General features: G+C 43.3%; 55 protein-coding genes, 1 tRNA gene and 1 rRNA gene (1 of these 57 running past the window's edge). 26 read left to right on the forward strand and 31 right to left on the reverse strand.

All coding sequences use genetic code 11. The annotated features are described in order from the left end of the window. Positions 1-3 precede the first annotated feature (3 nt). Positions 4-118: ribosomal RNA gene (rrf, locus tag FTV34_RS08925) — 5S ribosomal RNA — on the forward strand. A gap of 201 nt (positions 119-319) precedes the next feature. Here the strand turns inward: rrf and FTV34_RS08930 are convergent. Beyond that, a complete protein-coding gene (locus tag FTV34_RS08930) occupies positions 320-1717 on the reverse strand; it encodes a dihydrolipoyl dehydrogenase (protein ID WP_180011703.1) in 1398 nt (465 codons plus the stop codon). 156 nt (positions 1718-1873) lie between these two features. Between FTV34_RS08930 and FTV34_RS08935 the strand changes: the two genes are divergently transcribed. Further along, the gene (locus tag FTV34_RS08935; protein WP_179993330.1) at positions 1874-3871 is read left to right on the forward strand and encodes a hypothetical protein; all 1998 of its coding nucleotides are present in this window, start codon (positions 1874-1876) and stop codon (positions 3869-3871) included. 215 nt (positions 3872-4086) lie between these two features. Here the strand turns inward: FTV34_RS08935 and FTV34_RS08940 are convergent, their stop codons facing one another. Continuing rightward, complete coding sequence (locus tag FTV34_RS08940; protein WP_004783676.1) at positions 4087-4422, reverse strand: TIGR01244 family sulfur transferase; 336 nt, start codon at positions 4420-4422, stop codon at positions 4087-4089. 125 nt (positions 4423-4547) lie between these two features. Between FTV34_RS08940 and FTV34_RS08945 the strand changes: the two genes are divergently transcribed. Genes FTV34_RS08945 through FTV34_RS08955 form a run of 3 tightly spaced genes read left to right on the forward strand, consistent with a single transcriptional unit; the run spans position 4548 to position 6326 of the window. After that, positions 4548-5444 (forward strand): alpha/beta hydrolase, encoded by an 897-nt coding sequence (locus FTV34_RS08945; protein WP_179993328.1) that lies wholly within the window; start codon positions 4548-4550, stop codon positions 5442-5444. After that, on the forward strand, positions 5445-5879 hold the full coding sequence (gene trxC, locus FTV34_RS08950) for a thioredoxin TrxC (RefSeq protein ID WP_004783672.1): 435 nt from the start codon (positions 5445-5447) through the stop codon (positions 5877-5879). Between the two features lie 21 nt (positions 5880-5900). Then, positions 5901-6326: an acyl-CoA thioesterase gene (locus FTV34_RS08955; protein WP_004783671.1), complete on the forward strand. Its 426-nt coding sequence runs from the start codon at positions 5901-5903 to the stop codon at positions 6324-6326. Positions 6327-6383: 57 nt separating this feature from the next. Here FTV34_RS08955 and FTV34_RS08960 read toward each other — a convergent pair whose 3' ends face one another. Then, complete coding sequence (locus tag FTV34_RS08960; RefSeq protein ID WP_180011704.1) at positions 6384-6887, reverse strand: DUF4442 domain-containing protein; 504 nt, start codon at positions 6885-6887, stop codon at positions 6384-6386. Between the two features lie 27 nt (positions 6888-6914). Continuing rightward, positions 6915-7403, reverse strand: a complete 489-nt coding sequence (locus FTV34_RS08965; protein ID WP_004783667.1) for a YajQ family cyclic di-GMP-binding protein — start codon at positions 7401-7403, stop codon at positions 6915-6917. A gap of 91 nt (positions 7404-7494) precedes the next feature. Here FTV34_RS08965 and FTV34_RS08970 point away from each other — a divergent pair, with 91 nt between their 5' ends. Further along, complete coding sequence (locus FTV34_RS08970; protein ID WP_179993326.1) at positions 7495-7809, forward strand: rhodanese-like domain-containing protein; 315 nt, start codon at positions 7495-7497, stop codon at positions 7807-7809. A 151-nt stretch (positions 7810-7960) separates the two neighbouring features. On the opposite strand, the gene mnmC is transcribed toward FTV34_RS08970, so the two are convergent. The 4 genes from mnmC to FTV34_RS08990 are packed head-to-tail and all read right to left on the reverse strand — an operon-like array spanning position 7961 to position 11374. Continuing rightward, the gene (gene mnmC, locus FTV34_RS08975; RefSeq protein ID WP_180011706.1) at positions 7961-9868 is read right to left on the reverse strand and encodes an FAD-dependent 5-carboxymethylaminomethyl-2-thiouridine(34) oxidoreductase MnmC; all 1908 of its coding nucleotides are present in this window, start codon (positions 9866-9868) and stop codon (positions 7961-7963) included. A gap of 39 nt (positions 9869-9907) precedes the next feature. Further along, positions 9908-10426 carry a hypothetical protein gene (locus FTV34_RS08980; RefSeq protein ID WP_159123094.1) on the reverse strand — a complete coding sequence of 173 codons (519 nt, stop codon included), beginning with the start codon at positions 10424-10426 and terminating at the stop codon, positions 9908-9910. 5 nt (positions 10427-10431) lie between these two features. Continuing rightward, a complete protein-coding gene (locus tag FTV34_RS08985; RefSeq protein ID WP_004783657.1) occupies positions 10432-10734 on the reverse strand; it encodes a YciI family protein in 303 nt (100 codons plus the stop codon). Between the two features lie 28 nt (positions 10735-10762). Next, complete coding sequence (locus FTV34_RS08990; protein ID WP_005233839.1) at positions 10763-11374, reverse strand: septation protein IspZ; 612 nt, start codon at positions 11372-11374, stop codon at positions 10763-10765. A gap of 44 nt (positions 11375-11418) precedes the next feature. On the opposite strand from FTV34_RS08990, the gene FTV34_RS08995 reads away from it, so the two are divergent. Further along, complete coding sequence (locus tag FTV34_RS08995) at positions 11419-12270, forward strand: PHP domain-containing protein (RefSeq protein ID WP_159123093.1); 852 nt, start codon at positions 11419-11421, stop codon at positions 12268-12270. 2 nt (positions 12271-12272) lie between these two features. Here the strand turns inward: FTV34_RS08995 and FTV34_RS09000 are convergent, their stop codons facing one another. The 3 genes from FTV34_RS09000 to radC all read right to left on the reverse strand — a co-directional run bounded on the left by FTV34_RS09000 (position 12273) and on the right by radC (position 15042). After that, on the reverse strand, positions 12273-13295 hold the full coding sequence (locus FTV34_RS09000; RefSeq protein ID WP_180011708.1) for a hypothetical protein: 1023 nt from the start codon (positions 13293-13295) through the stop codon (positions 12273-12275). Between the two features lie 67 nt (positions 13296-13362). Beyond that, positions 13363-14274 carry a bestrophin family protein gene (locus FTV34_RS09005; protein ID WP_159123091.1) on the reverse strand — a complete coding sequence of 304 codons (912 nt, stop codon included), beginning with the start codon at positions 14272-14274 and terminating at the stop codon, positions 13363-13365. A 72-nt stretch (positions 14275-14346) separates the two neighbouring features. Beyond that, on the reverse strand, positions 14347-15042 hold the full coding sequence (gene radC / locus FTV34_RS09010; RefSeq protein WP_179993323.1) for a DNA repair protein RadC: 696 nt from the start codon (positions 15040-15042) through the stop codon (positions 14347-14349). A gap of 113 nt (positions 15043-15155) precedes the next feature. Here radC and coaBC point away from each other — a divergent pair, with 113 nt between their 5' ends. Next, the gene (gene coaBC / locus FTV34_RS09015; protein ID WP_159123089.1) at positions 15156-16430 is read left to right on the forward strand and encodes a bifunctional phosphopantothenoylcysteine decarboxylase/phosphopantothenate--cysteine ligase CoaBC; all 1275 of its coding nucleotides are present in this window, start codon (positions 15156-15158) and stop codon (positions 16428-16430) included. 223 nt (positions 16431-16653) lie between these two features. Further along, positions 16654-17166 carry a hypothetical protein gene (locus tag FTV34_RS09020; RefSeq protein ID WP_179993321.1) on the forward strand — a complete coding sequence of 171 codons (513 nt, stop codon included), beginning with the start codon at positions 16654-16656 and terminating at the stop codon, positions 17164-17166. Positions 17167-17215: 49 nt separating this feature from the next. On the opposite strand, the gene dusA is transcribed toward FTV34_RS09020, so the two are convergent. Further along, the gene (dusA, locus tag FTV34_RS09025) at positions 17216-18238 is read right to left on the reverse strand and encodes a tRNA dihydrouridine(20/20a) synthase DusA (protein ID WP_159123087.1); all 1023 of its coding nucleotides are present in this window, start codon (positions 18236-18238) and stop codon (positions 17216-17218) included. Positions 18239-18532: 294 nt separating this feature from the next. Here dusA and FTV34_RS09030 point away from each other — a divergent pair, with 294 nt between their 5' ends. Beyond that, positions 18533-19177: a HEPN domain-containing protein gene (locus FTV34_RS09030; protein ID WP_159123086.1), complete on the forward strand. Its 645-nt coding sequence runs from the start codon at positions 18533-18535 to the stop codon at positions 19175-19177. Positions 19178-19183: 6 nt separating this feature from the next. Here the strand turns inward: FTV34_RS09030 and FTV34_RS09035 are convergent, their stop codons facing one another. Then, on the reverse strand, positions 19184-20371 hold the full coding sequence (locus FTV34_RS09035; protein ID WP_180011710.1) for an MFS transporter: 1188 nt from the start codon (positions 20369-20371) through the stop codon (positions 19184-19186). Between the two features lie 968 nt (positions 20372-21339). On the opposite strand from FTV34_RS09035, the gene FTV34_RS09040 reads away from it, so the two are divergent. The 3 genes from FTV34_RS09040 to FTV34_RS09050 are packed head-to-tail and all read left to right on the forward strand — an operon-like array spanning position 21340 to position 24251. Continuing rightward, positions 21340-22467, forward strand: coding sequence for a Re/Si-specific NAD(P)(+) transhydrogenase subunit alpha (locus FTV34_RS09040; RefSeq protein ID WP_034170850.1), 1128 nt, complete (start codon positions 21340-21342; stop codon positions 22465-22467). A gap of 11 nt (positions 22468-22478) precedes the next feature. Further along, positions 22479-22802 (forward strand): proton-translocating transhydrogenase family protein, encoded by a 324-nt coding sequence (locus tag FTV34_RS09045; protein WP_004783638.1) that lies wholly within the window; start codon positions 22479-22481, stop codon positions 22800-22802. 3 nt (positions 22803-22805) lie between these two features. Further along, a complete protein-coding gene (locus tag FTV34_RS09050) occupies positions 22806-24251 on the forward strand; it encodes an NAD(P)(+) transhydrogenase (Re/Si-specific) subunit beta (RefSeq protein ID WP_159123084.1) in 1446 nt (481 codons plus the stop codon). A 327-nt stretch (positions 24252-24578) separates the two neighbouring features. Here FTV34_RS09050 and rsfS read toward each other — a convergent pair whose 3' ends face one another. The 5 genes from rsfS to FTV34_RS09075 form a co-directional block, all read right to left on the reverse strand. Then, positions 24579-24980 carry a ribosome silencing factor gene (gene rsfS / locus FTV34_RS09055; RefSeq protein ID WP_180011712.1) on the reverse strand — a complete coding sequence of 134 codons (402 nt, stop codon included), beginning with the start codon at positions 24978-24980 and terminating at the stop codon, positions 24579-24581. Between the two features lie 81 nt (positions 24981-25061). Then, complete coding sequence (locus FTV34_RS09060; protein ID WP_179992989.1) at positions 25062-25850, reverse strand: hydroxypyruvate isomerase family protein; 789 nt, start codon at positions 25848-25850, stop codon at positions 25062-25064. 40 nt (positions 25851-25890) lie between these two features. Continuing rightward, the gene (locus FTV34_RS09065; RefSeq protein WP_179992988.1) at positions 25891-26757 is read right to left on the reverse strand and encodes an NAD(P)-dependent oxidoreductase; all 867 of its coding nucleotides are present in this window, start codon (positions 26755-26757) and stop codon (positions 25891-25893) included. Positions 26758-26793: 36 nt separating this feature from the next. Beyond that, positions 26794-27582 (reverse strand): crotonase/enoyl-CoA hydratase family protein, encoded by a 789-nt coding sequence (locus tag FTV34_RS09070; RefSeq protein ID WP_005233879.1) that lies wholly within the window; start codon positions 27580-27582, stop codon positions 26794-26796. Positions 27583-27684: 102 nt separating this feature from the next. Continuing rightward, complete coding sequence (locus FTV34_RS09075; RefSeq protein ID WP_180002936.1) at positions 27685-30492, reverse strand: ATP-binding protein; 2808 nt, start codon at positions 30490-30492, stop codon at positions 27685-27687. A 331-nt stretch (positions 30493-30823) separates the two neighbouring features. Between FTV34_RS09075 and cysM the strand changes: the two genes are divergently transcribed. From cysM to FTV34_RS09100, 5 genes are all read left to right on the forward strand, one after another. Next, entirely contained in the window at positions 30824-31753 is a 930-nt protein-coding gene (gene cysM / locus FTV34_RS09080) for a cysteine synthase CysM (RefSeq protein ID WP_034702431.1), read from the forward strand. 17 nt (positions 31754-31770) lie between these two features. Then, positions 31771-32589 (forward strand): 3'-5' exonuclease, encoded by an 819-nt coding sequence (locus FTV34_RS09085; protein WP_159123080.1) that lies wholly within the window; start codon positions 31771-31773, stop codon positions 32587-32589. Between the two features lie 6 nt (positions 32590-32595). Continuing rightward, complete coding sequence (gene rlmD, locus FTV34_RS09090; RefSeq protein ID WP_180011716.1) at positions 32596-33972, forward strand: 23S rRNA (uracil(1939)-C(5))-methyltransferase RlmD; 1377 nt, start codon at positions 32596-32598, stop codon at positions 33970-33972. Between the two features lie 44 nt (positions 33973-34016). Continuing rightward, positions 34017-36326: a bifunctional (p)ppGpp synthetase/guanosine-3',5'-bis(diphosphate) 3'-pyrophosphohydrolase gene (locus FTV34_RS09095; RefSeq protein ID WP_179992984.1), complete on the forward strand. Its 2310-nt coding sequence runs from the start codon at positions 34017-34019 to the stop codon at positions 36324-36326. A gap of 89 nt (positions 36327-36415) precedes the next feature. Beyond that, a complete protein-coding gene (locus FTV34_RS09100) occupies positions 36416-37087 on the forward strand; it encodes a hypothetical protein (protein ID WP_180011718.1) in 672 nt (223 codons plus the stop codon). 34 nt (positions 37088-37121) lie between these two features. Here the strand turns inward: FTV34_RS09100 and secF are convergent, their stop codons facing one another. The 8 genes from secF to queA all read right to left on the reverse strand — a co-directional run bounded on the left by secF (position 37122) and on the right by queA (position 45380). Next, entirely contained in the window at positions 37122-38096 is a 975-nt protein-coding gene (gene secF / locus FTV34_RS09105) for a protein translocase subunit SecF (RefSeq protein ID WP_180011720.1), read from the reverse strand. 7 nt (positions 38097-38103) lie between these two features. Beyond that, on the reverse strand, positions 38104-40002 hold the full coding sequence (secD, locus tag FTV34_RS09110) for a protein translocase subunit SecD (protein WP_159123076.1): 1899 nt from the start codon (positions 40000-40002) through the stop codon (positions 38104-38106). A 52-nt stretch (positions 40003-40054) separates the two neighbouring features. After that, positions 40055-40384, reverse strand: a complete 330-nt coding sequence (gene yajC / locus FTV34_RS09115; protein ID WP_004783613.1) for a preprotein translocase subunit YajC — start codon at positions 40382-40384, stop codon at positions 40055-40057. 100 nt (positions 40385-40484) lie between these two features. Further along, positions 40485-41615 (reverse strand): tRNA guanosine(34) transglycosylase Tgt, encoded by a 1131-nt coding sequence (tgt, locus tag FTV34_RS09120; RefSeq protein WP_180011722.1) that lies wholly within the window; start codon positions 41613-41615, stop codon positions 40485-40487. 122 nt (positions 41616-41737) lie between these two features. After that, a complete protein-coding gene (locus FTV34_RS09125) occupies positions 41738-42592 on the reverse strand; it encodes a DUF4303 domain-containing protein (RefSeq protein ID WP_180011724.1) in 855 nt (284 codons plus the stop codon). Positions 42593-42703: 111 nt separating this feature from the next. Continuing rightward, complete coding sequence (locus FTV34_RS09130) at positions 42704-43273, reverse strand: LemA family protein (RefSeq protein WP_180011726.1); 570 nt, start codon at positions 43271-43273, stop codon at positions 42704-42706. Between the two features lie 25 nt (positions 43274-43298). After that, complete coding sequence (locus FTV34_RS09135) at positions 43299-44327, reverse strand: hypothetical protein (RefSeq protein WP_180011728.1); 1029 nt, start codon at positions 44325-44327, stop codon at positions 43299-43301. An 18-nt stretch (positions 44328-44345) separates the two neighbouring features. After that, entirely contained in the window at positions 44346-45380 is a 1035-nt protein-coding gene (gene queA / locus FTV34_RS09140; protein ID WP_180011730.1) for a tRNA preQ1(34) S-adenosylmethionine ribosyltransferase-isomerase QueA, read from the reverse strand. Positions 45381-45547: 167 nt separating this feature from the next. Here queA and FTV34_RS09145 point away from each other — a divergent pair. Continuing rightward, a tRNA-Leu gene (locus FTV34_RS09145) sits at positions 45548-45634 on the forward strand. A 263-nt stretch (positions 45635-45897) separates the two neighbouring features. On the opposite strand, the gene FTV34_RS09150 is transcribed toward FTV34_RS09145, so the two are convergent. Beyond that, the gene (locus tag FTV34_RS09150) at positions 45898-47541 is read right to left on the reverse strand and encodes an acyl-CoA synthetase (protein WP_180011732.1); all 1644 of its coding nucleotides are present in this window, start codon (positions 47539-47541) and stop codon (positions 45898-45900) included. 241 nt (positions 47542-47782) lie between these two features. Here FTV34_RS09150 and FTV34_RS09155 point away from each other — a divergent pair, with 241 nt between their 5' ends. From FTV34_RS09155 to infC, 4 genes are all read left to right on the forward strand, one after another. Next, complete coding sequence (locus FTV34_RS09155) at positions 47783-49066, forward strand: D-arabinono-1,4-lactone oxidase (protein WP_180011733.1); 1284 nt, start codon at positions 47783-47785, stop codon at positions 49064-49066. 12 nt (positions 49067-49078) lie between these two features. Continuing rightward, positions 49079-50245 carry an alanine racemase gene (locus FTV34_RS09160; protein ID WP_180011735.1) on the forward strand — a complete coding sequence of 389 codons (1167 nt, stop codon included), beginning with the start codon at positions 49079-49081 and terminating at the stop codon, positions 50243-50245. A 227-nt stretch (positions 50246-50472) separates the two neighbouring features. Continuing rightward, the gene (gene thrS, locus FTV34_RS09165; RefSeq protein WP_180011737.1) at positions 50473-52395 is read left to right on the forward strand and encodes a threonine--tRNA ligase; all 1923 of its coding nucleotides are present in this window, start codon (positions 50473-50475) and stop codon (positions 52393-52395) included. 5 nt (positions 52396-52400) lie between these two features. Further along, on the forward strand, positions 52401-52952 hold the full coding sequence (gene infC / locus FTV34_RS09170) for a translation initiation factor IF-3 (RefSeq protein ID WP_081400954.1): 552 nt from the start codon (positions 52401-52403) through the stop codon (positions 52950-52952). Between the two features lie 61 nt (positions 52953-53013). On the opposite strand, the gene FTV34_RS09175 is transcribed toward infC, so the two are convergent. From FTV34_RS09175 to FTV34_RS09185, 3 genes are all read right to left on the reverse strand, one after another. After that, positions 53014-53409: a hypothetical protein gene (locus FTV34_RS09175; RefSeq protein ID WP_004783587.1), complete on the reverse strand. Its 396-nt coding sequence runs from the start codon at positions 53407-53409 to the stop codon at positions 53014-53016. 225 nt (positions 53410-53634) lie between these two features. Further along, positions 53635-54186: a hypothetical protein gene (locus FTV34_RS09180; protein ID WP_180011739.1), complete on the reverse strand. Its 552-nt coding sequence runs from the start codon at positions 54184-54186 to the stop codon at positions 53635-53637. Positions 54187-54285: 99 nt separating this feature from the next. Next, positions 54286-54750, reverse strand: a complete 465-nt coding sequence (locus tag FTV34_RS09185; RefSeq protein WP_004783582.1) for an Hsp20 family protein — start codon at positions 54748-54750, stop codon at positions 54286-54288. Positions 54751-55060: 310 nt separating this feature from the next. Here FTV34_RS09185 and FTV34_RS09190 point away from each other — a divergent pair, with 310 nt between their 5' ends. The 3 genes from FTV34_RS09190 (at position 55061) to FTV34_RS09200 (ending at position 56474) form a co-directional block, all read left to right on the forward strand. Then, complete coding sequence (locus FTV34_RS09190) at positions 55061-55681, forward strand: glutathione S-transferase N-terminal domain-containing protein (protein ID WP_004783581.1); 621 nt, start codon at positions 55061-55063, stop codon at positions 55679-55681. A 72-nt stretch (positions 55682-55753) separates the two neighbouring features. Further along, positions 55754-56044 carry a hypothetical protein gene (locus FTV34_RS09195; protein WP_180011741.1) on the forward strand — a complete coding sequence of 97 codons (291 nt, stop codon included), beginning with the start codon at positions 55754-55756 and terminating at the stop codon, positions 56042-56044. 7 nt (positions 56045-56051) lie between these two features. Continuing rightward, the gene (locus FTV34_RS09200) at positions 56052-56474 is read left to right on the forward strand and encodes a YqaA family protein (RefSeq protein ID WP_034170828.1); all 423 of its coding nucleotides are present in this window, start codon (positions 56052-56054) and stop codon (positions 56472-56474) included. Between the two features lie 92 nt (positions 56475-56566). Here the strand turns inward: FTV34_RS09200 and FTV34_RS09205 are convergent, their stop codons facing one another. Next, positions 56567-57671, reverse strand: the 3' portion of a protein-coding gene (locus FTV34_RS09205; protein ID WP_180011743.1) for an MFS transporter. Its footprint extends 149 nt past the window's final position; the window shows 1105 of its 1254 coding nt (coding positions 150-1254); its start codon lies off the right edge, out of view; the stop codon is at positions 56567-56569.

Here is a 57671-nt window from a genome sequence, read left to right on the forward strand (position 1 = left end):
TGTGCTGGCGACCATAGCAAGAGTGAACCACCTGATCCCTTCCCGAACTCAGAAGTGAAACCTCTTAGCGCTGATGGTAGTGTGGGGTCTCCCATGTGAGAGTAAGTCATCGCCAGCTCATTATTCCTAAAGCCCTCTGCTCACGCAGGGGGCTTTTTTTATGCGTGGGGTTTCATGCTTACAACTTTTTCTATTGATATTTTCTGATCTAAAAAATGAGTTAAAGAGTAACAAGGTGCAGCCAAAACTTCAGAGCTATTAGCTGCACCATATTGTTTGAAGTAATTAAATTTTATCTATCAATACTTCTTTAATATATTTAAGAATTGTCAATTACTTCCTGTTGATCAAGCTGACGACGAGCATGTTTAAATGCTGTTCTCAGCCCTTCTTCTAAAGTCGGATGATAGTAAGGCTTTGCCAAAATCTGATGAATATCTTGTTCTGCATCAATCATCCAGGCTAGTATGTGTGCTAGATGTTCGGCTTGAGGGCAGAATAATTCAGCACCTAATAATTTTCCTGACATTTTATTTATATATACTTCAGCCCCACCTTTATTTTCTGAAAGAATTAACGCGCGTCCCTGTCTTTCATAAGATACAAAGCCTCTAATATATTCCGTATTTTTCTCTTCTAGCTGTTTGAAACTTTGTCCAATAATCGCCATTTCTGGTTGGCTAAATACGATTGCCAAAGGAGTTAGGGCAGAAATAGGCTGAACATCTGGAAAATTTAAGCAGTTCTGGACCACTTCTTTACCATTATGGGCAGCTTCATGTTGAATTGGGACATCAGGGGCTGCATCGCCAACAATAAAAATAGGCAAGTTTTCTAATTGCTTGGTTTTTTTATTAATAGGTAGCTTTTTAACATCTTGGAATTCAGGATTAATTTTTTCCAAACCTAATCGATCTAAATTAGAACTACGTCCAGTAGCTGAGAGTACATAATCTACTTCAAGACTTTGTTTTTGATCATTCTCTATATAGTCAATTTTTACCTGATCAGTAAGGAGTTTGACTTGATTAGGTAAAGTTTTAAATTTGATATCCAGCTCGTTATTTAATTGCTCTCTAACCAAAGCTTGTAGAGTTGGACTGGTGAGTGCACCTATTTTCTGACTACGAGCAAACATAGTAGTACGTACCCCTAAACGTTGCATGGCTTGAGCCAATTCAATTGCAATAACGCCACTACCAATCACTGCTAAGGATTTAGGTAGCTGTGTAAGTTCAAAGATTTCATCAGATGTCAGGAGTTTATCGCCTAGTTCATCTTTTAAGGTAGCATCAAAATTTGGTCGAGAGCCTACTGCAATAATAAAACTTTTAGCTTGATAAGATTTTCCTTCTACTTGGACTGTTTGAGCATTGGTAAATTTTGCGTGCCCTGATACCTTATGAGTTGAATCCCATTGTTCTACTTCTTTTAAAGTGGCCCGAATATAATGATCACGAAGCTTATGCAGGCGATCCATAACGGTGGAGGTATTTATTACGGCATCATGCTGTAATCCGAGATTTTCTGCAGTTTTTATCTCATGCATACGGTTAGCAGAAGAAATCAGAAGCTTGCTCGGCATACAGCCTACACGAGCACATGTTGTATCCCATGAACCGGCATTAATAATTAAAATATTTTGGGTATATTTAATAGCTTCTTTATAAGCACTGATTCCTGCTGTGCCTGCGCCGATAATGATTAAGTCGTACATTTATTGCTCTTATCAAATTTATTTGATTGTTATAAGCTAGCATACAAAACATTTGGCTTACCTTTATTTACATAAAAGCTCAACTGTGGTTACATAACGCATAATTAAATAAAGATTGATAACAAACTCTGAAGATAGAGGGACTTGGGGATTTAAATGATTAGTAAACAATTAAGTATGAAGTTATCTGCTCTTACTTTTGCACTAATGTTGGCCGGCTGCGGCGGTGGTGGTAGTGACGGATATTATAATAGTGGATCAAATTCCGGTAATACTGGGGGAGGTTCAGATAATGGTATTGAAAATCCTGAAGTTTCTAAACTTAATATTAGTAATGTAGAAATCATTGATGAGAATGGCAAAATAACTACAGTAATTACAAGTGCTGGTGCTATTGCGCAAGTTAAAGTGACAGATGAAAATAAATCACCTTTAAGTGGTGTATTAGTTACTTTTTCAGGTGAAGGAATTGCATTTAGTACTAGCAATGCTTCTGTATTGACAGATATGAATGGTGTCGCTGTCATTGCAATTAAACCAGTTGATGATCAAATAACAGGTGCGTATAAAATTTCAGCTGCAGCTGAGATGAATGAAAATACTGCTCAATCCGCGGCAACAAACTTCACTATTGGTCAATTACAAACTAAGTTTGATAACGTTAAATTAGAAAGTACATCAATTGAAGCGGGTGGCTCAGTTAGATTAACTGCAAATACTGTTGATAAAAATACTGGTGTACTTTTAAACAATATTAAGGTTAACTTTGAAGCTGAATGTGGAACATTTAGCACGAATGAAATTTTTTCTAATCAAGGGATTGTTGAAACTATCTATACTGCTATTTCAAGCGGTGGTCAATTATGTACTGGTACTCAAAAATTAACACTTTTAGCAAACAATGGGGCTGTCACTACAACTCAAAATGTGAATATTAATGCGATTAAGGCAAACTCCATAGTTTATACTTCTGGAGAGTTAAAATTAGGCATTCTAAGTAGTGGATCAAGTTCATCTGGAAAAGTTGAATTTACAGTATATTCAAACAACATTCCTGCACGTAATCAGGATGTGAACGTTGAGCTAGTTTACGCACCAAATGATTTTTCATTTGTTTCTTTAAATAATAAAACAAGTAAAATAATTAAGTCTGATGATCAAGGGCGAGTTATTGTTGATGTATTCCCAGGAAGTATTCCTGGCCCTGTAGAAATTAAGGCGACTTTAGTAAGTGACTCACAGGTTACTGCATTATCTAAAGATGTTTCAGTAGCAACAGGCCGTGTAACACAAAATGGTTTTAGTCTTTCTGTAAGTAAAAATGCTTTACAGTGGAATGTAGATGGGGATAAAGCTACTATCACAGCTCGACTACGTGATCGTGTAGGAAATAAAGTACCAGATGGTACAGTCGTAAGTTTTAATACAGAGGGTGGTAGTATTACACCTAACTGTTCAACTGTAAATGGCGAATGTAGTGTGGAATTACAAACACAAGATCCACGTCCTGCTGACAATCGTGTAACAGTATTAGCGTATGTTGAAGGGGATAAATCTTATATCGATAAGAACTCAGATAATTTATATACAGCGGGTATTGATGAATTAACTAGTAATATTGGTGATTTTTTCCGTGATGATAATGAAAATAATATCTTTGAAAATGCGCTTGGTGAGTTTTTATATAAGAGAGGTGCCATCGGTAATACTTGTACACCAAGTAGTATCACACAGCCTAATATACAAGGTACTTGTAATCAGAATTTGCAAGCAGTAATACGTCAACAGTTGATATTTGCTTTCAGCTACGACACCCCTACTGTAGTAGATGAGAAAATTACAGATAGAGCTAAATTCAGTTTTAATGTTTTTGGTAATAATGCTCAATCAGTACCAATGCCAACAGGAACAGTAGTATCAGTGACTGCTGAAGATAATACTAAAGACAATGAAAAATCATGTACTGCAGAGTTATGGAGCGGAAATGCTACAGTGCCAAATGTATTTAATCTTTTAACTCCTAATAGCTTTAAAACAAGTTCTCAAGTTTATTATGAATATAAGCTTAAAGACTGTGATGAACGTGATAGTCTGATTTTAAGTATTACTGCACCAAATGGAAAAGTACGTAAAAAAGAATATATTCTTAATTAATAAAAAAACAGCGCTTCGGCGCTGTTTTTTTTGAGAACTTCTTTTTAAAAGTTAAACAGAAGTTCCCATACTGACACCCACAGTAGGCTTAAAATGCATTGAACTACAACCCATCAATGCAAGACTGCAACATATAACCAGTAAGAATTTATTCATAGGTCGAGCTCTGAAACTAAAAGGAGATGTTGACTAAAAGTACATTTCCCCCAAATACCTTAGTCATCCAGCAGGTCCATCTGTTTCGCCAGCTGATATAAATTATTAGAGCGATTTCCTGTACGGCAGAACATCAAGATCGGCTTTGGTAATTCGTTATAATGGTTAGCAAAGGTGCGCACATCAAGCTCGGTAATCTGGCCAGCAACTACTGGCTGGAAGACATAATCTAGACCTGCACTACGAGCAGCCTCCTCAATTTGTACGCTGGTTGGCTGTTCAGGGCCACCTTCCATATCCGGACGATTATTGATAATTGATTTAAAACCTTTTTCAACTACTTGAGAGATATGTTCAGGACCAATTTGGCCAGCAAAGCCTACATTTTCGCTCATGGTGTCACTCCATTATGTCATTTATCTTGATATGCTTTATGATAGCATTAAGCTGAAAACATGATGGCCTAGTTCTGAAAAATTTATAAACGATTACAACTATAAAATAACGCAATGGAGCGCGTATGTACGCCTATACAGTCGAACCACTGTATGTCAAAAACAGTCAGGAAGTGATTGCTGCGGATTTCTATCGTCCTCAACAGATTGACAAACCAGCTGTGATCCTGATGGCTCATGGCCTGGCTGCTTTACGTCATTTTAAACTGGTGCAATATGCCCAACGTTTTGCCAGTGCAGGTTATGCGGTGGTTCTGTTTGATTATCGCTATTGGGGAGGCAGTACCGGGCGTCCGCGTGAATTGGTGTCGATCGGTGCTCAGCTTGAAGACTGGCGTACCATGATCCAGCATTTGCAGGCACGTAAATCGATTGATGCCAAACGGATTGTGTTATGGGGAACGGCATTAAGTGGAGGGCATGTACTGACATTGGCCGCAGAACTAAAAAATATTCAGGCGGTAATGGTACAGGTACCCTTTGTTGATGGTGCAGAAAGTGCCAAACTTTATCCTTTGCAGCAATTGCCTAAAGCCCTGAAGATTTCTAGTCAGGATTATATGGGGGCAAAGGTAGGAATGGCGCCCAAGACCTTGCCGGTGGTTGATCGTCATGAACTCTGTTTTATGCCGACACAAGACAGTTATGAAGGATATCTATCCATTGTGAATCCAGATTATTACTGGAGTGGTCATATCCCAGCCCGGGTATTCTTTAAATTGATGCGATATCGTCCTATTCAGGAAGTCCGCAAAATCACTATTCCTGTCCTGTTTATCGCAGCACAACAAGACAGCCTGATTCCCATTGAAGCCAGTCGGGAAACCGCAACCAATATTGCACCATTTGTACAATATCATGAGTGGAATATGCGGCATTTTGATATTTATCATGGTGAATGGTTTGAAAAAGCAGTCTCGACCCAATTAGAATTCTTACATCAACATATTGGAGTGCGCTAGATGATCATTGTATGCCCGAATTGCCAGGCTAAAAATCGTGTGCCTGAAGAAAAATTAACGGCCGATCCAGCATGTGGTCAGTGTCATCAAGCTTTAGTTCCATTAGCGCCGATTGAGCTAAATGAACAGAACTTTAGTCAGTTTGTCACCCATAGTGATCTTCCCATCCTGATTGATCTATGGGCAGACTGGTGTGGTCCATGTAAAATGATGGCACCGCATTTTGCTGCTGTAGCAAAAGAAAATCCACAAGTGGTATTTGCTAAAATTGATACTGAAGCGAATCCGCGATTAAGTTCAGCATTTAATGTACGTAGTATTCCGACGCTGGTTTTGATGAATAAAACCAATGAAATTGCTAGAATAAGCGGTGCATTACGTTCAAGCGAACTACAAAAGTGGCTTGATCAGCAGTTAAATAATGCTCAATCCTAATTTAAAAAGCCTGGAGTTCAAGTGACAGATTCTCATATTAAACCAGAGGGAGTACTTTCCCTGCAGACGATTGCAATGCCTGCGGATACCAACTGGAGTGGAGATGTATTTGGTGGCTGGATTGTTTCACAAATGGACTTGGCGGGAGCAATTCATGCAGAGCGCTTTAGTAAAGGACGCTGTGCAACGATTTCGATTAACCAGATGACCTTCCTGGTTCCTGTGAAAGTCGGCGATGTCATTAGCTGCTATACCAAAATTCTAAAAGTCGGTAATACTTCAATCCAGATGCAAATCGAAGTATGGGACAGTCATGATAACTCACGTGCACCTGTACGCGTGACTGAAGGGGTATTTACCTTTGTCGCAGTGGATGTCAAAGGCAATAAACGTCCAATTCCGGATGAAGCAAAACAGAAATTTGCAGAATCTCAGCAGAACTCATAATTCATTAAATAAAAAATCCCAGATCAATAATCTGGGATTTTTTTGTCTGTATTGAAATTAGCCTGGCTTCAACTGGTTCTTGGCAATCCAAGCCCAGAGCATTTCACATTGAATCGGTGCTTCACCAGATTCATCGCTTACGATTACTTGTACCAGTGTTTCACCTTTTTCTGAACTTTGCATCAATTGCTGCTGTTCAGGAGTCAACGTAGCCACCGCAGTCATGGCACCTTTGGTTGGACGCTTAAAGTCCACTTTTAGGCTTTTAATCAGAACCACTGCGCTGTCAGGTACATTCATCGCAGTCACAAAACCGGTCGCTGTTTCTGCCAGCAGTGCCATGGCACAGGCATGAATCTGACCGATATGGTTCTGCATGACCTTATGATTGGCCATACTTACCACGACTTTGGAAGCACTGATTTCCTGATAGCGAATCTTGGCAGAGCCAACCATCGGAACTACTCGGCCAAAAGTCTTACTCAATAAAGCAGTACGCATACCTTGCGGTAATCTTGATGTCGCTTTGACCAGTTTGGTCAGTCGGTTGCTCTTTGCCATAATTCCATCTACAGACGTTGAAATATCTTAGTCTTTAAAGTTGTTAAACTGTAAAGGCAGACCGAATTGTTGTTCTTTCAGGAATGCCATCACTTGTTGCAAGGTATCGCGTTTTTTATCAGTCACACGAATCTTGTCACCCTGAATTGAAGATTGCACTTTAATACCACTTTCTTTAATGGCCTTATTAATTTTTTTCGCAGTATCAGAGTCAAGGCCATCTTTAAGCTTGATCACTTGAACTACATTTTTGCCTGAAGCGGTCATTTTTTGTGGATCTAGCGCCTGAATATCCACTTTACGCTTGAAGAAATGGTTTTCCAGCATGGTATACACTTGCTCACATTGGAAATCACTTTCTGTGCTAATTTTGATTTCCTTGTTTTTTTCATTTAGTTCAATAGAAACATCCTGTCCACGGAAATCGAAGCGGGTTGCAATCTCTTTTTGGGTATTTTGAACTGCATGATTTACTTCAAAAATTTCTAATTCAGAAACAATATCGAAAGAAGGCATAGTTTAGACCTTTACAAAGGGAAAGAATATCTGAGATGCTAGGGATGTTTTCTTCATTTGCCAAGTGTTGTTTACATCAAAGGAGTGCGCAATGATCCGTAAACAAGAAATTACAACATTTGAGTTCCCAGAAAATGCTGTAATCTGGGATGTACGAGATGCAAGTGCTTATGCTGAAGCACACGTGAAAGGGGCGGTCAATCAGCCCATTAACGATCTTTCAGCAGATAGCCTGACTCAGGTGTCAGCGGATCAACCGATTTACATTTTATGTGGTGGTGGGAGTAAAGCTCCACGTGCAGCTGAAAAGTTAGAGGGTTTTGACAGCACACGTGAATATGTCATTCTGATGGGTGGTACTCGTGCTGCTCGTGATGCAGGTATGCCACTGGAACAAGGTGCATAATTGACCTTGTGAAAAAAAGCGCCGTCAGGCGCTTTTTTGTTGTCTAGATTTCTTCAAAATCGTCCTTCTTTAAAGGAGGATTAACATTCTTTCTAAAAATCCCTCCCTTGCGGAACAGTATTCCTCACCCTTTATTAAAGGGAGGAGTTCTTTAATCTTGAGGCTTAAAATAAGGCTTCTTGGCTTTTACCTTCTTTTGAAAACGTGTCACGTCGAGTTTCTTTACCAAGTTCGAAGGTACTGGGCAAGCTTCTCCCAAAATTTGGGCAGCCAGAATTTCACTACACAATGGCGCAAACAGAAAGCCTTTAGAGCCGAGACCAGCAAAACTGTAAATCTCTTCATCTGCCTTCATTTTTCCGAGTAAAGGAAAATAATCTTGACTCTGTGCGCGTACTGCCGCTCGACCTTGCCAGGTTTCGGTAGATGGGAATAACTGTGCATATTCAGGAAAGACACTGTGGATAAGTTCATAATTATGCACATGATCTTCTATTAAGACTTCTGCATCATCCCGGCCTGGATAGAATGAAGCACCCAAAATCAGTTGTTCGGGATTGAGCTGCATACAGTAACCGCCGTAACTATAGGCTGTATCCTGATTCAATGGCTGATCTTGATTATTGACCCAGCTGACCTGTCCACGAATCGGTTTCAGGACTGGATAATGTTCAAAGAATTGCTGGGTATCACGTGCGGTACATACAACGATGTGATCAAACTTGCCTAAGGATTGCTGCTCTGCAAATAACTCAGGTTGTTCAGCAGCCTCAATATGACTAATTTTGGCTTGTTTATACTGAATAAGAGGATGCTGCAAAATTTCATCACGCAGTTGATGGGGTGAAACTGCGCCCGCTGCTAATAGTTTTAAAGCTGGAAATTCAGTTTGAATCTCTTGGTCTGCTGCACTTTGAGCAGCAAGAGTTTCTGCGGGATATTCATCTGCCAATCCTAAAAGCTGTTCAGGATTTTTTAAGGCAAGCTGGTTGACCTGAATTGAGCGAAAAGCTTTAAATTTCTGATAATGATTTAAGGCATGCTGCCAGGCCACCGTCATCAGATGTTCGGCACTTTGCTCAACTGGACACAGTTTAGGGTTAAGCAGGGCAAGGGGATTGCCGGAACCGCCTGAAAGAGGCGCTGACTGGTCGTAAATCGTGACTTGATGACCGCGTTGAGTGAATGCCCATGCCGTACTTAAACCTGCGATTCCAGCGCCAATCACAGCGATTTGACGAGGTCTGGTAAGACTCTCTAGATCTGGTTCAGTTTTTTTTTGAGTAATTTCCTGCTCTAAAGCCGTTTCACTGTCTTTATTTTCTTCAACAGGATTCCAGATCGCTTTCAGCATTTCACGTTTATGGCCAAATCCACGTGGACGGGAAATAGAGATGCCGTGCTGTTTTAAACCACGTTTTAAGACACCTGCAACGCTAAAAGAAGCAAAAGTCGTCCCAATCTCGGATAAACGCACGATATTATTTAAAACATTTTCTTCCCACATATCCGGATTACATGAAGGTGCGAAGCCATCCAGAAACCAGGCATTAACGGGTGCAGTTTTTTCAATGACAGGAAAGACATCATGTGCATCTCCCAGCCACAGGTCCAGACTGAAACGCTCTTCAGGAAAGCTGAGACGATGACAACCGGCAATCGGAATTGGATATTGGGAGATGAGTTGATCTGCTAGTGGTTTCAATTCTGGCCAGGCATTTAAGGCACGGACTAAATCTGCTCTAGAAAGCGGAAATTTTTCTACTGAAATGGCATGCAAATGACTCGGATTGTCCGGACGCACCTGTTGCCAGAGCTGCCATAACGCCAGAATATTTAAACCTGTACCAAAACCCGTTTCACCGACACAGAAATATGCAAAAGGTTTTAAATCGGCCAGGCGGGTACTAAGGTCATTACCATTTAAAAAGACATGCCGGGTTTCCAGCAATCCATTGTCTTTGGAAAAATACACATCACCAAATTGCTTGGACACAGGCACATCAATGCCATCCACCAATTGCCAATCCAGATCGGCAGTTTGAATTGCATGCGACAAAACGGGTACAACCTTAAAGATATTTGGACGGCTTATAGATTACCACTGACGGCGACGTTTGGTATAAACATAGCTCGCTATCAGAAAGCCAAGTAATACACCGACTGCCAAAGTTGCAGCGCCGTAGAGAAACATCTGGGCACTACGTTCACTTTGCAGGACCTGTACCTGAACCCCGAGATTGTCGTTCTTGAGCTGCAATTCCTGATTTTGTGACAGGGCTTCCAGATTGGCTTTTTCCAGTTGCTGTAGACGCGTTGCCTGATCTTTGACTAAAGCTTTGACTTTGGCATCTTGCTGGGCTTTCTGCTTGGCAATTTCTTCTGCGGTGAGCGGCTTTTTCTCAGTCGGCTGAACAGTCTGAGCAGTTGTTGCAACTGCTGGAATAATTCCAGCCTGCTGTGCAGAAGCGCCCTGAGCAGGTGCTTGTGTGGTAACAGCTTGGACAGGAGTAGCTGCTGGCTGTGTAGCCGGGGCAACTGGAGCAGAAACTTCAACAGCCCAGGCAGAAGGAATCATGAAACAAAAGCCAATGAAACTGGCGGTAACAGCGCGCATGAACCTTATCCTTTAGGAAATGCTTTATTAAATGGTTTCACATCAATATGCGCGTATACGCCTTCTTTCAGGAATGGCTCATCCTGTAACCATGCATCCAGTGCTTCACGACTGTCAAAATCAACGATGATGGTGCTGCCATAGAAACCGGCTTGAGGATTGGCTGGATCTTTAGGCATGGCACCTGCAACAATCAGACGGCCTTCAGCATCTAACTGTTCTAGACGTGCAAGATGTTGTGGACGAATCGCAAGGCGTTTTTCAACTGTACCTTCCCGGTCGGTACAGCTAACGACGAATAATGGCATGATGACTCTCTATCGTTTGTAGTTGGACTTATTCAGCTGTTCTAAAGTATTTGCGCAATACAATAAACTGAATAATGATAAAGGAAAACATCACGATCATGTCACCGAATGCAGTAAATTCGCCCCAATATTTTCCATCCATCCATAAATAGGCAAAGAATGTATGCAGAAATGACATGAGGGTAAACATACCCACCCAGGCATAGTTCAATTTAAGCCAGCCTTTGGCGCTCAAATTAAATACTGGGCCAAACAGACGCTGGATGAGTGGCTTCTTATCTTTGCTAAACCATGGCGATAACAGGAAGACACCTGCAAAGACCAGATTCAGTAATACAGCTTTAAGACGAATATAGAAATCGTCGCTGAGCATCAGGGTGATCCCACCGAAGATCACCGTCATAAACAGAACAATCCATTGCTGTTTGTCCAGGCGAAATTTCTGCATGACAAATAACGCACCATAGACCACCAGCATGGAAATGATCAGACCCGTAGTTGCAACGAGAATATTGTTATTGTCGACACCCCCCGCAGAACCGATCAATTGTAGAAGTTGATGGTCAGTGTCTTTTGGATCTACAGTTTTATATAAATAAAAGAAAATAATGAGTGGCACAAAGTCTAAAAGTGCTTTCATGTTAGAGTATCTAAATCTGATCAAATAAATGTCATAGTATAGAGATGCACGGCGTAGATTTACATACACATAGTAATATTTCTGATGGAACTTTGAGTCCTCAGCAATTGGTCGAAGCGGCTGCGGACAAACTTATCCATACTTTGGCCCTGACTGATCATGACACTATGGACGGTTTAGTGTTGGCTGAAGAAGCTGCCAAAAATCATGAGATTAAGATAATTTCTGGAGTCGAGATTTCTAGCCAGTGGTCACGTCCTGCGACCAAGAAAAATTATGGCGTACATATTGTGGCACTCAATGTTCAGAATCCTGAGCCGTTACAAAAAGCCCTCAATCAGCAGAAGATCATTCGTGCCGAACGCTCTAAACAGATCTGTGACCTTCTGGTTCCTTTAATTGGTCAGGATATTTATGCTGACGTGATTGCCAAAGTTGATAATATTCCTGATCGGGTTACCCGAACCCATATTGCCAAAACGCTGGTAGAAAAAGGCATTGTGACCCGCCCCCAACAGGCCTTTGATAAGTACATCAAGGAAGGTAAAAAGGCCTATGTCAAATTTGATGGTCTGGGTCTGGAAGAAACCATTCAGGTCATACATGACAGCGGTGGCTTTGCCGTGTTGGCGCATCCAACCCGTTATGATTTATCCGCGACTAATATTCGTTATCTGATCGAGATCTTCGCCAAGTTTGGTGGAGATGCGGTGGAGTTGCCGCCCGCTATTGATCCAAGTTCAACCCGTCAGATGGTTGACCGGATGATTGCAGAGCAAGGACTTAAAGTTTCAATTGGCAGTGATTTTCATGGTGACCATATGCCCTGGATTAAACTGGGGAATGTGCCGAGCTTAAAACCAGGGCAGGTCGGGATTTGGGAGAGTTTTTGTTAATTCTAAATCTTGATGAATGGATCAGTTTTAAGATCTTGGGCGAATTTATACATCAAATGCAGAATGAGGACATTAACAAGTAATAAGGCCCATTCAGAAGTGATTAAAGTCATGATGACGATATACAGCATGATGGAAGTCAGGACTAAATTTCGATAAAAGTTTGGATGTTTTTTTGAAATGAACAGATGATCAATCTTGAGATCAAGTTTGAACTTACGATAGGCAATCACATCAATGCGTGAGGATAAGGCGAGTTCCAATTGTTTAAAGTATTTTGCATGAGAATGAATGAGATAAGTTTTACCATAACCTGTGGTTAACTGTAAGTCATGACTTTCTGGACAGGTTCTCAAGGCTTCTATGTGTGTAATTCGGGATAAGTCGAGCATAAGCGCCGATGGGATTTTTTCTAATCTCCCTAGTCCTCTTTGTGCTCCAACTTCTGTGCCAATGAATATTGAAAAATCATTATTTTGGGAAATTTCAAATAACTGGATGATTACATGAGAGCGTGTCAAAAAATGTATATCGATCAGTTGCCCAATCATCGCATCACTTAATTTGACTTGAAGTGTAAAAAAAGGCGAAAGATTAAAAACCTGTTTTAAATCTATATTAAACCAGATGCCTTGATCATGATTGGGCAGTTGTAATAATAACTGTGGCTGTTTCACCTGCCACCATTTTGCACGAATAGTACGTTGAGCCAGAATAATTGCTTGTGAATGTTGGACTGCTTGCTCAGTCATATCTTTTTTGAGTTGAGGATCGATCAAATATTTTTGTATAAAAAAAGGAAACTTTAAATTTATTCCTCGATCCTGAAACAGAAAGAGGGGAACACATAGACTAAATAAAATATGGAAAACAGGCCTACGTTGAAGATCGAGAAAAAGTTCTGATTGGACTAATGAACTCACTATAAAAGCCAAGATGGCACAAAGTAAAAATAGTGCTAAAGCCAACCATGGTCGAACAATGGGTTGAGGCACCGCTTGTTGAATTTTTTGTTTTAATTTCATATTTTTTTGAATTTTTAGATAAAAATTAGAACCTCAAAATGCTAATTCTGAGGCATTTATTTATAAATTATAGCAAATTATTATCTTGTGCCTGAATCGGTGGCGGTGTCGGTTTGCCCAGAGTGCCTAACAGTTCGATTTCAATGGTACGAACCATGGAGTCCAGTGGCAAGTCATTGCTTTGAGTTCCGAAAGGTTCTTCAATCTCTGAGCTTAGTGCATCCAGTCCCAAAAAAGTATAGGCCAAAATACCGACCAGCAAAGGCGTAAACAGACCAAGCGTTGAGCCCAGACTAAAAGGTAAAATAAAACAGAAAAAATATACGGTACGGTTCAAGAGTACCGAATAGGCAAAAGGCAAAGGCGTCGTCGCAATCCGGTCACAACCTGTCTGCACAATACTGAGTTCCGCGACATGATTATTCATCTGCATATAAATGATGTCAGAGATTTCACCTTCTTTGAGAGCTTGCATTAGCTCCCACTGAATCAGACTCAAGGTATATTGCGGTGCATTGGCCTGTTGATAGAGCTGAGTAATCGCCTGCTGGCTCATCCCACTTGTTTCCACCAGTTCAGTCGGATTGGCTGTCTGATGGCGCAGACGGTCACGCAGTACGTTCGCGAAAACGATGACGTGCTGAATCACACGTTCACGACGGCCTTGAGACAACATCCGGCAGTCACGGTCAAAATGACGTGCATTGGCAATCAGAATACCCCAGAGTTTACGTGCTTCCCACCAGCGGTCATAACAAGCAGTATTTTTAAATCCGAGAAAGATAGACAGTACTACGCCGATGAGGGTAAAGCCGACGAGAGGGAGTTCTGGAAAATGAAAATAACCTACACGTGAAAAACCACCAATAATGGCTGAAATCAGCATGACCACGCCTAAAGGAGGTAAAACCTTAGGTAAAATCGTTCCTCGCCAGGAAAATAATAATTTAAAAACGTTCTGCTGGTCACGTACGATCATTTATTGGAATCATCACAATTTTTTTTCATGATCTTCTTGAGTTGTAGCTGCTTTGTCAAGTGCTATTCCCCCTTAGGCTTCAGGTTTGATGAGTTGCTGCTCAGCAAAGGAAAAACTGCCCTCCAGCGCGATGATGCAATGGTCAATTAAACGGATATCGACCAGTCGACATGCCTGTTGAATCTGGCGGGTCAGATACAGGTCAGCCTTAGAAGGAGTGGCTTGGCCCAAGGGATGATTATGCGCAATCACAATTGAAGTTGCCTGTTGGGTAATGGCATATCTGAGCAACTGATTAATCGAAATATCACATGCATTCACAGAGCCATAAAACAGCTTTTTAAATGCAATTTTCCTTAAACTGGCGTCCAGACACAGGACCGCGAATACTTCCTGATTTTCACTCAATAATTCGAAACGTAAATAATCCCGTAGTCTTTTTGAATTACTTAATTCTAAAGAATCCTGTTTAAGATGCTCGGCAATATAACGCCGTCCTAATTCTTTAACCGCCATCAGTTGGGTATATTTGCTAATGCCCATGCCATGAAACTGGCTAACTTCTTTTAAAGGTGCATCAAGTAAAGCAGTTAAATGGCCAAAATGTTGAATCAGTAGCCGGGCTAATTCTACGGCTGAATGCTGTTGTGAACCTGATCGGAGAAAAATGGCCAGCAGTTCTGCATCAGATAAACTTTCTGCCCCATATTGAATTAAACGTTCCCGCGGCCGTTCTAGTTCAGGCCAGTTTTTGATTGAAAATTGCATAGTTATTAGACTTATTTATTATGAATTATGAGTTTTCCCTGAAGCTGATCTCTTGGGAATGCAATTATTTAATGCTATTGTGAGCCCCACTGCAACAGAAAGGTAAGCTGTTCGTGAGCTTTGATCTAAGTGTAATTCCTCATAAAAATATCATTTTAGCAGTCACTGGCGGTATTGCTGCCTATAAAAGTGCCATTCTGGTTCGCCGTCTGAAAGATGCCGGGTTTAATGTGCGGGTTGTCATGACTCAAGGCGCACAGGCTTTCATTACCCCTTTGACCTTTCAAGCCTTGTCAGGCAATCCGGTACATACCGAGTTGCTGGATCCTGAAGCTGAAGCGGGCATGGGGCATATTGAGCTGGCACGTTGGGCTGATCTGTTATTGGTTGCGCCAGCCAGCTGCGACACGCTGGCAAAATTTGCAGCAGGCCTTGCAGATGATTTGCTGAGCACTTTGTATCTGGCAACCAATGCACCGGTCTGGGTCGCACCAGCCATGAACCAGCAGATGTGGGCTGCCAAAGCAACCCAGCGTAATCTTGCGACTTTGATTGAAGATGGCGTACATGTGATTATGCCGGATGCCGGTTCACAAGCTTGTGGTGATGTAGGCTTGGGCCGTATGCCGGAGCCGGAAGAGCTGGCACGTCAGGTCACAGAATATTTCCATAAAGCTCAGCGCGCGATTGCAGAAAAATTTGGCATGCTGGCGGGCAAGCAAGTCACGATTACAGCTGGTCCGACCCGTGAAGCGATTGACCCGGTACGTTATATTTCCAACCACAGTACCGGGAAAATGGGTTTTGCATTGGCAGCAGCCTGTTATGCAGCTGGAGCGAATGTCACCCTGATTGCTGGTCCGGTGAGCCTAGATACCCCAAATGGCGTCAAACGTAAAAATGTTTCTTCGGCAGTGCAAATGCTGAATGAAAGCATGCAAATGCTGGAGCAGGGTTGTGACATCTTCATTGCGACCGCTGCAGTAGCTGATTATCGTGTCGCACAGGTAGCCGAGCATAAAATCAAGAAAGCAGGCGATGAGCTGAATGTCGCTTTAATAAAGAATCCGGATATTGTGGCGACCATCGCACAGCAGGAAAAACGTCCATTTATGGTCGGCTTTGCTGCAGAAACCCGTAATATTGAAGAATATGCAGCGGGCAAACTGGTGGCGAAAAAACTGGATATGATTGCCTGTAATGATGTTTCGCGTGCGGATATCGGCTTTGCTTCTGATGAAAATGCCATGACGGTATTCTTTGCCGAACACTATCATCTGGATAAGCGTGATCTGGACAAAGCCTCTAAACAGGAAATTGCTCAGCAACTGGTTGAAGCGATCCATGATGCCTTGCACCATGATCCTGCTGCAGAAGATGATTTTTAAGTTTTAAATGACGATTAAAGCCCTGACTGGTTCAGGGCTTTTTTATAGGTTTTTTTACCATGAAGTTAAAAAGCCAGTACAACATAAAAATAAAAACGACTTTATAGACTAAGGATTTATTTATTCATTTATTTAAAAAAAAGTATAAAATGGATCACAGAATAATCCAAAGATGAAAAGTTTTACACATCTGTAAAGCAGTGAGAGAACACAAGGGGGCGGGATGAAAAAAATCATAATGATATTGATGATCGCCTGTCTGGCTGGATGCAGTTATTTTGTATCGATTGATGAACTGGCCAGAAATATTCAAGGACAAATGCAGCAAGAGTTTAATGCCAATCCGAATTATCAGCATTATCGTTTGACTGTGGTAAATGTAAAAATCCGCCATCGCAAAGGCAATGAGTTTGAAGCGGTTTCACATCTGAATTATCAGGGTAATGAATATCCCATTAACGTCAAAATTTCAAAGGTGAATGGTGGTTATAGCTGGGCCATTGAAGACGATGCTTTTGCCTTTATCGATGAAATCGAGATTGAGAAATATCGTCAGCAACTGGATCGTGAGCTGGAACAGCTGGCCTCATCACTCGATGATCTGGAACCTGTGAATGAACCTACCAGTATTGAGTTCGGGCCAGATGTCCGTCCAGTTACAGAACCTGTCCTGCAAGCGGCTTCCTATGATGAAGAACCGATTCCGGTCGGGAATATTACGGCCTATACCCACTAATTTTTATTTTAGGTCATAAAAAAGCACCGGATCTCGGTGCTTTTTGATTTTAAGGCTGAACTTGATGTTCACGCAGATAATCTTCAGTGCGCTGCATGGCTTCCTGAATATTCAATAATGCTGTTTCTACATCTTTTAGCGTTTTGGCATTGCCACCACTTAAAGCCTGACGCCATTTACGTGCACCTGGTAAGTTCTGAAATAAACCTAAAATATGACGGGTAATAATTGACAATGGTGCACCTTCAGCCATACGTTGGGCAATATAAGGCAGCATTTGTTGCATGATCTCAAAACGGTCCGGTGCTTCGAGATTCCATAGTTGACCCAGCTCAGCTAACAGGTACGGGTTGTGATAGGCTTCGCGGCCAATCATCACGCCATCGACATGCTTGAGATGTTCAAGCGTTTCTGCATAAGTTTTAATTCCGCCATTAATTTCAATGGTCAGTTTCGGACGGTCCTGCTTCAGACGGTAAACATCTTCATAGCGTAGTGGCGGGATTTCACGGTTTTCTTTAGGTGAAAGACCTTGGAGTAAAGCAATTCGGGCATGCACAATAAAGTTATCGCAACCGGTTTTGGCGACCGTATCCACAAAATGCAGCATTTCTTCATAAGAATGCATGTCATCAATACCAATGCGGTGTTTCACACTGACCGGAATATCCACGGCATTACGCATTGCATCAATACATTCTGCGACCAGATCAGGTTCAGCCATCAGGCAGGCACCAATTTTATTATTCTGTACCCGATCACTCGGACAGCCGACATTCAGGTTAACTTCATTGTAACCCCAGTCCTGAGCCATTTTAGTACAAGTTGCCAGATCTTGAGGGTTGGAACCGCCGAGCTGTAACACAATCGGATGTTCTTCTTGATTGAAGTCCAGATGGCGTTTGGCATCGCCATGAATGATGGCGCCCGTAGTCACCATTTCGGTATATAAAATGACATTTGGATTAAACAGGCGCGCAAAGAAACGATAATCTTTTGTCGTCCAGTCCATCATCGGCGCAACACTGATGCGAGGTTGAAGTTTGTTTTCAATGGTGCTGAGATCAGTCATTCAAAATCACGCCTTAAATGAAATGGAAGAGTAATAGCAGTACTAGAATAAGCAGGAATTGCTGGAAATCTGCTCAAAAAAGCAGTACTGCAAAAAGAGGGCGTAATACTAGCATAAAATTTGCATGACCAAAGGCTGAACTGCATGAGGAACGATAACTGTCATTCCAATAAAGATATTTAACAAGAGAAATTGTGGGAATTGAAAAAATAAACTCCCAGTCATTCTGCAATGCTATATTTTGAGATATTTAAGATTAAGATAAAGAAAACGAGATAAATAAGGAGAATAACGATGCTCATGTTGGAGGAGATTTATAAAAGCAAAAAACCTCAGCATTCAGACTATTTTAATTTACGGATTCAACGGGGACTTAGCTGGTTTAAAAAAGCATTAGAACTAGATCAGGAATTAGAGTTTAAGTTTATTAGCCTGTGGATCAGTTTTAATTCGATCTATGCACAAGAAACAGAGGTTCGTCAGGATCAACAAAGCCTGCATCAATTTCTGGAAACCCTCTGTCAAAAAGATGTGGAGCAAAAACTTCAGCATATTGTCTGGGAAAAATACAGCCAGCCAATTTCTACACTGCTGGATAGCCCTTATACCGATCAAGGTTTCTGGGATTATCGCCATCATAAAGTCAGTCTGGAAAGCTGTCGTGAAGCATTAGATCAGCAAAAACAGAAAATACAAAAAGCTGTTCAAGAGCGGAATTTAACTGAAATCTTATTGGTGATTTTTAACCGTCTTTCTACTTTATATCATCAGCTTATGCAGGGCGGTGCGACTTATCAGAGCTCATTTAATATAAAGCAGCTCCAAGACAGTTGCCGGGTTCTGGCCGGGTTGCTGCCCACTTTTATCTGCATTCTTTTGGAAAATGCAGCGACTTGGGATTCGGGTAAACCTTATTACCCAGTGGTACAAGTCAGCTAAATCGGTTTAAGCTTTTGCTCGATGTTGTTGCCATTGATCAATCAACGCAAACAGGGCGGCGCATAGTGCCAAGCCAAGTCCAAACAGACAGGTCATGCTCCAGCCACCATGATGCCAGGCATATACCCCCAGAGCTGAACCACAGGCACCACCAATAAAATACAGCGTCATGTAAATAGAGTTCAGTCGTGATTTGGCATCTGGGCGCAAGCGGAAAATCACGTTCTGATTACAGCTATGAGTAATCGCCAGACCTAAGTTAATCAGGGCATAACCCAGAATATAACTGAGCAGGGACACGCCACCAAAATATAAAAATAGCCAGCTTACTGCCAGAATTGAACAGCCAATCCAGGTCAGGATCTTGATATAACCACGATCCGCCCATTTGCCAATAACCTGAGTCGACAGCGCACCAAAAACACCAACTAGTGTTACTAGGCCCACTATCACATCAGAAAGATGAAAAGGTTTCTGGGTCAGCAGCAGGGCAATGGTTGAAAACAGCATACTCATGGCGGCAAAGGCACATGCACCAATCAGGGAGCGTAAGCCCAGTCGCGGTTCCTCACGCAGTAGCATACCCATCGATTTAAAAATTGCTGCATAGCTGATACGCATACGCGGCATGCTGGGTAATTGTCCTTTTAAATAAAAGCCCAAAACCAGCAGTGCCATACTGCTGAGCGCATAAATGGTTTTCCAGTGAAACAGGTCAGAAAGCAATCCGGCAATACTGGTCGACAATAAGATACCGACTAATAAGCCACTCATGAGAAAACCGACCACTTCTCCGGTTTTTTCAGGTCGGACAGCCATCGTAGCTAAAGGAATCAGAATCTGGGCAGCAACAGAAAATAGCCCGGCAATAATAGTCCCCACCCAGAGCATCGGCAGGTTGACTGCTGTGGCACAGATCAGCAAGCCTAATGCGGCACCAAACATCAAGAAAGGAATGAGTCTGGACTTATTCAGCATGTCTCCCAAAGGCACAATAAACAGCAGGCCCAAGGCATAAGACACCTGCGCAAAGGTCACGGTCAGCGCCACTTGGGATTCTGGTACCTGATAATATTGCTGAATTGAGGAGATAAGCGGTTGGCAATAATAGTTTGCACCTGCACATAAACCACATGCGATCGCCATCAGCCATAACAGAGATTTATTTTGACTGATATCGAGAGGAGGAGACATGGCAAGTACCTTAAGCTCAGGGAGAATTTTTATAAAGAACATCAAAGATGATGCAGAAGTTGCAGGCACTATAGGCGAAAACCCGTCAGGATAAAAGTAGAAAAATAGTGCAAAGTACTCAAACTCATACAAGAGAAATGCCACAAAAAAGTACTTTTCTGGATTGATAAGAGATGAAAATTCGCTAGAAATTTAACTTTTTCACTTAAGAAAATGTACGTGGAAGCGCTTTGTATTAAGTCATCTCATTTAAGACCAGGTGACAGAGATCCATCTGAATCAGTGATTGCCCAAAATTGGTGCAAAATGAAGAGTTCGTAAATCTAACAGTGGACTGAGTATTAATATAATAAATGTTGCAGAATATTTTTTTCACCTATTTCAGGCAAGTCTTAAGACTTGAGCTGAATAAGTCAAATAAGTGAATCCTAAATCAATTTTTTCATCATTAATTCATATTTTTTATGAGTGAAAAATGAAAAAGTTATAGGAAAACAGTATTTTTAGATCTTAAAAATGAATATTCCAAAGTAGATTAAATTTGTCAAAAAGGTCAAAAACAGAAAACTGCCCTAGAAAAGTGCCCTAATTTAGGCTTTATCAGTTCATTTGAAATAAAGATTTGCTGAGCAGGAAAAATGAAATATCTGTCAGAATGATCAATGTAACAAAATAAAACAAAAAGTAATCTAATAAAAAATAACCAGGAAAACAGTCATCGTTCAAGAGAATGAATATCGTTTATAAATTCAGCAAATCAAAATAATCAGGCTGAACTAATAAATGCTATATGACAGCATCATTTTTATGAATCGTCAGTTCAAAATATGGGTATTTATTAAATAAATAATAGGTAGTAATTTCTAGAAGTTTAATTAGAATCCAAAAATTCAACAAAAACACATCCTGAGGGGAAGCACCGTAAATCACGGTGTTTACTTAAGAAAAAATTAGCTTGAGGGACGCTCATGCAGATTGGAATTCCAGCCGAAACTGTCGTCGGTGAAAATCGCGTCGCTGCGACGCCTGAGACAGTAAAGAAATTGATCAGCGCTGGTCATAGTGTGGTGATCGAACGTGGAGCAGGTGTTAAAGCTGCCTACATCGACAGTGCCTATGAGCAAGTTGGTGCCAAAATTACGGATGATGCCTACACCGGTAGCCAGATAGTTTTGAAAGTTCGTGCACCGAAGGGTGAGGAAATTCAAAAGCTGTCAGCCAACACCACGGTTGTAGCGATGTTTGACCCATACCGCAATACCGAGCTTGACCAGTTCGCGGCACAGAATGTGTCTGCATTTGCTCTTGAGCTTTTGCCACGTACTCTATCACGTGCGCAAAACATGGACGTATTGTCTTCGCAAGCGAACCTTGCAGGTTATAAATCAGTGCTTTTAGCTGCTGCTGAATATCAGCGCATGTTCCCTATGCTGATGACAGCGGCAGGTACGGTAAAACCGGCTCGTGTCGTGATCATGGGTGTCGGGGTAGCAGGCCTTCAAGCAATTGCAACAGCGAAACGCCTGGGTGCAGTCGTAGAAGCAACTGACCTTCGTCCGACTGCCAAAGATCAGGTTGAGTCTTTGGGCGGTAAATGGCTAGACGTACCGATGTCTCCTGAAGAGCAGGCACGTGCTGATGAAGCAGCTAAAAACGGTTATGGCTGGATGCCAGGTGAACAGTACATCAAGGATCAGGCCGCGATTGTCGATAAAGCGGTATCGAATGCCGATATCGTGATTACCACTGCCTTGTTACCAGGTCGTGATGCACCACGCTTAATCCGTGCTGAAACTGTAGCCAAGATGAAACCAGGCTCAGTGATTCTGGATATGGCAGTGGAATCAGGCGGTAACGTTGAAGGTTCTAAGTGCGGCGAAACTGTTGTGACTGAAAATGGTGTGAAGATTCTGGGTGTTCCAAATATTCCATCAACGGTATCGACTGAAGCTTCAGCGCTATATGCACGTAACGTCTATAACTTTGTTGAAACACTTTTTGATGCAGACAAGAACTTTGTCCTGAATCAGGAAGATGAAATTCAAAAAGCCCTACTTGTCACTCACGGCGGCCAAGTGCTGTTAAAACGTGGTTAAGGAGCAGACTCATGGTTGAAACAATTACGATTTTCGTCCTGGCCATCTTCGTGGGTTACTACGTGGTTTGGGGGGTAACACCAGCACTACATACGCCATTGATGGCGGTGACCAATGCCTTGTCTTCGATCATTATCGTGGGCGCAATGATTCAGACTGTTGGTCTGCCAATGGTGGGCGTTGAAGGCAGCGTGGATTTCCAGACCATTAACGTGGTGAGTGTACTGGGGGCAATCGCAGTATTTCTGGCGAGCATTAATATTTTCGGTGGCTTTGCCGTGACTGCACGTATGCTGGAAATGTTCAAACCTAAGCAAAAGAAAAAAGAGGGTTAAACCATGGAATTTATTCGAGAGTATGCGGATTGGTTCTACCTGATTGGCGCCGTTCTTTTTATCTTAACGCTACGTGGTTTATCTGGTCCTAAAACTGCAATTGCAGGTAACCGCTACGGTATGATCGCCATGGCGATTGCTGTAGTGACCACATTCTTTGTTGCTGAAAATCCAGTAGTCTGGATGATTCTTGCAGCAATGGCTGCGGGTGCAGTGGTGGGTATTGCGCGTGCACGTACTGTACCAATGACCCAGATGCCAGAAACAGTAGCACTCATGCACTCACTGGTGGGTCTGGCTGCGGTACTGATTGCAGTTGCGGCAATTATCCATAACAACAAGCTGGTTGAATTGGGCCCGGACCTGTTAGCTGCAAATGGTGTGACTTTCCATGAAATGAGCAAGGTTCACCTGTTTGAACTGTTTGTGGGCTGTTTTGTTGGTGCGATTACCTTTACTGCTTCTGTATTTGCATACGGTAAGCTGGCTGCAAAGAAATGGGCAAAAACCATTTCAGGTGGCTGGGTAAAACCGGTTCAGGCTCTGATCTTTATTGCAATGCTGGCAGCAGGGATTCACTTCTTCCTGACAGGTAGCATGACATCTTTCTGGGCAATGACTGGTCTTGCGCTGGCATTTGGCTGGGTATGGATTGCGCCAGTTGGCGGCGGTGATATGCCGGTTGTGGTTTCGCTGTTGAACTCATTCTCAGGCTGGGCAGCAGCGGGGATTGGTTTCACACTGGAAAACAACATGCTGATCGTTGCGGGTTCGCTGGTTGGTTCTTCAGGTGCGATTCTGTCTTACATCATGTGTAAAGCGATGAACCGTTCAATCATCAATGTATTGTTTGGTGGTGCGATGGGTGGTGCAGCTGCGCCGACAGCTGCTGCGGGTGCACAAGTGCAACGTAACTACCGTTCAGGTTCTGCAGATGATGCTGGCTTCCTGATGTCAAATGCAGACAGCGTTGTCATTGTACCGGGTTATGGTATGGCGCAAGGCCGTGCACAAAACGCAGTCAAAGAACTGGCAAACTTGCTGAAAGAGCAGGGCGTGACTGTACGTTTTGCGATTCACCCGGTTGCTGGACGTATGCCAGGTCATATGAATGTATTGCTTGCAGAAGCTGATGTTCCTTATGAAGACATTCTGGAAATGGACGAGATCAACTCGGACTTCCCGGCAACTGACGTAGTACTGGTTATTGGTGCAAACGACGTTGTAAACCCGGCTGCAAAAGACGATCCGAACTCACCGATCTACGGCATGCCAATTCTGGAAGCTCACAAGGCGCGTACCATCATGGTCATCAAGCGTTCTATGGCGACCGGTTATGCAGGTCTGGACAATGACTTGTTCTATAACGACAAGACCATGATGATTTTCGGTGATGCGAAGAAAGTTGTGGAAGATATGACTAAAGCGATTAATGGTACAGGTCACTAAGACTTTCCATTCGCTGAATCATCTTAAATCCTCCTTTTAAAAGGAGGATTTTTCTATTTAAATAAGAGAGAAATTTTCCCTCCTATATAAAAGATTAAAAGATGAATCGGGAAGAATTACAAAATAAAATTAGCTACGGTGTTTTATTTTTAGAAAATTGGTTTAGATAAAATTGCAACAAAACGTTTAAAAAATGGGCTGACTAATTAAATCTGATCGAAAAGCGAATTCATTAAAGTTGCTGATCCATGAATTTCCTTTTTGATTTAAATCAAAGGATATAAAAAAAGCGACCTACATAGGTCGCTTTTTTTGAATATTCGATGTTTATGCTACAGAATCTGCAGGATTGCGCCATAGGCTTTCTAGGTCATAGAATTTACGCGCTGTAGGCAGCATGCAGTGCACTACAACAAAACCTAGATCAATCAGGATCCATTCTGCATCACGTTCGCCTTCGATACCAAGCGGACGGAAACCTGCTTTACGTGCTTCTTCAGCAACATTATCTGCAAGTGATTTAATATGACGGGTTGATGTACCGCTTGCAATCACCATGGCATCTGCCACGTTACTGATGCTAGCAACATCAAGCTGAACAATTTCTTTAGCCTTTACATCTTCGAGGGCTGCATGTACAACTTTCAAGCATGCGTTTACTGCTTGTGCATGAGAATTCATAGTGTGATCGTGAGAATTAGAAGCGCTGGGCGATGGTTCTAAATTCATAGGGAGTATAATTTCCTAACAATTATGCATGATCTAATATAGCGGTTTTAGCCCAAAATTTCAAATGCACCTTCCGCCGCTTTAGTCATACTCCGGGAAGAACTGTTCTTTCCAGCCAAAGGATTCTTCCGAAGTCCCCAGAGGTTTATATTCGGCTGCGACATAACCATTGTATTGGCTATTCTCTAACCATTGAAAAATCTCATAATATGGAATGGAAGCGGTATTGGGTTGATGACGCCCCGGGCAGTCTGCAAACTGGATATGACCAATCTCAGCAATATTTTCTTTTAAAGCTTCAAGCACATCTTCACCCATCATGGCCATGTGATAACAGTCATATTGCATTTTCAAGGCAGAATGATTGACAGCTTCCAGCATCTCCTGAGCTTGAGCCACATTCTGAATCAGGAAACGTGGCATGTCCTGACCGTTGATCATTTCAAAGACTGGCTGAATCTGATAATCAGAGAGCATGGAGCAGGCAATTTTCAGATTACTCGCCAAGGTGTTCAGGCAAGGAAGCAGGTCACAATCCAGTGGCTGTTTGCCGGCCAGAATATTGACACTCGGCACATTCAGAGCAGTCGCATATCGAATGGCTTGCTCTACGGCATGACGAAACTCGATTTCCTGTCCAGGGATACCGGCCAGACCGTGTCCACCTTGCATCAGATCACCAGCAGGCACATTAATCAGGCAGATATCAAGATCATGTAACTGAAGCTGCTGCTGAATCTGCTCAATACTCAGTTCATAGGGAAACTGGATTTCCACATGTTTAAAACCGTGCGCATGAGCCAAGGCAAAACGTTCTAACAGCGGTACTTCCGTAAAAATCATGGAGAGGTTAACGGCGAGTTTGGTCATGGGCTTTTCCTTGCTCAAGGCAGAATATTGAAATGTAATATTAGCGGTCTACGTGCTTTATAACAGTGGCCAGATCGGCTTCAGCAAATCCGTCTTGCTGATGGGTTTTGAGTTGAGACAGGGCTTGGCTGGCCACAGGAATATCCAAAGATAAAGTAGCTGCCAGTTGCACAGCATTGTTCAGGTCTTTAGACAATGTCTGCACTTTCCATTGCACGGGTTCAAACGTCTGGCTGGCCATACGTGGGGCCAGAATCTGAAAAGGCTTGGAGTCAGCAAAACCACCGGCTAATGCTGGTGCAAGCAGGGCAGTATCTACACCGGCACGATCAGCCAAAGCCACTGCTTCAGCAATCAAGGTGCTATTCGCTGCCACAATCAGCTGATTACAGATTTTAGTCGCCTGACCGGTTCCCGTATTCCCCATACGAGTAACACGTTGTGAAAGCACCTTATAGATTGGATCAAGTGCGGTAATAGTTTCTGTATCACCACCAGCGAAGATGACTAGCGTGCCTTGTTCTGCACCGGCTGTACCGCCAGACACAGGAGAGTCAATCCAGATCGCTTGTTTAGCTTGGGCCTGTTCAGCTAGAGTTTTGGTTTGATGTACGGAAAGACTGGAAAAATCGACAATAACCTGTCCAGCCACCAGATAGGGCTGAATCTGCTCAAAGACCGATTGCACTGCGGCATCATCTGCCAGACAAGTCAGAATAACCGGATAATTTGCAATTTGATCTAGAGATAGCGGAGTGGCTCCAAGAGCAAACAAAGGATCGCAGGCACTGGCCGTACGGTTCCAGACTGCAACTTGAAAACCTGCTTTTAGCAAGCGGGTTGCCATACGACTGCCCATGAGTCCCATACCTAAAAAGGCAATTTTGCTATCATGATCGAATTGCATTTTATCTCTCATCTTTTGATTTTGCTTCAGCCATAATTATCGATATTGACGTGGCACAAACTGCACGTCCGGATTTTTATCCTTCTTGCGTGCCAGTTGACTGTTTTTACCGAGTAACAGTTTAAGCTGCCAGATTTTTTCCATACGCAGTGACTTGTTGGGTTTGTGCTCCATCGCATCCAGCACAAATTTAGAGGCCATCAAGGCATCTGGAGAGCGTTGTAACATTTCTTCAGCCAAAGCTTGTGCTTTTGCTAATGGCTGTTCATCAACATGGGTGATCAGGCCAATTTCTTTGGCATAGGCACCTTCAAAAATACGTGCGGTTAAGGTCAGCTCTTTGGCCAGATCAATCCCGATCAGACCTTTGAGTGAACGCGTTAATCCCATGTCTGGTACTAGGCCCCAACGAGTTTCCATAATTGACATTTTGGTCGCAGGGTGGGCGATCCGGATATCCGCAGCCAGCGCAAGTTGCATACCTGCACCAAAGCAGAAACCTTCAATGGCTGCAATGACGGGGACAGGCAGTTCTTGCCAGACCAGAAAAGCTTTCTGGAATAAGCTCTGTCCAGGACGGATCAGTTCCCAAGCCGCATAGGCCCGATTTTTAGGATTATTTAAATCGGCCAAGTCAATGCCGGCACTAAAGACCTGCGCTTCACCGGTTAAAATGACACAACGCACTGACTTGTCTTTTTTAATCCGGTTCGCAATCTGCACCAGTTCACGCAGCAGGGCAAAGCTCATAGCATTACGTTTGTCTGGACGGCTGAGAGTAACCGTGGCAATTCCATTATTTTTTTCAAAGCGCACAAGTGACATGGTATTCATCCTTAATTTTTCTGTAAGCGAGCATAGCATGAGCAATCTGTGCTTGCATGACAGCGCAGTCATACAGATATGAGTAAGTAAAACAGTAATTTTTTAACCACTATGCTTGTTTAAAATTTGCTGGGCTGCCTGTTCTACCTGCTCAATCACTGCTTTCAGTTCATCCAGATATTTCAGTACTTCCTGAACAAAACTGTCATCGGCCTTACGGCGTTCCTTACGCAAGGTCGAGACAAACTGCTCAAAACTTCCGGTAACTTTTTGCAGAGTCGGTGTGCCGACATAACGAGTAGCCCCATAGAGACGGTGCAAAACATGTTCCAGCTGCGGAAAATCTTCCAGTTCAATTAATTGCTCAATTTCATCCAGCTCTTTTTCAAAACTGTCGACCAGCATGCTGAGCAGATCGACGGCCAGATCTTCTTTATTGGCCGCCAGTTGCAGGCTTTGCTGCCAGTCCAGAATATTCGGATCTAGCGCATCAATGACATTGGCACGTTCCAGCACCGGAATCTTTTTAAAACTCTCAGTCGTCCAATGCGTCAGGATCTGCACGATCTGATCAATCTGAATAGGCTTAGTGACATAATCATCCATACCATTTTGTAGCAGTTTCTGTTTCTCATCGGAAAGGGCATGTGCCGTCAGGGCAATAATCGGCAGACGCTGATGATTTTCAAAAGTTGATTCCAGTGAACGGATTGCACGCGTGGTATCGATACCCGACATCACTGGCATCTGGATATCCATAAACACCAGGTCAAAGGACGGCAGACCCTGTTCATAACGGCTCTGGATGATATCAATCGCTTCCTGTCCGCTAATGGCTTTGGTCGTGGTGACATTCAGTTCGGCCAGTAAAGCTTCCAGAACAATCAGGTTCGGCAGATGGTCATCAACAGCCAGAATATGCAGTCCCTGACCATTAAAGTCTTCATGCTGTTCCTGATCGAAGACGGGTTGATTGCCGAGCAGTTGGATCAAGGCACTACGACTCAGTGGCTGATGCAGGGCACGAGCACGATGATCATTCAGCATGCTCGGATCAAGCTGCATTTGATAACCATACACAGCTAGATGTCCCTGATAGCGAGAGCGAATTTCTGTCAGTAGAGCCTGGCTATCGCCACTATGGTCAACAATCAGCCAGGTATTCTCAATATTCTGTAAATGGTTCAGACGACTGAACAGATCCAGAATGGAAGTCGATTCAATATGTTTAACGCGATAATTTTCCAGATAATGTCTCAAAACATTCGCTGTTGCCGGATGGGCAAGATAAGACACAACGGTCAGATCACTGAAGTCCGGATGTTCATGAACAATATCTTCATCCACCGGGAATTGGGCAGTAAACCAGAAGGTTGAGCCTTTTTCTGTTGGTGCACGTTCCTGGTTATCTTCAAAGCCGATCTGACCATGCATCAGGTGAACCAGTTGCTTAGAAATGGCCAGCCCTAGACCTGTACCACCGAATTGGCGGGTGACCGAGGTGTCGCCTTGCGAGAACGATTCAAACAGTTTCTTGCGGTCAGTTCCGCTCAGGCCAATGCCGCTGTCCTGAACACTGAAATGCAGCAGACATTGTCCAATATCATCGTGCTCCATGCGTGCCCGGACAATGATTTCGCCATCTGGAGTAAACTTGATCGCATTGGAAATCAGGTTGGTCAGAATCTGCTTGAAGCGTAGTACATCACCAATCACATGTTTTGGCACATTGTCTGCAAAATAGAATGCCATATCGATATGCTTCTGTGCAGCCAGTGGCGAGAGCATGTCCATCACATCGAAAATGGCTTCTTCCAGATCAAAAGGTGCGGTTTCCAGTTCCAGTTTGCCGGCATCGATCTTGGAGAAATCCAGTACATCATTGATCAGGGCCAGCAGATGCGCAGAAGATTTGCGGATGGTCTGTAAATACAGGCTTTGCTCATTGCTAAGATTGCCTTGACGCAGCAGCAGGTGAATAAAACCATCAATACTATTTAAGGGTGTGCGTAATTCATGGGAAATATTGGCCAGAAACACCGACTTGGCCTGGTTGGCCGAAATCGCCTGATCACGTGCCTGACGATAAGTAATATTTTGAACTTCTAAAGTATCTAGAGTACGGCGCAAATCATCTTCAGTCTGTTCGGTATGCTCGCGCAATTCCAGAAAACTGAAATGCAGACGTTTCACCACATTGGCAATATCACGCTGCAAAAGACGCAGTTCACCGGTACTGTTAATCACCATATGCTGATCTAGGGTATCGGCATTCAGGCGTTGTAGCTGCATGCGAATCTCATACATCGGTGCAATCCAGCGACGAGAATAGAAATTCAGACATAACAACAAGAGCAATAAGGTCAATAAGCCGGTCGCAATCAAAACGATCAGGACCCGGTAGCGGGCAATTTCTAAGGGCTGATTGTCCAGTTCGATCGCCAGCCAGCCTGCATTCATGCCATTTTCATTTACTTTGACTGCATAAATATGATTGTTTTTATCTAAGATTGGGCCAACAAAATTGCCGTCTTTTTTAAAGTCCGGCCAAGGCGCCTGTTCCTGAAACCCAATACCGAGTTTACTTTTACCATTTTCATCCAGAATAGCCGCACGAACCAGATGCTTTTCATTCAGCATATTTTGCATGGCGTCATGAGCTTGTTCATATTGCCATGGATAAAGGCTCAAAATGTCCAGCGCATATTCAGAAGTGGCCTGAAAACGGGTCAGAATCGCAATGGCCATCTGCTTTTGCTGGGCACGGGCAGCATTGGAAGTTTCTGAAATGACCAGAGCAGCACCAACACAGGCCAGAATAGTAATGGGTACAAAAATCAGTGCAATCAGCTGTCCATAAGCATGATTTAAGTGTAGGCGTTTAAACAGCTTTTTGTTGATATTTGACATGATTCAAGCAGTATTTTCCTTATGCTTTGCATATTAGCATGCTTTAAATCTACTGTTAAAATTTCAGCATTATTTTTCTAAAGCTCCAGATTAACGCAGAAAATAAGAACCATTGCGCTGAACAGTCATTATGTGTGTTTAAGCAAATCTTTTCAGGGGGAGAAGTGAGCTAAGTCACTGTCACGATTGAGGAGTTTTATCAAGCTAAAACAGGGCGAATTGGCCGTGCTGATCGTGATCTATACAGTTTTATGCAAAAGCACTGCTATAAATGGGTGCAGGGAAATGCATTTTTTCATACAATAGCCGCACCTCGATATAGGTGCAAATAATGAGTAATACCACCCCTGATTTTCAAGCAGACGAATTTTTACTGGACCATTATGTAGGCAAAACGCCACTGGTGCGTTTGCAGCGTCTGGCTAGTCACACTCAAGCCACAGTACTTGCAAAACTCGAAGGAAATAATCCGGCAGGCTCGGTCAAGGACCGTCCAGCGTATAACATGATCATGCAGGCGGAAAAGCGCGGACAGATCAAACCGGGTGATACCTTGATTGAGGCGACCAGCGGAAATACAGGGATTGCATTGGCGATGGTTGCGGCCATGCGTGGTTACAAGATGCAGCTGATTATGCCGAATAACATGAGTCAGGAACGTAAGGACGCAATGCGTGCTTATGGTGCTGAACTGATTGAAGTGACCAAAGAGCAGGGCATGGAAGGTGCACGTGATCTGGCCTTGCAAATGCAGGCTGAAGGTAAAGGTCTGGTGTTAAACCAATTTGGTAACCCGGACAATGTCGAAGCGCATTACCTGACCACAGGTCCTGAAATCTGGCAGCAAACAGGTGGCAAAATTACACACTTTGTCAGCTCAATGGGTACGACTGGTACGATCATGGGCGTGTCTAAATATCTGAAAGAAATGAATCCGGATATTCAGATTGTGGGCCTACAGCCATCTGATGGTTCTAGTATTGCCGGTATCCGCCGCTGGCCAGAAGAATATTTGCCAACGATTTTTGATCGTAGCCGTATCGACCGTATTATCGATATTCCACAGATTGAAGCGGAACGCACCATGCGTAAACTGGCGCAAAAAGAAGGTATCAGTGCCGGTACATCTTCTGGCGGTGCAGTTTGGGCATCCATCAAGCTCGCAGAAGAAAATCCGGATGCAGTAATTGTATGTATTATCTGTGACCGTGGTGACCGTTACCTGTCTACAGGCTTATTCTCTGTACAAGACCCTGAATAATTTTTGAGAAATCTTTTATGCGCCTGCCTGTTTTAACTTTCGATATTGAAACCCAAACCGATCTTAAATCAGGCGCGCATCTGTTTGGTCTGGATCTGCCCGAGGCTGATCTGGATCAGGCCCTGACCAAGTTACGCCGTCAGGAATCAGGCTCGGACTTTCAGCGTCTGCCTTTGCATGAGATTGTCTGTATTTCCGGTTTATGGATGGATGAACAGGGTATGCGCCTGTTTTCTTTCAGCCGTGAACAATACAGTGAAGCAGAGATTTTAAAAAAATTCTTATCCATTTTTGAAAAGCGTCATCCAACTCTAGTCAGTTGGAATGGCTCACAATTTGACCTGCCGGTTATTCTTTATCGGGCCATGTATCATGGTTTATCTGCCCCAAGTCTGTTCGATCAGGGCGAAATCGATACGCAAAAGCGTTATAATAACTACCAGAATCGTTACCATCAGCGTCATGTTGATTTGATGGATGTTATGGCCATGTTTCATGCCCGTCATTTTCAGAAACTGGATGATGTTGCTCATTTACTGGGTTATCCAGGCAAGCGTGGTGATGGTGGCTATCATGTACCTGAATATGTACGTAACCAGCAATGGAACGCACTCACCAGCTATTGCGAAGGTGATGTGCTCAATACCTGGTTGGTCTATATTCGCTGGCTGTTGCTAAAAGGCCAGTTGATGTTGCCTGATTATCAGCATCTGGTGCAGAGTACGATTCAATACCTGCATACCCAGCCGCAACATGCAGATTTTTTATCAGTCTGGCGTGAAACCTCACAAAGAACTGAATTTACCCGTTTTGATTTTCCCATCTCCACATCCTAGGTTTTCATGAAACGTCGAGTACAACCACGTCCAGCGCCGCAATCCGAGTATATTTTTCAGGTTGAATCACTCTCACATGAAGGACGTGGCATCGCTCACTATGGTTCACATCCGGATCATCCACTTGAAAAGCATGGTAAGAAAGTCTTTATCCGCTATGCCTTGCCGGGTGAAACCGTACGTGCCCGCATTACCCGTGAAGTCAAAAAACTGGAAGAGGCGGATAGCCTTGAGTTGCTCAGTGAGGCTTCCGAGATCAGGGTCAAACCTGTGTGTCCACATTTTGGCGTATGCGGCGGCTGCAATATGCAGCATATCCATCCAGATGCCCAAATTGAACTTAAGCAGAATGTTCTGAAATCACATTTGCAACATTTTGCCGGGATTCAGCCTGTAGAATGGCTGCCACCGTTACGTTCACAACGTGAAGATTACCGTCGTAAAGCCCGGATTGGGGTGCGTTATCTGCCTCAAAAAGACAAGCTGGTGGTCGGTTTTCGTGAAAACCAGTCCAATAAGCTGACCTCGATTGACCGCTGCATGATTCTAGATCGCGAGTTTGGATCGGTTACACGTCTTAAACAATTGCTCCAAAGTCTCGATGGTCAGGCAGATATTGGTCATATAGAATTGGCTATGGGTGATCATGACATTGCGTTGCTCATTCGTGAAACCGCAGAATTATCGGTAACAGATGTCAACCGATTGCGCCAATTTACGTTAGAGAAAGGTTGGCAGCTTTATTTGCAGCCTGCAGGCCAAGATTATTTGAAGCGGATTGATGAGCCTGAACAGGCAGCACGCTTACACTATGGTCTTGATGACTTTGATGTGGAATTCGGTTTTAATCCATTGGACTTCACTCAGGTCAATTCAACGATCAATCCGCAAATGGTGCGCTTGGCATGTGATTTGCTTCAATTACAGCAGGGCGAACGCGTTCTGGATCTGTTTTGTGGATTAGGAAACTTTTCTTTGCCACTGGCGCGCTGTGTTGGTGCGTCTGGTCAGGTGGTTGCGGTTGAGGGAAGTGAGGAAATGGTGCAACGCGGTGCGGAAAATGCTAACAATAATGGTATTGCACAAGTTTCGTTCTATTCACAAGATTTAACCAAAGATTTTTCGCACCAGTCTTGGGCAAATCAAGGATTTGATGCATTATTAATCGACCCGCCACGTGCTGGAGCAGAAGAAGTCATGCATTATATTCCTCAGTTTGGTGCCAAAAGAATCGTTTATGTGTCATGTAATCCTGCTACGCTTGCAAGAGATGCAGGGCTACTGGTACAACAGGGTTATCAGCTAACCAAAGCCGGTGTGATGGATATGTTTACGCATACCGGACATGTCGAGTCGATTGCCTTGTTCGAAAAAGAAAATTAAATAAACGATCAAAGAGATGATGTATCTAAAAGTAGGAGAAGGGTATGGTCACAGTACGTGAGCAACTGCCTGGGCGGCTCACTGAGTTGTCACAGGAGGCGACTGTAGAACATGCCGAACAAGCACAGCAGGATCTGACTGAATGGTTAGATCGGGTTCGTGGCATATTAGACGGGGCTCCCCTGAAGCAGCTCGAAGAAGTTGCCCGTTTAACCTTAGAAAAAGAGCTACAAAGTACGATTCAGCATCGCTCTAATACCTTCTATACCGGTATTGAAATGGCGGATATTCTCGCGCATCTCTATGTCGATGAAGATACCTTGTCCGCTGCCATGCTTTACCGCGCAGTACGTGAAGGCGTCATGCCACTGGCAGAAGTGCAGGAAAAATTCGGTGAACAGGTCTACAGTCTGGTCAAAGGCACGCTGTCCATGGGTAAGCTGTCTGAGCTGATTGAAAAAAATAAACGCCTGGAAGATCACTTTAATAATAACCAGCGTGAACATCTGTCTGGCATTTACAAGATGCTGATTTCAGTGACAGAAGATGTCCGCGTCGTGTTAATCAAGCTGGCAGAACGTACCTATGCACTGCGCGAACTGGCCAATTCTTCACGTGAACGGCAAGAACGGGTCGCACGAGAAATTCTCACCATTTATTCTCCTCTAGCGCATCGTCTCGGGATTGCCCAGTTGAAATGGGAACTCGAAGATCTGGCCTTCCGCTATCTGGCGCCAGAACGCTATAAAGAAATTGCCTCTTTGCTGAATGAAAAGCGTCTGGAACGTGAACAATATATTCAGTTCGTGATTGATAAATTGCGTGAAGAGCTGGCAGAACACGGCATTGAAGCTGAAATTAACGGCCGGGTGAAGCACATTTATTCGATCTATCGGAAAATGAAAAGCAAAAGCCTGAGCTTCGACCAGCTGTATGACATCCGTGCGCTGCGTGTATTGGTGAAAAGTGTGCCTGAGTGTTATCACACGCTCGGGATCGTACATCAATTGTGGCGACATATTCCGCATCAGTTTGATGACTATATTACCAATCCGAAGGCCAATGGTTATCGCTCTTTACACACAGCTGTGATTGCGGAAAACAAGTCACTTGAAGTGCAGATTCGTACTTATACGATGCATGAAGAGGCTGAACTTGGCGTATGCTCACACTTCAACTATAAGGAAGGTTCGAAAAATACCGATACCTCCTTTAATCATCGTCTGCACTCCCTGCGTGCAGTGATTGAGCATTATCAGGAACGCAATGAAGCCAGTGCACATAAGGATGAAGAAGAGGAAGTTGAAAATTTTGAGCATATTCAAGATTTTGAAGGCTTCGAAAAAATCTATGTGTTCAGCCGTGATGGTGATATTAAAGAGTTACCACGAGGTTCAACCGTACTCGACTTTGCCTATCATGTACATACTGAAGTCGGCAACAAATGCTATGCAGCCCGGGTCAACCAGCGCTATGTACCTTTAACCTATGCCTTGAAAACTGGTGAACAGGTTGAGATTCTGACCAAGAAAGACCGTGAACCAAATCGGGACTGGTTGGTTAATTCACTGGGTTATATCAAGACTGCACGTGCCCGTGACAAGTTACGTCACTGGTTCCGTCAGCAGGATCGCAGTAAGAACCTGGAAGTGGGTCGTGAAATTCTGAATAAAGAATTGGCACGTCTAGCAATTCACCCGAAATCAATCGACTTGGGTGATTATTGCAACCATTTCAATGTGAAAAGTGGTGAAGACATTCTGATTGGTCTGGTGAATGGTGATATCAGCCTGCATGCCCTGATCAATCAGGTGAACCGTCATATGCATCTGGATCAGGATGAGCCTGAACTGGTGCTGAAACCGGCGTTGAATCCGCGTGCCAGCCATACCTTGTCTGCACATGGTATTCTGATTGATGGTCTGGATAACGTCGAACTGCATGTTGCCCAATGCTGTCAGCCGGTACATGGTGAATCGATTGCGGGTTATATCACGTTGAATCGTGGTGTAAGCATCCACAAGGTGGCTTGTCCAGATTATGTACGCATGATCTCGCAGGAACCGGAACGTGCAGTAGAAGCCGACTGGGAGATGCAGCCGACTCGCGGTCAGAGTGTACAGATTGTGGTGGAAGCCTATGACCGTCGTGGCTTGCTGAAAGACCTGACCCAGGTAATTTTCTCGGATCAGATCAATATCCGTCAGGTAAATACTATTTCTGAAGCAGATGGTATTGCCAATATGAAACTGCTGATCGAAGTTAAAGGTCTGGCTCAACTTTCCAAACTATTGGCCCGTCTTGAACAGCAGCCGGGAATTATCAGTGCACGCCGTCTGGTACAAGGTAACTAATTCTTCTTAGGCATGATTAGAAAAGCCCGCAATTCAATTGCGGGCTTTTTTGTTATAAGGTGTGCTTAAGAGGGAGAAGAGCAAATAACATGAGTGCCACGGAAATATTTGAACTGAGACGAAATAATCTAGCCAAAGTGATTGATCAGTTGATTGATAGCCAGCAGTTTAAAAATGGCAAAGAGATTTGCGAGCACTTTGGTCTGTCTGCAGCTTATATTACCCAGCTATTGAACAGTAAGCGCCAGATTGGAGAGAAGGCTGCACGAGAACTTGAACAGCAACTGGGTTTGGAATGTTTAATATTGGATCGTGCTGAAGCACCTGTCATTGAAGTGGCATCTAGTCCTGTAAAAATAACTTTGTTCCAGATGCAGGTTGTTGAGCAGCAAGCCTTTAAAATGAAAACTATAGATTCGGCAGAAAGACTTTTACCATGGCTTAAATTGGAACCTCAGCATTATGCCATTCAGGTGACAGGACAGTATTATTTTCCGAGCCTAAAAGCAGGCTGGTGGTTGGTCTGTGATGAGCAAGCCGTATTACAGTCATCTGGCTTGGTGTGTCTTTATTTAATTAATGGACTGCAGCTCATTGTGGAGCTGATGTCGGAAAACCAGGACAGCTATCAGATCCAAAGTCTGGATGAAAGCCGCAAGGTCAGTTTCCAAAAGTCTGATGTAGCTAAAATCCATCCTGTGATTGCCATAGTGCCTCAGCATTCAATTTTCTTAGACCAGAAAAAATTCAGCCCATCATAAGATGGGCTGAATAGTGAAATCGAAAACGGGCAGCTTATGGAAGCTGATTTTCGTCTTCAAATTCTGGTTTCACCTGAACAATAAAGTCCTGGCGATTCAGACCGCGCCACAGGGCAAAGGCTGTACCGATATAGATCGAAGAATAGGTACCGACAAAGACACCCACAAACATCGCAATCGAGAACCATTTCAGACCAGCACCGCCCATGATCATCATGGCCACTACAACCAGTAATAAAGTCATAGAAGTATGAATGGTACGGCGTAAGGTTTCAGTCAAGGCAATATTGATAATTTCAACAGGTTCGGCACCCCGGATCTTACGGAAGTTCTCACGGATACGGTCAGAGACCACGATATTATCGTTAAGTGAGAAACCGATGATCGCCAGTAGTGCAGCCAGAACCGTAAGGTCAAATGGCCATTGCATCATGGCAAAAATACCAATCGTCACCACGATATCGTGGAACAATGACAGTACCGCACCCATCGCCAGTTTGAACTCAAAGCGGATAGTGACATAGACCAGCATCAGCAAGAGGGCAAGAGCAACTGCACCCGCAGAACGCACATACAGCTCATTACCGACCTGTCCACCGACTACATCGACCTTAGGTACCTGAGCCGTATTGCCTGGCAGCTGAACTGCTGCAGTAACGGCTTTGGTAAGGTCTTCTGCTTCAATATCTTCCTGAACCGGCATACGTACCATCAGGTCACGTTCCGAGCCCAGCGTCTGCACGACAGCATCATCAAAGCCAGCTTTGCTGAGTGCCTGAGTTACATCATCAGGTTTTACCGGATTGGTATAGTTCAGCTCTGCTGAGACACCACCAGTAAAGTCCAGACCGAGGTTCAAGCCTTTGGTCGCAATAAAGAAGATGCTGGCAACCGTCAGGATGATAGAGAACACTGCCGCAGGCAATGCAATCTTCATAAACGGAATGATACGTTCGTCTTCAGGGCGACCGTACTGTTTCTGATTCAGTTGAGTATTTTCAGTCATCATCGATCTCCTAAATGCTCAACTTTTTCAAGTTACGTTTTTTGCCATAGATGATCTGTACGATCGCACGGGTTACGGTAATCGCCGTAAACATCGAGCAGACAATACCAATCATCAGGGTGACAGCAAAGCCTTTGATTGGACCAGTACCAATTGCGAACAGAATGAACGCGACCAGGAAGGTAGTTAAGTTCGAGTCGAAAATGGTGTTATAGGCTCGATCATAACCGGCCACAATTGCCTGTTTCGGCGAGGCGCCCCATTTCATTTCTTCCCGTATCCGCTCACAGATCAGTACGTTGGCATCGACCGCCATACCGATGGTAATCACGATACCCGCGATACCCGGCAGGGTGAGGGAAGCGCCAATCCACGACATCACTGTCAGAATCATCGCCAGGTTAACGACCAGCGCAAAGTTGGCAATTACACCAAACAGACGGAAGAATACGACCATCCAGATCGCTACTAGAATGAAGCCGATTTGGGTAGAGAGTACGCCTTTATCAATATTTTCCTGACCCAGACTTGGACCAATCACACGTTCTTCAACGAAATACATTGGCGCAGCCAGAGCACCAGCACGTAGCATCAAGGCAAGCTCAGAAGCTTCCTGAGGTGAGTCCAGACCGGTAATACGGAATTGAGAACCCAATACTGCCTGAATGGTAGCAGCGTTAATCACCACAGATTCGGTATATGGTGTACGCACTTCAGTTTGTGCACCTGTTGCCGGGTCTTCTACGTAGCTGATCTTTTGCTTGTTCTCAATGAACAGTACCGCCATACGTTTGCCTACGGCATTACGTGTGGCATCTGCCATCAATTTACCGCCAGCGCTGTCCAAAGTAATATTAACTTCAGCACCACCAGTATCCTGACTAAAGCCAGAAGATGCATTTTGTACACGTTCACCGGTCAAAATACGGTTACGGTTTAGCAATAACTGACGACCACTGTCCAGAGATTCATAAGCAAATGCCTGAGTTCCTGCTGGAGCTGTACCACTTAATTGGCCAGTATAAGGATCGATGTATTGATCATTCAGATCAGACACCAGACGGAATTCCAGGTTCGCCGTACGACCCAAGACACGTTTTGCTTCTGCGGTATCCTGTACACCCGGAAGTTCAACCACAATACGGTTGCTACCTTGGGTTTGTACCAGCGCTTCAGCCACACCTAACTCGTTAATACGGTTACGTAAAGTAGTTAAGTTCTGGTTCACCGCATAAGATTCGATTTCCTGCTTACGCGTATCGGTATAGTTGAGGCGTAAAGTCGAACCGGTTTCAGTCGCCACTGCCTGCTGATTGAATTCATTGCCATTACGGCGCAAGAAATCCATGACAGCAGCACGATCATCATTATTGGCAAACTGCACAACAATGGTGTTATTGCTTAAATTCAGGCTATTGAATTTCAGGTTGTTATCACGCAGCTGACGACGCAGGTCAGTTGCTGAGGTGTCCATGCGCTGTGCAATCGCCTTGTCCATATCCACTTCGAGCAGGAAGTGAACACCACCACGTAAGTCCAGACCCAGTTTCATTGGTTTGGCACCAATTTTCTGTAGCCATTCTGGAGTGGTTGGAGCAAGGTTAAGTGCTACGACGTATTCATCACCTAAACCACGGCGTAAAGCTTCTTTGGCTTTCAGCTGTGCTTCACTTGAATTTACACGTAATAAAGCAGCGTTATTACTAAAGCTATTGTCGTGAGTTGCAATATTTTCAGTTGTTAAAATCTGCTCTGCTTTTTGTACGATGCCTGCGTCAATCTGAGTACCGGCTTTGGCACCCGAAATCTGTACAGCAGGTTCATCTGGATACAAACTTGGCAGGGCATATAAAGTACTGACCACCAGGACAACCAGGATCAGCACATATTTCCATGCTGGGTAACGCATTCGTTTTCTTCTTAAAATGAAAAAGTCGTGCGGGGAGCACGACTAATTTTGATTAAATGTTATTTAAAGTGCCTTCAGGCAGAACTGAGATCACACTCGCGCGTTGAACTTTGACTTCTACACCGCGGCTCAACTCAACGACTGCGAAATCACCTTCAATTTTAGTGATTTTGCCCATTAAGCCGCCTGCAAAAACGACTTCGCTGCCTACGCCAAGACTGTCAACCAGAGCACGGTGCTCTTTGGCACGTTTTGATTGAGGGCGCCAGATCAAGAAATAGAAGATTGCAACAAAAACCGCAATCATCAAAAGGTTAGCCATCAAGCTTGGTTGTTGTGCAGCTTCACCTGCAGCGTGAGCAGTCGAAATAAATAGGCTCATTTCATTTTCCTAAAATAAAAAACTGGTGATCAACTCGATAATAAATTGACATATTCTTGCAATTTACCCTGTCTTTTTCCTCAGCGCAAATGCTGAAAGATTAATCTTGTGGACAAGGTGGAACTTCCAGGCCACGACGAGCGTAAAAGTCCTGAACAAATTCATCAAAAGTTCCGTTATCCAGCGCATTGCGGATATCTTCGGTAAAACGCTGGTAATAACGCAGGTTATGGATGGTACCGAGCATAGAGCCCAGCATTTCTCCACATTTCTCTAAATGGAACAGATAAGCGCGGGTAAAGTTCTGACAGGTATAGCAGTCGCAATGTGGATCAAGTGGGCTTTGATCATGACGGTATTGGCTGTTACGGATACGCACCAGACCATCGGTCACGAAATAATGACCGTTACGTGCATTTCGGGTTGGCATGACGCAGTCGAACATGTCTACACCGCGACGGATGCCTTCAACGATATCTTCCGGTTTACCGACACCCATCAGATAGCGCGGTTTATTTTCCGGCATTTTGTTCGGAAGATAATCTAGCACCTTGATCATTTCTTCTTTTGGTTCACCAACAGACAGACCGCCAATTGCATAACCGTCGAAGTCAATCTCAAGCAGGCCTTTTAAGGATTCATCGCGCAGGTCTTCATACATCCCGCCCTGAATAATTCCGAACAGGGCATTTTTATTGTTGAGTTCATCATAATGATGTTTCTTGCAGCGCTCAGCCCAACGTAAAGACAGCTGCAAAGATTTCTGCGCTTCTTCATGGGTTGCAGGATAAGGCGTACATTCATCAAAAATCATCACGATATCGGAGTTCAACGTATGCTGAATTTCCATTGAAATTTCAGGTGAAAGGAAAACTTTTGAACCATCGATCGGGGAGCGGAAGGTCACGCCTTTTTCTTCAATCTTGCGCATTGCACCCAGACTGAAGACTTGGAAGCCGCCTGAGTCAGTCAGAATCGGTTTATCCCATTTCATGAAACCGTGCAGGCCACCATGCTGCTTGATGACTTCAAGGCCCGGACGCAGGTATAAGTGGAAAGTATTACCGAGGATAATCTGTGCTTTAATACCTTCAACATCACGTGGCAACATGCCTTTAACCGTGCCATAAGTACCAACTGGCATAAAGACGGGTGTCTCTACTACGCCATGTTCAAGCGTTAAACGACCACGACGGGCACGACCCGACTGACCTAATTTTTCAAACTTCATAAGAGTTCCAAATCAAGGCGAAAAAACAGTTCGCTGATTACTAATGCGAATTAAAGGGCGCTATTTTCCTTGATTCTGACCTTAAACGCCAGCATTGTAGAGAATTCACTCTGTAATTTTATTTATCGATGAATAGAGGAAATATCAGGTGAAAGAGGTAAGTTTGCAGAAAATTGCTGTAAACGCTGCATAATTTCTTCCCGGCTCAAGGCACAGCTACCATCAGGTTCAGCCGCCATGGCAGCAATATGCTGGATCAATTTTTGGATATAGATATTGCTGTCGATAAAATAGGATTCCAGCGTCAGTAAATAGGCATCCTGCGCCACTTGCAAATAGTCATAAGGTTCCATAGCCAGCATTTGTTCCAGATCAATCAGAATATCCTTATCACTTTGTGAGAGTTTTAAACGTTTATTGACTCTCGGTTGAGACAGGGTCTGTCTGAAAGCTAAAAAGTCCTGCAATAAGCGACTGTCGGAATTGAGTTCAAGTGCAGATTGGCATTCACATTCGGGTTGGATCGGAACGCTGAGGAAAAAAATAATCGAATCTAGATCCAGACCATAAGCTTCAGATAATTTGCGTTTGGCTTGTTTAAAAGTTTCTAGCAATAAATCCAAGTGAGTAGCAGGAAGCTGTTTTTGTTGAGCTAAGACAGGATGGCCAAAACTATGCTGGGTTTTAAAATACTCTGCCAGCAAAGTTTTAAAAGGCATGAGTTCAGATTGTGAAGAGCTTTGGCTTTTATAGCGCCATTTTCGTACATTCCAGCGATCCCGTTCGGCCAGATATTGCTGTGGATCTTCAGGGTCCTGAAAAATGCTACGTTCTGTGGAAATCGCCAGATCATCCAGCAATAAAAATTCGTCAAAGACCAGACTACAGGCATAGATGTGGTCATCCTGATAGCGGTCATACAGCTGATAAAATTCCTTGACCAGCGTCTGTTGCAAGTGTTCTAAATAATCCAGCATGATTTTTTATTCTTTTTATTGGGTTTTTATAAGTGTATTGCTTTATCTCTCGCTATTGCATCATAAGCCAATGTATTGCAAATCAAAAACTATAAAATGTAATGATTTTTCTCAGTGAAAGTTCGGACGATAGTCAAAGTTTTGAGTCACGGTCTGGTCACGGAAAGGGCGTACTGCTTTCTTTCTGAGAAACATGTTATTGATAATATTGTGCGGGAAAATCTGAATCTGGTTATTGAAGAGTTCGACATTGCGGTTGTAGATGGTAATTGCAGCGCCGACATTTTCATTCTGTTCTTCAATTTCATTCATCATTTTCAGATAAATGTCATTAGTTTTCAGTTCAGGGTAGTTTTCAATCACCACATTCAGGCTGCGCATCAGTTCTTTATTCAGGTTTTCAACCCGTTGTAACTGGGCAATATCGGCATCCTGAATATTCAGGCTCATAATGTTCTGGCGCAGTTCAGTGACTTTCTCTAAAGTTCCTTTTTCAAAACTGGAATATTGCTCAACCAGAGGTTGCAGACCATCCAGGATTTTTAGTTTTTGCCGCTCATAGCTGGCGACATCGGACCATGCACGAATAGTGGAGTTATGATGACGCACAATGCTGTTACGAATCATGATAATGGCAATAATGACCAGAAGCGGGATAATGACAAAAACAAAAAATCCCATAAAAGTAGTCCCCAGAAAAAAATAATTATTTTAAAAATTGCGTCAGATCAGTATGTAACTTTTCCAATTCTATTAATTTAAACGTTCTGAGATGGCCACGCAATGTGGAAATATCGCTAATTTTATCGTGTTTACTGGATACCTCAAATAAATCATGTGGTCCCAGATAGCAGAGTATATGGCTTTCCGGGTGAAACAATAAATCGCCCTGACGCTGTTCAAAAAAGTCCGCTAGTCGAAGTACAAAACCAGGCGTGAGCATTTTGGCCATTTGCATCGGATCACTGCCAAAGAAATTTAACTTCTGGTTGGTGCGAATGTCGCTGCTGTGCCAGGGATAAGCATAAGGATAATGAAATTTCTTTCTGGAGGTAGTCACGGCTAGCCCCTGAATCTGAACATCAAAAACAAATACCCCCCAAAGGTCTTTATGTACCTGGGTCAGTTTGACCGGTTGACCTTCCTTATTGCGTACCTGAACTTCATGTACATAATGATATTGAAAGACTAGAACCTGATGTTGTTGACCATCTTCATCTTCCCAGACGGTGCTGGCATAGCGTGAAATTTCATTACTCAGAGAGCCCTGATTAAATACCGGGAACAGACGTTTTAAATGGCTAATAAAATGTAGGGGATTCAGTGGAATAGAAATATGTTGTGGCTGCCTCTGAAAAGCCAGCTGGTATTTTTTGGCGAGCGCCTCATCTTCCAGATAACGAATGACTTCATCCAGTGGCTTTCGATGTTCATAGCTGATATAAGCCCAGAATACCAATAGGCATCCAAAGAAAACACCGCTTTGCATCCAGATATTGGCAGGCGCTACAAAGATGCAGCCAATCAGAAAGAGTCCGATTCCGGCCAGAGCAAGCGGTAAATTATTTTCAAATTTTAAGCTAATTGGGCCATTCCAGGGGTGCAAGCCATCCAATAATTCCTGATAGCTTTTGGCCTGACGACCCAGATCCCAGAGCCGGGCGATATTGCGAAACACCACTTCATTTTTCTTACGTCGAATATGAATGGAATGCTGCACAGACTCGATCGGCATGGGGAGGTTTCCTGCTGATTATTGCGCTTGATCAATCAGCATGGCATCGCCATAACTGAAGAAGCGGTATTTGCTTTCAACCGCGTGCTTGTAAGCATTCAGGATGTTTTCGCGGTTAGATAGAGCCGAAACCAGCATGAGCAGGGTAGATTCCGGTAAATGGAAGTTGGTAATCAGACGATCCACCACTTTGAACTCATAACCCGGATAGATGAAGATTTGAGTATCACCGGTCCAGCCTTTCAGTTCACCACCATTGGCCTGAGCCGCACTTTCGGTCGCACGGGTTGCGGTCGTACCGACAGCAATCACTTTATTACCACGTGCTTTGGTGGCTTTGATCAATTCCATGGATTCATCCGATACCTGACACCATTCGCTGTGCATGATATGGTTTTCGATATCATTGGTACGAACTGGCAGGAAAGTACCTGCACCGACATGCAAGGTCACAAAGGTTTTCTGAATGCCTTTTTCTTCCAGTTTCTTCAGCAACTCTTCATCGAAGTGCAGGGAAGCGGTAGGAGCAGCAACGCTGGCCAGTTTTGTCGGATCATTGAAAACGGTTTGATAACGAACCGTATCAATCTCTTCCGCTTCACGGTTGAAATAGGGTGGAATTGGTAGCGCGCCGTATTTGTCTAAAACATCCAGAATCGGCTGAGAAAACTCGACAATAAACAGATTTTCATGACGGCCTTGAACGGTGACTTTGACTTCATCTGGACCAATAAATAATTCTGCACCAGCTTTAGGTGTATTGCTGGCCTTGATATGACAATGCGCAATGAACTGATCCATCATACGCTCAACCAGTACTTCAACTGCACCACCAGAGGCACGTTTACCTTTCAGGCGCGCTTTCATCACTTTGGTATCGTTCAGAACCAGCAAATCGCCTTCATTCAATAAATCCAGAATATCGGTGAACTGGTGATCGTGATATTGGCCATGTGCATCAAGGTGTAACAGGCGGGAAGCACTACGTTGTTCAAGAGGATAGCGAGCAATCAGCTCATCAGGGAGATCGAAACTAAAATCAGAAAGTTGCATGACAATTTACGATAAAAAAACTGCGGCTAGTATAAACTTTTTTCTTTTTTATGGCGGGAATTGCTCGATTATAAAACAAAAAAATAAGAATTGTTTTAAAATTAGGCAAATGTGTTTTTTCTGCGTTGACAAGTTTTTGAAACAGAGTAATATAGCCGTCATCCACTCCCGAGGTGGTGAAATTGGTAGACGCGGCGGACTCAAAATCCGCTGTCAGAGATGACGTGTCGGTTCGAGTCCGACCCTCGGGACCAAAATTCTGAAGAACCCCAAGCATATTAAGTCTTGGGGTTTTTTATTGCCTAAAAATAAGCATGTGGATGTGAGCTTCTTTGATTGATTGCATTCTTTTTTTTCAATTTTGAAAGAGTTATTTCAGAATAAGTACCTTAATCAGCACCTAAATAAACAAATTGTCTTTATTCTGAATATAAAAAAGCCCCACTCATCAAATTTTTCTTTTTCACCATCAAAAATAAAATTCAGGAGTGGAGCTAGATATTACAGTCTTAATAAATTAAGAAAATTCACCCGTTGAGCGTTCTTTGGCCCAGTCACGCAGGATAAATTTCTGCAATTTCCCGGTTGAAGTTTTTGGAATCTCGGTAATCACTACATCTTTAGGTACTTTAAAACGCGCCAGATGTTGCTTGCAGAATTCGATAATCTCTTCTGCTGTGGCAGTTTGTCCTACTTTCAGTTCGACAAAGGCACATGGCACTTCCTGCCAGCGAGGATCTGGTTTTGCCACCACGGCTGCCGTGAGAATAGCAGGATGCTGATAGAGCACTTCTTCCACTTCCAGCGATGAAATGTTTTCACCACCCGAAATAATCACATCTTTAGAGCGGTCAGTGATTTTTGCATAACCATCAGGTTGGCATACTGCCAGATCGCCAGTATGGAACCAGCCACCGGCAAAGGCTTCTGCAGTTGCTTCCGGATTCTTTAAATAACCTTTCATGACGATGTTGCCACGGAACATGATTTCACCCATGGTCTGACCATCATGTGGCACTTCCTGCATAGTGTCAGGATCAAGCACTTTCATGCCATCTTGCAGTGGATATGGTACACCTTGACGAGAATGCAGTTGTGCCTGCTCCTGAATTGACAGATCTGACCAGCCTGCCTGAGACGCACAGAGCGCAGAAGGGCCATAGGTCTCGGTCAAGCCATAGACGTGAGTTACATTGATACCGATATTGCGCATGCCTTCAATGATTGCAGCGGGAGGCGCAGCACCCGCCACCATCACTTCTACGCGGTGATCAAACTTGGTCTTTTTCTCTTCAGGGGTATTGATCAGCATCGACAGCACAATGGGTGCACCGCAGAAATAATCCACTTTATGTTCAGCAATCAGCTTAAAGATCAGTTCCGGATCAACTTTACGTAAGCAGACGTTCGTACCACCATTGGCTGCCATGGTCCAGGCAAAACACCAGCCATTACAGTGGAACAGCGGTAAGGTCCATAAGTAAGTGGCACGCGGCATCATGCCACAAGCAATGATATTACTGGCTGCATTAATATAAGCGCCACGGTGATGGTAAACCACGCCTTTCGGATTGCCTGTGGTTCCAGAAGTGTAGTTCAGGCTAATCGCATTCCATTCATCATCCGGTAAATGCCATTCAAAATTGGCATCGCCTTGAGCTAGCCAGTCTTCATATTCAATCTGGCCGATACGGGTATCTTCACCCTCGAATTCTTCATCAGTCACGTCAATCACATAAATGTCTTGCTGTGGAACCAATGCCAAAGCTTCTGTTGCAACTGCGGAAAATTCTGGATCGACCAGCAGTACTTTGGTCTCAGCATGTTCCAGCATGAACGCCAATGTTTTGGCATCCAGACGGGTATTTAAAGTATTCAGGACCGCACCCGCCATTGGCACAGCAAAGTGTGCTTCGATCATCGCAGGTACGTTTGGCAGTAAAACTGAAACGGTGTCATTTTTACCGATGCCTAAATTCTGGAGCTGGTGGGCAAACTGACGGCAACGATTGTATTTTTCACGCCAGGTAATACGACGCTTACCATGAATGATCGCATTTTGATTCGGGTAGATATAAGCCGCGCGATCGAGATAGCGTAAAGGTGACAGCGCTACAAAATTGGCAGGGGTGCGCGGTAATTCATCGTATGCCTTAACCATTGTAAAACTCCGTTCTATATTTATTTTTCATATCCTGTTAAAAAAGATATGCAATTCTTGGAAGTCTTGCAGTTATGCTTTAGTCGAGTGCGAATGTATAATTTTAAAAATTTAAATAATTGAATATTAATAAAATTATTTTTAAGCACCGATTTTTTTGAACCTATGGGTTCCCATATTTGCCTTTTTAGGTATTTTACTCTAAATGGGTGTTAAATATAGCCTCAGCCAAGGAATAATAATGAAAATACAACAGGCGGATGCAACATGGCGCAACTGGTCAGGAAGCCAGTACAGTTCTCCTCAAATTTTTGAGCCTAAAGAAATTAATGAATTGCAAAATCTGGTGAAGTCACATGCGCAGTTTCGTGTGGTGGGTGCAGGACATTCATTCAGTGCGCTAGCCAAAACCGATGAGGTATTGATTCGTCTGGATCATTTCAAAGGCGTGATAGATGCAGATGAAGCGACAGCTCAATGTACTGTACAGGCAGGTACGCGTTTATATGAGTTGGGTGAATATCTAGCCCCTCTTAATCAGGCTTTGATCAATCAAGGCGATATTGATCAGCAAAGTCTGGCGGGTGCAGTCTCGACCGGTACGCATGGCACGGGAATTGATTTGCCGTGTTTATCTGCTTTCGTTCAAGGCTTTGAATTACTGACTGCAGATGGCGAATTATTGCAATGTGATGAGCAGCAAAATACGGAAATTTTTCAGGCAGGGCGGGTAGCACTGGGCAGTCTCGGAATACTCACCAAAATCACCCTGCAAAATCGGCCGCGTTATAAATTAAAAGAACAGATCCGGTTGTGTCCGTTAAAAGACATATTTTCCAATATCGATCAATGGAAACATCAGTATCGGCATATTGAGTTTTGGGCTTTTCTGTATGCTGATCAGGTCATGCTGAAAACGCTGGATGAAACGGATGAATGCATTCAGCCGAGAAAAGAAAGCTGGCCATCAGAAGATAGTTTATTAATGTTGTGCTCGGAATTGACAAGGTTATTGCCGTCTACCAATCCTTATCTGCAAAAGCTGCTCGGTGTTTTTGTCAAACCGACCTGTTTTGTGGATTGGTCCAGTCAGATTTTCCCCACACCGCGTAATACCCGATTTAATGAAATGGAATACCAGATTCCGGTCGAACTAGGCTTGCAGTGTCTGGAAGAAGTGCTGCATTGTTTAAGGCAGCATCGTGTGCCGATGTTCTTTCCGATCGAGTTTCGTTATGTCAAAGCGGATGACATCTGGCTCAGTCCGTTTTATCAGCGGGATTCAGTTTCAATTTCTATCCATCAGTTTTATAAGCAGGATTATCACGTCATTTTTAATCTAGTGGAACCGATTTTTCAGAAATATCAGGGGCGACCGCATTGGGGGAAATTGCATAACATGCATGCTGCATCACTGCGTGATTTATATCCAAAATGGCCTGAATTTGTGGCGCTACGTCAGCAACTGGATCCGCAGAAAAAATGGCTGAATCTCTACTTGAAACAACTGTTTCTGGCTAAGTAGCAGGAGTAAAAGATGCGATCAACTTATTTTCAGCAATTGACTCAAGACCTAAAACAGCAGGGTACAGGTACACCACAACTGATTCTGGATTTGGTTCAGTATCAGCATAATCTGGATGTTGTGCAGGCAAAACTACCTCCGCAGTTAAAGCCTCGTCTGGTGGTGAAATCTCTGTCCAGTACTGAGTTGCTTCAATTCGCTAGTGAAAAGCTGAATACCCAGCGTTTTATGGTATTTCATCTGCCACATCTTCGGGAAATTATCGGAGCATTTGAGCAAGCGGACATTCTACTCGGTAAGCCAATGCCGGTTCATGCAGCGCAGCGCTTTTATCAAAGCTGGTTTGGTCAAATGGACTTAAATACTCAAGTAAATATTCAATGGCTGATCGATAGTCAGGCACGTCTGGAGCAGTATCTGCAACTCGCCCAAAACCTGAATGTCTGCCTGAATATAAATATTGAAATTGATGTGGGGCTGCATCGCGGAGGAGTAAGCAGTCAGGAACAGTTTGTAGCCCTACTCAAGCTGATTCAGCAGCATCCTCTGAATCTAAAATTTTCCGGATTAATGGGCTATGATGCGCATGTAGCCAAACTGCCAAAGATTCTCAAAAGACTTGAAAAAAGTTATCAGCAATCACAGCAGATTTATCAACAATTCAAGATGACGCTGCAGCAATTTCCTGATTTATGGCATGAAAACCTATGTTTTAATGGTGGCGGCAGTCCGACCTTTATGCAGCATTGCCAGCAGAGTGTTTGTAATGATCTGGCTTTTGGTTCCATGCTACTTAAACCCAGTGACTTCGATCTGAAAAATCTCTCTGCTTTAAAATGTGCCTTGTGGATTGCCACACCAATTTTAAAAGTGCTGCCTTATGGCCAGATTCCCGGTCTGGAAGTATTTAATTATCTACCGCATCAGTATAAAGCATTATTTATTTATGGTGGCTACTGGCAGGCGGACTATTATTTTCCAGAAAAAAGCCAGCCGCATATTTTATATGGACGCAGTAGCAATCAGGAAATGGTTCTGGTATCGAAATCTTGCGAACTGAAAGTCGATGATTATGTGTTTTTAAGACCAACTCAAAGCGAAGCCATCATTCCCCAGTTTTCTCAATTGTATGTCTATATCGAAAGGCAATTTGAAGCGTGGCAAACCTTTAGAGAATAAATAATTCTTGAGTGAATAATGATCTTAACTCATTGCAGCTCAAAAGAACTTTTTGGTGATAAATCCTATTTTTATTAGGGAAAAGGTTTAATCATTGGCTCAAGCCGTGTAAAATTCTAGGCGATTTTTTATTTATCCACCGTTTTTATCTTTTGAGGTTCTCCCTCGATCATAATCTCGCGGTGACATGCTCCATGGTACGGGGCATCACTCCTTAAGGATTTCATATGCCAATTATCACTTTGCCAAATGGCGATCAAAAACAGTTTGATCACGCCGTATCTGTGATGGAAGTTGCTCAAAGCATCGGTCCTGGTCTTGCAAAAAATACCGTTGCAGGTCGTGTAAACGATCGTCTAGTGGACGCGTGCGATCTGATTACTGAAGACGCAACCTTACAAATCATCACGCCTAAAGATGAAGAAGGTGTCGAAATTATTCGTCACTCTTGCGCACACTTGGTGGGTCATGCCGTTAAGCAATTGTTCCCAGAAGCAAAGATGGTCATTGGTCCAGTCATTGAAGAAGGTTTCTACTATGACATCTGGATGCCACGTCCATTTACTTTAGATGACATGGCTGCGATTGAAGAGCGTATGAAAAAGCTCATCGATCAAGACTATGATGTCGTGAAAAAAATGACTCCGCGTGATGAAGTGATTGCAGAATTCACAGCCCGTGGTGAAGAATACAAATTGCGCCTGATCGCAGACATGCCTGAAGAAACTCAAATGGGCCTGTACTACCATCAGGACTATCTGGATATGTGCCGTGGTCCGCACGTACCAAATACCAAATTCTTAAAATCATTCAAGCTGACTAAAATCTCTGGTGCTTACTGGCGCGGTGATGCGAAGAACGAACAGCTACAACGTATTTATGGTACAGCTTGGGCTGATAAGAAACAGCTTGCAGCGTATGTAAAACGTATTGAAGAAGCGGAAAAACGTGACCACCGTAAAATCGGTAAAGCCTTAGACTTGTTCCATATGCAGGAAGAAGCACCAGGTATGGTGTTCTGGCATCCGAACGGCTGGACCATTTACCAAGTGCTTGAACAATACATGCGTAAAGTTCAGCAAGAAAACGGCTACCTTGAAATCCGTACTCCTCAAGTGGTGGATTTCACCCTTTGGGAAAAATCAGGTCATGCGGCAAACTATGCTGAAAACATGTTCACGACTCATTCCGAGAACCGTAATTATGCCGTGAAACCGATGAACTGTCCTTGTCACGTGCAAGTGTTCAACCAGGGTTTAAAATCATATCGTGATCTTCCAATCCGTTTAGCGGAGTTTGGTTCATGTCACCGTAACGAGCCATCAGGTTCTTTACACGGCATCATGCGTGTACGTGGCTTTACCCAAGATGATGCGCATATTTTCTGTACTAAAGAACAAATCGGTACCGAAGTTGCAGACTTTATCAAATTGACACTAGACGTATACAAAGATTTTGGCTTCGAAGAAGTACAAATGAAGTTGTCGACTCGTCCTGAAAAACGTGTAGGTGATGATGCACTTTGGGATATGGCAGAAAAATCTTTGGCAGATGCTTTAGATGCTGCTGGCCTGGATTGGGATTTACAACCAGGTGAAGGTGCATTCTACGGTCCGAAGATCGAATTCTCATTGAAAGATTGCTTAGGCCGAATCTGGCAGTGTGGTACCATTCAATGTGACTTCAACCTTCCAGAACGTCTGGATGCCTCTTATGTTACTGAAGACAACGATCGTGATCAGCCTGTGATGTTGCACCGTGCAATTCTTGGCAGTTTCGAACGTTTTATTGGTATACTGATTGAACACTACGCGGGCTTTATGCCACCTTGGTTATCACCAGTGCAAGCGTGTGTCATGAATATTACTGATGCTCAAGCCGAGGCTTGTGAGTCAGTCGTCGCGAAACTTAAAGAAAACGGAATTCGTGCAATTTCTGACTTGAGAAATGAGAAAATCGGCTTTAAGATTCGTGAACGTACTTTAGAGCGTATTCCTTACTTATTGGTACTTGGGGACCGTGAGGTAGAGGAAGGTACTGTGAATGTCCGTACCCGCTCAGGAAAAAATTTGGGTACTATGTCAATCGATGCTTTCGTTGACTTAGTAAAAGCAGCCGTTGCCGAACGCGGCCGGTACATTGTGGAGTAACAGCGATTAAACAGCCTGACCGTAATCAACAGGGCGGTAATAAATCAAACCGTCCTGCCTTGAATGATGAAATTCGTGCTAAAGAAGTTCGTCTTGTAGACGAAAATGGTGAGCAAAAAGGTATTGTAAGCCTTGCGGAAGCATTGCGCGCAGCAGAAAATGTTGAGCTTGATCTTGTTGAGATCGTAGCCAATGCTGAGCCACCTGTTTGCAAAATCATGGACTTCAATAAGCATTTGTTTGATCTGAAACAAAAGCAGAAAGAAGCGAAGAAAAAACAACATCAAGTCCAGGTGAAAGAAATCAAGCTACGTCCTGCGACAGATGTAGGTGATTACAACGTAAAATTACGTGCAATCATCAAATTCCTTGAAGAAGGAAACAAGGTTAAAATTACCCTGCGTTTCCGTGGTCGTGAAATGGCTCACCAGCAACTGGGTCTGGCTCAACTGCAAAAAGTTGAAGCAGACGTCGTTGAATATGGTGTTGTTGAACAAGCACCAAAAATGGAAGGTCGTCAAATGGGTATGCTGCTTGGTCCTAAAAAGAAAAAGTAAGCATCTCTTGATGAAAAAAGCCCTGCATTTGCAGGGCTTTTTTATGAGGTAACTTAATTTTTTATTGAGTAGGGTAGGATTTTCCTGCTTCTACAATCGGAATATTGGCCTCAGTGGGTACATAAATTATTTGTTGAATACGACCTTCACGTAGGGCTTCACCAAATGCACCAATAAATTCCTGCTTGCGATATTCAGGATAATCTTTAGCTGCCTGCCCAACGAGTTTAATAGCTTCTGCACGCAGTTTGGCACTTTCCAGTTCCGCTTTTGCAACTTGCACTTGAATCATTTTAGATTGTTCTGCTTCAGCCAATGCTGCCTGACCATCCATCCCTTGTTTCCAAACTTTATAATGTGGCCAGCCAAACAATAGCAGTAAAATGACAATCAATAAAAAGAAGAGCAAGCCCAATAGCATGAATGGACTTAGGGCGTTGCGACGGACATAATTCATAGTGCACCTACGGCAGATTTTTTTATCTATGGTATTTATTGAATGTTTTATTCTGTTTCAGAAAAGCATAGCCGAAATTTTATGTAAATCAACTATATGTGGTGATAGGGGAAAGTCCCAACCAGAACACCATTTTTTAATAACTGCTTTTTATCCTTTGAAATCTGATGAGATAAATTTCTTTCAGCTTAAACTTCATGATTAAAATTGCTTTTGAATCAGCCTTTATGATCTTAAATTCCAAGCACTGTACATGGCTTGAATAATTTCCTTGGCTTGCTGGCGGGAAAACATCGATAAATGAATCCGGAATAATCTTAAACAGAGTCGGTCGCGCCAACTGGGCTGACAAAGAATAAAATCGAGAGCGCCATCCCGCTGATTAATTTGATGAGCGGGAAGTCTGGTTAGCCAACGTTTGGTACGGGCTTTAATTGAATCATATTGAGGATTGATAAAGCTATAATGGACGGCTTCACGATATAAACACAGGCTTATCCGGTAACCTGCCAAAGTGTAATAAATTGTCCGCGAGGTGATTTTTAGTTTAATGCTATATACCAAGAGCGATAGCATCAGGAAACCCAGCATATAGCCATAAAAGCTTGGAGACTCCTGCCATAAAAATACCAATCCTCGAATAAAACTGGAAGGAGGATCTGGAGTATGAAGGTATAAGGTCATCAAAATTCCAATGGGATAGCAAAGAAGGAGAAGTCCCATATGTTTCATCGTCTGGGCACTTTGATGAAACAGAATAATATCTGATGTGCTCATATTATTATTTTTATAATGAGTGAAAATTGAACACTTTCAAGCTTAAGGATTCTGTCCTAAAAAAGAAAGACCCATTCGGGTCTTTCTTTTCGTTGAGGATCAGCTTTGCTGCTCGTTAGATTCATTTTTTTCAGCTAACAGTTTTTTGCCAATCGGAATCTGACGAGGCAATTTTTCTTCTGGCACATTGCGCTGCAATTCGATTTTCAATAAACCATTTTCAAATTCAGCTTGTTGTACCTCTACATGTTCATCCAGTCTTAAAGACAATTTGAATGAACGGTGGGCGATGCCTTTATGCAGGAATTCCACAGTCGTATCTGAATTTTCTTCCACCGCTTTACCGCTAATGGTCAGAACCTGATTTTCCAGATTGATCTCTAGCTGGTCTTCATTGAATCCGGCAGCAGAAACCACAATGCGGTAATTGTTGTCGCCGGTTTTTTCAATGTTGTAATGTGGATAGTTCGGTGCCTCACTTTGCATTGCATAATCAAAAAGGTCATTAAAGCGGTCAAAACCGATACTACGACGGAATAGTGGGCTAAGACTGAAATTGCTCATTGATCTTACCTCCTGATCTCAGAAAAGTTTTTTAAACAACATGCAATTCTTCAATATGAACTCAGTGATTAGAAACAATCTCCTGAATAGATCATTGCTCTATTTCTAATATAGGATTGAGGCGAAGCTTTTCAAGCCTCAAGATTTAAAAATATTTGAACCCATCTTGAGCTAAAAATAATGCTTTGAATTTAGCGATTTTACTGCTGAATCTATAACAAAATATGCGGAAGTAAGGCTTTAAATCATGCTATAACTAGATCAAATTTCAATAATGTCATGTAAAAACGAAAAGGTAACAGGTAATAACATGATTGATCTCTATTATTGGGGAACGCCCAATGGCCATAAAATTACCATCGCATTAGAAGAAATGGGCTTGGAGTATAAAATTTTCCCGATCAATATTCTGGAAAATGACCAGTTTCAACCTGATTTTTTACGTATCTCTCCAAATAACAAAATTCCTGCGATTGTGGATCAGGATGGCCCGCGTGGTGAACCGATTTCAGTCTTTGAATCTGGCGCGATTCTGCAATATTTGGGTCGTAAAACCGGCCTGTTTTATCCGGATGATGAGCAGCAACGTGTTGAAGTTGAGCAATGGCTAATGTGGCAAATGGGTGGCTTGGGTCCAATGCTGGGGCAGAATCATCACTTTAGCCGTTTTGCTCCTGAGCGTATCCCGTATGCCACTGATCGCTATGTCAATGAAACCAAGCGTCTATACGGGGTTCTGAACAAACAGCTGATTGGTCAAAAATATGTAGCCGGTGAGTATTCGATTGCGGATATGGCTATTTTGCCATGGGTGTTACGTCATGAATGGCAGCAAATTGATCTGGCAGATTATCCGGAAGTACAGGAATATGTGACACGCCTGACTGCGCGTCCAGCGGTGCAAAGAGCGTTAGCAATACAGGTCAGATAAGTCTGGCCTTTGTGCTAAACTAGATAAAAGTAGATTAAACCACCTTTGGGTGGTTTTTTATTGGGTGAGTATATGAAAGATTTTTTCCTGAACTTTACTAAAATCGTGGAAACAAATCCTCGAATTTACTGGAGTATTATTTTCGGTATCGCAGCTTGTCTGCTGCTGTTTATTGCTGAAATTGTGCATGTGGATCAGGTGATCAGTGCCTTGAATACCAAGGATCGTCAGATTTTAAATACAGCTCTTGAGCCGATCACCCAGAAATATCAATGGTCACGTATTTTGGTCATGGTTATGGCTATAGTCTGGGCGAATTGGGAATATCTTAAAGCCAAGAAAAAACTGGGTTTAAGCCGTTAGTCTCGGGATGTCCCTGTTTCTGCTCTTTCTTGCCGCTTTTGGTGCAGCCACTTTATTACCGCTGCAGTCGGAAGCGGTTTTGCTGGGTTTATTATGGCAAGGGAGCTATTCGGCGGCCTTGCTCATCATGATCGCAAGTGCTGGAAATATCTTGGGTTCCTGTGTGAACTGGTATCTGGGGTTCAAGATTGAGCAATATAAGCATAAAAAATGGTTTCCAGTCTCTGAGCAGCAGATGCTGAAAGCCCAAAGTACCTATCAGAAATACGGCTATTGGTCATTATTGCTGAGCTGGGTGCCGATTATTGGCGATCCAATTACATTAATTGCCGGTTTGCTTAAGGAAAATTTTACCCGTTTTATCTTGATAGTCAGTATTGCCAAAATTGGACGTTATCTGTTTGTCTATTGGGCTTATGCGATGTTTTAAAAAAAGAGGCATAAAGCCTCTTTTTATTTATATTCATCATTAGTGCGCAGAATTTTCTTGATTGAAAAACCTTTGCACATCAGAACTAAAAATTATTTTTCATTTCCTTTGGTAATATCAACTCCAAACAGATCCTTGGTTCTCGCCCAGCTGATGGCAACCACCAGTAGGGTCATGCTGCCACCAAACACTGTAGCCATAATCGTACCCATATATCTCGCAGCCAAACCAGACTCAAAAGCACCCAGTTCATTACTAGACGAGACAAACATGCCGTTTACTGCAGCAACCCGGCCACGCATATTATCGGGTGGATAAATCTGTAAAATCGTTTGGCGAATCACCACTGAAATACTGTCACAAGCCCCGGTCATGGCAAGAGCAAACAGAGATAGCCACATCGAGTTGGAGAAAGCAAATAGTAAAGTAAAGACACCGAAACCTGCGACTGCAAGCAGCATATTACGCCAGGCATGTTGCGTAGGCGGAAAGCGGGTCAGGACAATCATGGTTATCAGCGCACCAATGGAAGGAGCAGCCCGTAAATAACCCAAACCCTCTGGACCAACTTTTAGAATATCCTCTGCAAAAATCGGTAAGAGGGCAATCACCCCACCAAACAATACCGAAACCAGATCTAGAGAAATCGACCACAGTACAATTTTGCTGTTCCAGATAAAACGGAAACCATCGCCCAGACTATGCAGGACATTTTCAGTTTCAATTTTAGGAAAATCGCGCTTTTGCAATAAGTTAATCAGAACAAAACAGATGCTGACCAGTACTGTGACAGTTAGAAGACTGGTTTCCCGACCTAAAAATGCCAGCATAAAACCACCGAGCATCGGCCCGATAATTACACCACTTTGCCAGCCAATTGTGGTCCAGGTCGCTCCATTGGCATAGAGTGCACGTGGAATCAGAAAGGGTTTTAGTGAAGTTGCTGAAGGATTATAAAAGCCACGAATGGTACCCAGACAGAAAATGACGGCATAAATTCCCCAAGATAATTGACTGGTGCTGAGGTTTCCCAAGCCGTGATAATGAAACAGTGACCAGAGAATAAGCGGCATCGGAATGGCGAAAAATAAACAGATTTTCATAATAGTCTGCTTATTAAAACGATCCGCAACATATCCACCCCATAAAGAAAGGGAAATAAATGGAATCGCCTCTGCCAGACCAATCAGTCCTAAG

Source organism: Acinetobacter sp. YH16038 (assembly GCF_013417275.1).
In the GTDB taxonomy this organism is placed as follows: Bacteria; Pseudomonadota; Gammaproteobacteria; order Pseudomonadales; family Moraxellaceae; genus Acinetobacter.

Coding starts and splice junctions, on each gene's coding strand:
- FTV34_RS08930 (WP_180011703.1), bottom strand. CDS start 1,717: ATGTACGACTTAATCATTATCGGCGCAGGCACAGCAGGAATCAGTGCT.
- FTV34_RS08935 (WP_179993330.1), top strand. CDS start 1,874: ATGATTAGTAAACAATTAAGTATGAAGTTATCTGCTCTTACTTTTGCA.
- FTV34_RS08940 (WP_004783676.1), bottom strand. CDS start 4,422: ATGAGCGAAAATGTAGGCTTTGCTGGCCAAATTGGTCCTGAACATATC.
- FTV34_RS08945 (WP_179993328.1), top strand. CDS start 4,548: ATGTACGCCTATACAGTCGAACCACTGTATGTCAAAAACAGTCAGGAA.
- trxC (WP_004783672.1), top strand. CDS start 5,445: ATGATCATTGTATGCCCGAATTGCCAGGCTAAAAATCGTGTGCCTGAA.
- FTV34_RS08960 (WP_180011704.1), bottom strand. CDS start 6,887: ATGGCAAAGAGCAACCGACTGACCAAACTGGTCAAAGCGACATCAAGA.
- FTV34_RS08965 (WP_004783667.1), bottom strand. CDS start 7,403: ATGCCTTCTTTCGATATTGTTTCTGAATTAGAAATTTTTGAAGTAAAT.
- FTV34_RS08970 (WP_179993326.1), top strand. CDS start 7,495: ATGATCCGTAAACAAGAAATTACAACATTTGAGTTCCCAGAAAATGCT.
- FTV34_RS08980 (WP_159123094.1), bottom strand. CDS start 10,426: ATGCGCGCTGTTACCGCCAGTTTCATTGGCTTTTGTTTCATGATTCCT.
- FTV34_RS08985 (WP_004783657.1), bottom strand. CDS start 10,734: ATGCCATTATTCGTCGTTAGCTGTACCGACCGGGAAGGTACAGTTGAA.
- FTV34_RS08990 (WP_005233839.1), bottom strand. CDS start 11,374: ATGAAAGCACTTTTAGACTTTGTGCCACTCATTATTTTCTTTTATTTA.
- FTV34_RS08995 (WP_159123093.1), top strand. CDS start 11,419: ATGCACGGCGTAGATTTACATACACATAGTAATATTTCTGATGGAACT.
- FTV34_RS09000 (WP_180011708.1), bottom strand. CDS start 13,295: ATGAAATTAAAACAAAAAATTCAACAAGCGGTGCCTCAACCCATTGTT.
- FTV34_RS09005 (WP_159123091.1), bottom strand. CDS start 14,274: ATGATCGTACGTGACCAGCAGAACGTTTTTAAATTATTATTTTCCTGG.
- radC (WP_179993323.1), bottom strand. CDS start 15,042: ATGCAATTTTCAATCAAAAACTGGCCTGAACTAGAACGGCCGCGGGAA.
- FTV34_RS09020 (WP_179993321.1), top strand. CDS start 16,654: ATGAAAAAAATCATAATGATATTGATGATCGCCTGTCTGGCTGGATGC.
- dusA (WP_159123087.1), bottom strand. CDS start 18,238: ATGACTGATCTCAGCACCATTGAAAACAAACTTCAACCTCGCATCAGT.
- FTV34_RS09030 (WP_159123086.1), top strand. CDS start 18,533: ATGCTCATGTTGGAGGAGATTTATAAAAGCAAAAAACCTCAGCATTCA.
- FTV34_RS09035 (WP_180011710.1), bottom strand. CDS start 20,371: ATGTCTCCTCCTCTCGATATCAGTCAAAATAAATCTCTGTTATGGCTG.
- FTV34_RS09040 (WP_034170850.1), top strand. CDS start 21,340: ATGCAGATTGGAATTCCAGCCGAAACTGTCGTCGGTGAAAATCGCGTC.
- FTV34_RS09045 (WP_004783638.1), top strand. CDS start 22,479: ATGGTTGAAACAATTACGATTTTCGTCCTGGCCATCTTCGTGGGTTAC.
- FTV34_RS09050 (WP_159123084.1), top strand. CDS start 22,806: ATGGAATTTATTCGAGAGTATGCGGATTGGTTCTACCTGATTGGCGCC.
- rsfS (WP_180011712.1), bottom strand. CDS start 24,980: ATGAATTTAGAACCATCGCCCAGCGCTTCTAATTCTCACGATCACACT.
- FTV34_RS09060 (WP_179992989.1), bottom strand. CDS start 25,850: ATGACCAAACTCGCCGTTAACCTCTCCATGATTTTTACGGAAGTACCG.
- FTV34_RS09065 (WP_179992988.1), bottom strand. CDS start 26,757: ATGCAATTCGATCATGATAGCAAAATTGCCTTTTTAGGTATGGGACTC.
- FTV34_RS09070 (WP_005233879.1), bottom strand. CDS start 27,582: ATGTCACTTGTGCGCTTTGAAAAAAATAATGGAATTGCCACGGTTACT.
- FTV34_RS09075 (WP_180002936.1), bottom strand. CDS start 30,492: ATGTCAAATATCAACAAAAAGCTGTTTAAACGCCTACACTTAAATCAT.
- cysM (WP_034702431.1), top strand. CDS start 30,824: ATGAGTAATACCACCCCTGATTTTCAAGCAGACGAATTTTTACTGGAC.
- FTV34_RS09085 (WP_159123080.1), top strand. CDS start 31,771: ATGCGCCTGCCTGTTTTAACTTTCGATATTGAAACCCAAACCGATCTT.
- rlmD (WP_180011716.1), top strand. CDS start 32,596: ATGAAACGTCGAGTACAACCACGTCCAGCGCCGCAATCCGAGTATATT.
- FTV34_RS09095 (WP_179992984.1), top strand. CDS start 34,017: ATGGTCACAGTACGTGAGCAACTGCCTGGGCGGCTCACTGAGTTGTCA.
- FTV34_RS09100 (WP_180011718.1), top strand. CDS start 36,416: ATGAGTGCCACGGAAATATTTGAACTGAGACGAAATAATCTAGCCAAA.
- secF (WP_180011720.1), bottom strand. CDS start 38,096: ATGATGACTGAAAATACTCAACTGAATCAGAAACAGTACGGTCGCCCT.
- secD (WP_159123076.1), bottom strand. CDS start 40,002: ATGCGTTACCCAGCATGGAAATATGTGCTGATCCTGGTTGTCCTGGTG.
- yajC (WP_004783613.1), bottom strand. CDS start 40,384: ATGAGCCTATTTATTTCGACTGCTCACGCTGCAGGTGAAGCTGCACAA.
- tgt (WP_180011722.1), bottom strand. CDS start 41,615: ATGAAGTTTGAAAAATTAGGTCAGTCGGGTCGTGCCCGTCGTGGTCGT.
- FTV34_RS09125 (WP_180011724.1), bottom strand. CDS start 42,592: ATGCTGGATTATTTAGAACACTTGCAACAGACGCTGGTCAAGGAATTT.
- FTV34_RS09130 (WP_180011726.1), bottom strand. CDS start 43,273: ATGGGATTTTTTGTTTTTGTCATTATCCCGCTTCTGGTCATTATTGCC.
- FTV34_RS09135 (WP_180011728.1), bottom strand. CDS start 44,327: ATGCCGATCGAGTCTGTGCAGCATTCCATTCATATTCGACGTAAGAAA.
- queA (WP_180011730.1), bottom strand. CDS start 45,380: ATGCAACTTTCTGATTTTAGTTTCGATCTCCCTGATGAGCTGATTGCT.
- FTV34_RS09150 (WP_180011732.1), bottom strand. CDS start 47,541: ATGGTTAAGGCATACGATGAATTACCGCGCACCCCTGCCAATTTTGTA.
- FTV34_RS09155 (WP_180011733.1), top strand. CDS start 47,783: ATGAAAATACAACAGGCGGATGCAACATGGCGCAACTGGTCAGGAAGC.
- FTV34_RS09160 (WP_180011735.1), top strand. CDS start 49,079: ATGCGATCAACTTATTTTCAGCAATTGACTCAAGACCTAAAACAGCAG.
- thrS (WP_180011737.1), top strand. CDS start 50,473: ATGCCAATTATCACTTTGCCAAATGGCGATCAAAAACAGTTTGATCAC.
- FTV34_RS09175 (WP_004783587.1), bottom strand. CDS start 53,409: ATGAATTATGTCCGTCGCAACGCCCTAAGTCCATTCATGCTATTGGGC.
- FTV34_RS09180 (WP_180011739.1), bottom strand. CDS start 54,186: ATGAGCACATCAGATATTATTCTGTTTCATCAAAGTGCCCAGACGATG.
- FTV34_RS09185 (WP_004783582.1), bottom strand. CDS start 54,750: ATGAGCAATTTCAGTCTTAGCCCACTATTCCGTCGTAGTATCGGTTTT.
- FTV34_RS09190 (WP_004783581.1), top strand. CDS start 55,061: ATGATTGATCTCTATTATTGGGGAACGCCCAATGGCCATAAAATTACC.
- FTV34_RS09195 (WP_180011741.1), top strand. CDS start 55,754: ATGAAAGATTTTTTCCTGAACTTTACTAAAATCGTGGAAACAAATCCT.
- FTV34_RS09200 (WP_034170828.1), top strand. CDS start 56,052: ATGTCCCTGTTTCTGCTCTTTCTTGCCGCTTTTGGTGCAGCCACTTTA.